Raw genomic sequence first — 42,844 nt, 5'->3', positions numbered from 1 at the left:
GTTAAGCCATTTATTTGAAACTGGTGCTCGCTACTGGACTCGAACCAGTGACACCTTGCATGTCATGCAAGTACTCTAACCAACTGAGCTAAGCGAGCAAATTGTACTGCTATAAACCGCTGTTAAGCCATTTATTTGAAAATTGGTGCTCGCTACTGGACTCGAACCAGTGACACCTTGCATGTCATGCAAGTACTCTAACCAACTGAGCTAAGCGAGCAAATTCAGCTTAATTACTGTTGAATCGTAATCAGCGAATGACAAGCATAGTAGCGAGTCACTTTCGTCTAGGCAAGTGTTTAAATAGACTTTTTTAGTAAATTCAGTGCGTTTGCTTGCACAATAGCCAGTTTGGTCAAATTTGGTGATGGTTAAATAGGCAAATGTGATGTTACGCATGTTATTTGTGAGGGACGCCACCAGTATTTTACTGGTGGCTATGTAAAAAGGGTTATTGAAGCAGTTCGTGATTTTCTGGTAATAGACGAATAATCCATAGCACTAATTTATGTTTCATATTTACGCCATCTTCTTTATCGACAGCTAATGGCGTTATTTGTTTACATTGCACTAATAAACGATAAATACATTCAACGCGATCGGTTGAACCAACACCGCGATCTAAATCATGAAATCCTTGTTTTTTTGCAAAGGTGAAACCGAGCTCTAAAGCTTTTTTTAATAGTTTTGCTTCATTTTTATGTTTTTTCATTATTATTTCCCTGACCTCTACAATGTGATGTAGTTTACCTATTCTCTAAAGGAACTAATAGTAGCAAAAATGATAATTGAGGTTGGTAGCAACTTATTGTCGCCCAATCTTAAATTGGCAGCGTTTAAATAATCGTTGCCAATAGTGCACATGATCATGTGTTGCTTGGTGAAATTGACGGAGTAGTTCACCTTGAAAATAATAGCGAGCATACAAGTTCATCGTTGTGGATGGCGGAATTTGTTGTTGAACTAGCGTGGTGTACAGGTTATTTAGATGCGGTTGTAATTGTTGGTATTGGGAATCTAATTTACTGAGATATGGCTGAATATCATTGGCATAATATTTATAGAAAACATTACGTAAATATTGGGCTTGTTGTTGATTGATATTTTTACCACACATGACAGTTTGCTCATGAGTGGTAAGTTGATTTGTAATGGTATTCATTATTGTTGTAATACGCGCAATAGAATAAAACAGTTGGCCAATGTATTGCGTATTATGAATTTGCTGCTGATGATAGAGTAATAATTCAATATTATTCGTTGTTAATGGATATTGGAAAATATGGCGTGATATTATCGTTGTCGTTAATGTCTCTAAATAATCAAACGCCGCTAAATTTTCTATATAGCCACCAAATTGTTGGGGTGACAGTAATTGATGCCCTAAGGTAAATTGTTGCTGCCATTCTTGACCTGTAAATACCATATTCCATATAACTTGCGGTAATTGCTGTTGTTTTTGATGATAAATATCTTTGAGCTGGTGTTGTAATGGATCTGTGCTATCGAGAACATTTAAGCAATATTCAAGTTGTTTTAAAAACAATAATTCATAGCGTAGTCGACGCGTTTTATCCTGCACCTTTCCTAATACTGAATTACGCTCAGCAATTAATTGAAATAAACCACATTGACGTAATTCATAAGCATTTAATAGTCCAATTGTTATATCTGCAATAGGTTGTTTGAGGGGATGGTTTTGAGGATAACTGGGTATATCTAGGGGAGGAATAGTATCAGGCTCAACGTCTAATATATTAGTAAGGCGTTGTTGGTAGGTGTCGAGTAATGCTTCGGTTGGGTTTTCTTTACAACCTGTCACAGCAAATAGGCATAACATAACAAGCAATAATAGTCTTTTCATCACACTCTACAATTAATGAAGATGCTTTAAGCATATGCTGCCTTAATTGTTTTAGACAAAAAAAAGCGATCCTAAGATCGCTTTTTTAATAAGATATAATTTATGGCTAGCGTAATGACATCTCAATTTGTTTTTGCGTATCAAGTTTGTGAACCCAACGCATACGCAAACCAAGCATTATCGCAGCAGACGTTAAGCCAATAATAAAGCCAATCCAGAACCCTTCAGGTCCCATCGGTTTAACGATCCAATCTGTCATACCTAAGATATAGCCAATCGGTAATCCGAGTAACCAATAAGCGATAAAGGTACAGAAGAAGATGGCTCGCATATCTTTATAGCCACGTAGTGCACCTGCGGCAACAACCTGTACAGCATCGCTACATTGATAAATGGCGGCTAATAGAAGTAGTTGGCTTGCAAATATAATAACTTCGGGGTTATCCGTATACAGTAAGGCAATTTGTTCACGGAAAATTACTGTGAGAATTGCAGTACAAAATGCTAATGATATGCCTACGAATAATCCACAATGACTGGCAATTTTAGCGCCAATAATGTCTTTTTGCCCCATTTTATGACCAACACGAATACTAACCGCAGCAGCGATACTCATTGGTAACATATAAACTAAGGATGAGAAATTCATCGCAATCTGGTGTGATGCAACTTTCATCGGCCCCAACGGTGAGATCAATAACGCAATTACTGCAAATAAAGAGACTTCAAAAAATAATGAGGCAGCAACAGGAAAACCTAATTTAAACAAACGGCTAATAGCGGCAAATTTAGGCGGGTAGATCGTACCAAAAACATTAAGACTGTTAAGACGCTTATTAATTAACACAAACGCTAGCATGGCAAAGAACATAAACCAGTACACGATAGCCGTTGCAATACCACAACCGACACCACCAAGTGCTGGCATACCAAATTTACCGTAAACAAAAATCCAGTTTAGGGGAATATTAAGTACTAATCCTAAAAAGCCAATCACCATGCCAGGAATGGTAAACGACAAGCCTTCAGAGAAACTTTTAAGTGTTTGGAAAAAGAGGAAAGCAGGCACGGCAAATAAGACGGCATGTAAATAACCGACTGTCTTTTCAGCTAATACGGGTTCTACATTCATGTAGTGGATTAAAATGCCCGCGTTGTAAAGAATCAACATTGTCGGAATTGAAATTAATACCGCTAAAATAAAAGCGGTTTGAATTTCAAATGGTATCTTTTCTTTTTTTCCTGAACCACTAAGTTGAGCAACGATAGGAACAATCGCCATCAGCAAGCCAACCCCAAATAAAATTGAGGGTAACCAAATGCTTGCTGCGACAGCAACGGCTGCCATATCTGTTGCACTTACGCCACCCGCCATAACCGTATCAACAAAACCCATTGATGTTTGGGCAACGGAGGCAATTAAAACGGGTATAGCAAGTTTGAGTAGTTGCGTTGTTTCTTTTCTGTAGTTTTGCACTCAGCAAGGCTCCAAAAATGAGGAAATAAGAAAGAGAGAGAATTAATAGTCGTTAGTCGCTATTTAATGCATTCTAAATATGGCTGGATTATATAAATAAAACTAACAAAGCCAAGCAATATTTAACATTTTATGTGGATAAAAATAAACGGCCTTAATAGCAGATCATTGAGGCCGTTAGGTTACGTTGATAGTTATTGTCTTTATTTAGACAGTAAAGAACTGGTGCCCAAAGAAACCAATTGCAATAAAGGTACTCGCGGCGCTAAAAATACACAGCATTGGCGTCTTAATATTTGGGTAACGTTCGACAAGTAAGGCTAACCCAAGGAAGGTAGGGTAAAGCCCAAAGGCGTAACGTGGCATTGCATTAAGGCTTGAGGTAAGAGGCAGTATTAAACAAATGAACATAAACAGTGCTTCGGCATAATATTTACGCACCATTAAGTAAATATTAAGTGCAAAAGCCAGCAACGCCATAATGGTGAGGTATAATTTAGGGCCTCCTGTTTCAAAACCAAAGATTATCCAATGGAATGGATTAGTCAGTTGACGTCCCCACGCTATTTGAATATGTCCAAATGCTAGAGCATCCCCAACATGAAAATACATATAAGTCATAAAGCCAAAAAAGCCAATCGGGATCACCCAAATAGCGGCTAATACTTTTAGTGCGGGTGTTTTAAAGCGTACAAAACTTTGAATACCGTAGTGTTGAATTGCAATAATTAATACAGGGAAAACTAAAAATACGCCCAAGTTACGTGTAACGGCGGCTAGCATGCCTAAAATAGCGACTAAAAACCATTGCTGACGGTAGCTAAATAAGAACACTCCAGCCACTAATGCAATAAATAGTGGTTCGGTATAACCGGCAGAGGAATAAACCGTATAAGGTGAAAAACACAATATCCACACCATGGTAGAACATGTTAGAGCACTGATTTTTAGTTGCTTTAGTACCATTAGTACCATGGGGATACTAAATAAAAACGCAAGGTTAGACGCAAATGCTAACCCAAAGCGATAATTATTAATGGGATCTTCAAAGGTAGTTAAGTGTGAGAATACCCACCCGAGCAAGGGCTGTAATGGCATAAATGCCCAATTGGCGGCATTTTTTTGACCAAGCCATTGTGGAACAAGATCATAACCATTATCAATAATGCGATAAAACCATACACAGTCAAAACGACATACGGTTTGTAATAATGGTTGTTCGGCATAATGTCCTGTCATGAACATATTAACGCCCCAAAGACCAAGAGCGTAGATAACAACACGACTAACGATGACAGCAAAGATCAGGTTTAACCAGTCTTTACGAGTGAGACGAATGTCCGTAAGCGATAGGGGATTCATTTAAAGACCCAGAATTTCGATAAAATAAAAGTAATGATTGGCACACATAACGTTGAAATTGTCACCGCAATCCAACCTTTTACATGAGCTGTTTGTAACAATGTCACCAAGATAATGTTATTGATTAAAAAACCAAATAAAGATACCGCTAAAAATTTAAAAAATGAGCCTTTTTGAGCAAAGGTAAAATGGCGATGACCAAAATAGGAGACTAAAAAAGCGATACTAAACCCGAAGATATTAGCGATATATTCAGACGGATGTGCTATTTGGAAAAAGTATAACCGTACCACTGATAAATGTACGGCAGTGGCTAATAATCCAACAAGGGCAAAACGGTTAAGCTGCCAAAAATGTTTTAGAAAAGACTCATTCATAATGATTGCTAGACTTGTTCAACGTTGTTAAAGGGCTCTGTTTTGGCTCAGGTGGTGTGGGATTGTTTTTATAGTTACCGTATACATCTTCTACTAAATAAATTGGTCGATGCTTCAGCTCAGTATAAATACGGCTGACATAACCACCGATAACCCCTAATGAAATTAATTGGATCCCGCCTAAAAAAAGTACCACTGAGATAGTAGAGGCATAACCTGGTGTGTGGACACCAAAACATAACGCGCTAATGACGATATACATTAAAAAGAGGAAAGATAAAAAGGAGATACCAAAACCAACAAAGCCCCATACACGCAAAGGCCATGCGGTAAAACTGGTAATGCCATCCATGGCGAAATTCCACAATTTCCAATAATTAAATTTGGTATCACCAACAAGACGTTCAGGTCGTTGGAAATTAACGCCAGTAGCACGTAAAGATGACCACGCTAATAAGCCTTTCATAAAACGATTACGTTCTGGTAATTGTTTAACCGTTTCAATGACGCAGCGATTAATTAATCTAAAGTCACCTGCATTTTCAGGCAGTGTTGTTTCAGCAGATAAGAAATTAAAGAAACGGTAGAACCCGCCAGCGGTTAATCGCTTGGTATAGGTATCTTGTGAGCGATCGACACGTACACCATAAATAGTGTCATAGTCACCAGTAAGCCATAGATCGACAAACTCAAGGATCACTTCAGGTGGATCTTGTAAATCAACATCCATAATGACGGCAGCATCACCTTGAACATAATCTAAACCTGCCGTCATGGCCGCTTCTTTACCAAAGTTACGCGAAAAATTGACTAATGAGATGCTTGAATCTTGTTTTATCATTTTATCAATAACATGTTGGGTATTATCTTTACTGCCGTCATTAATAAACACAATGTCAATGTGTGATCGAATACTACTGAGCTTGTCATTAATCGCATTTAAGAAGGGTTCAATAGCCACTTCTTCATTGTAAACTGGCACAATAAGCGATAAACGATAATCAAGTGGGTTTGGTTTTTGATTCATTTTTCGTTCCCAATGGTTGGTTTAATATGGTCAGTTTTATGTGACAAAGATAAGGTATTTACGTTTGCTGTTGTGAGGTTAATTGTCGTCACTTGTAGTGCTGTTGGCGTTGTTAATATAAAGGCTTGTAATTGCTGTGATGTTGGTAAAAACTGTTGTTTAGGTAATTGAGCAATAAGCGTTTTACCCTGATCTTGTGGTAATAACGTGCCTTGATGATGATTAAAAATAAACGTAAGCGGTTTTATTGGTTGCTGTGCTTTTGCTAAGGTAAACGTAATTGTTATGTTATCTGTTGGGGTTGCAGATAGCGTAAAATATAAGCCACCTTGCTGCGTTAGCTCGCGCATCTTGTTGTCAGTATCAAAGCTCCAGCCAGCACGGGATAAATTAGGGATATTGTTAGTAACATTTAAATTACTGGGTATTGCTAAAGTCAGATTAGGTTGCTTGGGTTGCCAATATAATGTCTGATTTTTTATATAATAAGCCTTATAAGCAAGGCTGACATTAGGTGTTATTGCTTTGTAAAGTACCCAGATATAATATCCAGATAGCACTATTAATAAGCCGATAAGCAGTATTCGTAAAATAGGGCGGTGTTGCTGTGAAGACGGTGAAACAGTCGATGAGGCATCAGCAGTCATAGTGTACCTTTCAATGCATATTTTTATTGGCTAGGTGTAATAAATAAGGAAAAAGCAGCTTCAGTAAGCCAACGATTATTGTCATACAAGTAATACGCTTATCGTATTGTAAAGTGTCACCTTAATGTCAAAAAATAACAATTGATAAAAATATTGTATAAATTGTTATTTTATTAAATAAGAAAGTATTCTTAAATAGGATATTGCGACATTCCAAGATCTTAATAATAGGTCAGTTAAGTTAACTCGGTATAAAAGGTTCAATATGTTTACTGGAATTATACAAGACACGGCACAAGTAGTGAAAATTCATAAACAAAAGAATTTTCAAACACACACTATTCGGTTATCTCATGAATTAACACAAGGGTTAACATTGGGCGCTTCTGTGGCGCACAATGGTTGTTGCTTAACCGTAACTCACATTGAACAACAATTAGTTTCGTTTGATTTAATGCAAGAAACCTTAAATGTGACCAATTTGGGTCTACTCATTGAAGGGGATTATGTCAATATTGAGCGGGCAGCAAAGTTTGGCGATGAAATAGGTGGTCATGCGATGTCTGGCCATATTATGGCAACGGCTCGTGTTTGTGCCGTGAATATCTCTGAAAATAATCATCAAGTATGGTTTTCTGTACCGTCGCAATTAATGAAATACATTTTTGCAAAAGGATATATTGGTATTGATGGTATCAGTTTAACCATTGGTGAGGTCAAAGGTGCGAGTTTTAATGTTAATTTGATTCCTGAAACATTACACCGAACCAATCTTAAAAATCGTACTGTAAATGATGTGATTAATATTGAAATCGATCCACAAACACAAGCTATTGTGGATACCGTTGAGCGTGTGATGGCCGCTAAACAAAAAGATTAAAATATTTGCTCATCATCAGCATCAACAAAGAGATTAATGGTTTTATGTAATTCATCAACTTCCATGGTTAAATGAATCGGATTACAACAGATAGAGCAATCATCATAAAAATTTTGACTTCCAGCACTCGCATCAAGGGTGATATTAATGGTATGACCGCAATGGGGGCAATTAACATTTTGCATTGAGTATTTGTGCATAATAGATCCTTATATACAGACATTAGAGGCATGGTTTGATATATCGTGTCGTATATTATTATTGATCCTAGTTGGTAGTTATCAATTTTGCGAATACTCGTGCTATTGCTATGGTATATCAACTCACAGCACACCAACACCGAGTGGCGATAGCGTTGGTGTACGGCGAGTCAATAAACAAGAAACGTTATTCATCCCATAACATAAGCTTGGCAATAATATGTTGTGCTTGCCCCATATATTCGCCACCAAAGAGATTGCAGTGATTAAGAATATGATAAAGATTATAAAGGTCTTTACGTTCTTGATAACCTTCTTCTAAAGGGTAGACAGATTGGTAGCCTTTATAGAAACTTGCGGGAAAACCACCAAATAGTTCTGTCATGGCAACATCACATTCACGATCTCCCCAGTAAGTGGCAGGATCAAAAATGATTGGTCCAGAGACGGTTAATGCAGTATTGCCATGCCATAAGTCACCGTGGAGTAATGACGGCTTTGGCTGATGATTGCTCAAACGTTGAGCGACATTGGCGGTGATGGTGTCAATATCACCGAAATGAAGTCCTTTTTCTGCACAAAGTTGTAGTTGCCATTCAATACGTTGCTCAGCAAAAAATTTATCCCAGCGGCGACGCCATTTATTGGGTTGGGGTGTTAGACCAATGTAATTATCAAAATCGAAGCCAAATTCAATTTGCTCACCCCATAAATGCAGTTGAGCCAGTTGTTGGCCGAGTTTGTAGCCTGCGTCGTCATCAATGGTTTTAGTGGGAAGGTAATTTAAGATAAGGAAGGATTTGTCACGGCAAGTGCCAAGATGAAAGAGTTGTGGAACTTGGACACAGTTTGCTTCATTGAGGATACGTAAACTTTCTGCTTCTGTTTCAAAAACAGCAAGTTGGTCTTTATCATTAAGTTTAATAAAAAACCGCTGTTCGTCATCACCAATACAATAGCATTGGTTAACATCTCCACCTTGAAGAGTTTCACGTTCATTTATTTTGAACTGTCGACCAAGTACTTCCGACAATTGGTGAGAAATAGCCTGCCACATAGCATCCTCCACGCATTAAATTGGACTAGATAAAACTTGTCTATCAACATCTTAGTTCATTTTATTTAGATATATCTGTGAAGTTGATGCTGTTTTAAGGTATTGATAAAACGCTAAGTTGTAGGTTGTTGAAAATAAAGTATATATTATTTTTAATATTAAAAATGAAGTATCATTATTCGCGTTATAATATTTTTATTTCTTTGTTATTGTCCATTTACTTTTCAATATTTGCGGTTACTCTAGCCGAAAATTTATTCGGTAATAAAGGACACCATCATGAGCACTACTATAGTTCCGACGGAAATGACATTTTTCTCACGTTTTGAAAGTGACATTTTGTCAGGTAAAAAAACGATTACTATTCGTGATGAAGCTGAAAGTTATTATGTACCCGGTACGACAGTTGATGTTTCAACATATGAAGAGGGGCGTTGGTTTTGTCGTTTAAATATTTTAACAGTGGAACCGATTGCATTTAATGATCTTAATGATTTCCATGCACAACAAGAGAATATGACATTAACTGATTTAAAAGCCGTTATTCACGATATCTATCCGGGTATTGAAAAATTATATGTAGTGAATTACGCCTTAGTTAAATAGAAAACATAAAAAAGCAGGGGGATTCTTTGCAATATCTTGTTACCGTTTGTATAGTGTTCCCCTATTTTTATCTTAGCGTGTAGCTCTGTATTGCGGCATCAAGGTAAAAATATTTTTTTCTTTAAAAAGCTTCTCTAAAAGCTTTATTAACTCAACATGTGCTACTTGGTGTGTGGCACCACTGTTTAAGGATATTTAAATGCCTGTTATTACTCTTCCTGACGGTAGTCAACGTCAATTTGACGATGCTGTATCAACAATGGACGTTGCACTTTCAATTGGTCCCGGTCTTGCGAAAGCAACTATTGCTGGACGTGTTGATGGTGTTCGCGTTGATGCTTGTGATCTTATTGAAAATGATGCAAGCCTAGAAATCATCACAGCAAAAGATGATGTTGATGGTCTTGAAATCGTTCGTCACTCATGCGCACACTTGCTAGGTCATGCACTTAAGCAATTGTACCCTGATGCAAAAATGGCGATCGGTCCTACGATTGACAACGGTTTTTATTACGATATCGATCTTGAGCAATCTTTAACACAAGAAGATCTTGATGTTATTGAAAAGCGCATGCTTGAATTAGCGAAAACTAAATATCAAGTCGTGAAGAAAAATGTAAGCTGGCAAGAAGCGCGTGATGCGTTTGATGCACGTGGCGAAACATATAAGATTGAAATCCTAGATGAAAACGTTGCTCGCGACGATCGTCCAGGTTTATACCATCATGAAGAATACGTTGACATGTGTCGTGGTCCTCACGTACCACACATGGGTTTCTGTCAAAACTTCAAGCTATTAAGCGTTGCTGGTGCATACTGGCGTGGTAATAGTGATAACAAGATGCTGCAACGTATCTACGGTACTGCATTCCACGATAAGAAAGCACTGAAAGCGCATATAACGCGTCTAGAAGAAGCTGCAAAACGTGACCACCGTAAGATTGGTAAGCAACTTGATCTATTCCACATGCAGCAAGAAGCACCAGGTATGGTATTCTGGCATCATAACGGTTGGACTATCTTCCGTGAGCTAGAAGTATTTGTTCGTGAAAAATTGAACGAATATGATTACCAAGAAGTAAAAGGCCCATTAATGATGGACCGTGTGCTTTGGGAACGTTCTGGTCACTGGGATAAGTACGCTGAGGCAATGTTCACAACAAGTTCAGAGAACCGTGAATACGCAATTAAGCCAATGAACTGTCCTGGTCACGTACAGATCTTTAACCAAGGCCTTAAGTCATACCGTGATTTACCACTGCGTATGGCTGAGTTTGGTTCTTGTCACCGTAATGAGCCTTCTGGTTCACTTCACGGCATTATGCGTGTACGTGGTTTCACCCAAGATGATGCGCATATTTTTTGTACAGAAGCACAAGTACAACAAGAAGTTACATCTTGCATCGAAATGGTGTATGATACTTACAAGACATTTGGTTTTGATAACATTGTTGTTAAATTATCTACTCGTCCTGAAAAACGTGTGGGTTCTGATGCAATGTGGGACAAAGCTGAAGCCGATTTAGTTACCGCGCTTGAATCAATGGAAATTCCATTTGAAATTCAAGAGGGTGAAGGTGCATTCTACGGTCCTAAGATCGAGTTTACACTTCACGATTGCCTTGATCGCGCATGGCAGTGTGGTACTGTTCAACTTGACTTCGCATTACCTGAGCGTTTAGGCGCTACATATGTAGGTGAAGACAACGAACGCCATACACCGGTTATGATTCACCGTGCAATTCTTGGTTCACTAGAGCGCTTCATCGGTATTCTTATCGAAGATTATGCTGGTTTCTTCCCTACGTGGTTGGCACCTCAGCAAGCTGTTGTGATGAATATTACTGACTCTCAAGCAGAATATGTGCAAGAAATTGTAGAAAAATTGAAAAAAAGTGGAATTAGAGTCAATGCGGACTTGAGAAATGAGAAGATTGGCTTTAAAATCCGCGAACATACTTTGAAGCGAGTGCCTTTCATGCTCGTTTGTGGTGACAAAGAAGTCGAAGCAGGCGTAGTAGCAGTTCGTACTCGCAAGGGTAAAGATTTGGGTAAATTTAAGATTGATGAACTTGTTGCATTTATGCAGGAAGAAATTAGCAGTCGTAAGCTCAATATTGTGGAGGAATAAGGTATTAAAGGCGGAAAAAGAACCCAGGCACCAGTTAAGCAAAACGCGCATCGCCTAAATGAAGAAATTCGTGGCGTACGTGAAGTTCGCCTAACTGGCCTTGATGGCGAATCAGTTGGTGTTGTTTCATTTGATGAAGCAATGAATGTTGCTCTTGATGCTGGTGTGGATCTAGTTGAAATTAGCCCTAATGCCGAGCCACCAGTTTGTCGTGTGATGGACTATGGCAAGTACCTGTTCGAGAAGAGCAAGGCTGCTAAAGAGCAAAAGAAAAACCAAAAACAAATCCAGATTAAGGAAGTTAAATTCCGACCTGGTACAGACGAAGGCGATTATCAGGTAAAACTACGCAACCTGAGTCGCTTTTTAGAAGAGGGCAACAAGGGCAAAGTCACACTACGTTTCCGTGGTCGTGAAATGGCCCACCAAGGCATTGGTATTGAACTTCTTAATCGTATTAAGGCAGAACTTGAAGAGATTGCGGTCTGTGAAAGTTTCCCTAATCGTGTAGAAGGTCGTCAAATGACCATGATGCTTGCCCCAAAAAAGAAGTAATAACGGCATTCAAGTAGCTAAAAAGTGCTGCTTTTAGTAGCACTTTTTGTTCGCCCTATTACTATGATTATTAACTATCAACAATGCGGAGTTATCATCTCATGCCAAAGATGAAAACAAATCGTGGCGCTGCTAAGCGCTTCAAAAAAACAGCTGGTGGCTTTAAATTTAAGCACGCTACTAAGCGTCACATCCTGACTAAACGTACTACTAAGAACAAACGTCAGCTTCGTCCAAATGCAATCCTTCCTCGTTGTGAAGTGGCTGCAGTTGCTCGTATGCTTCCGTTCGCTTAATCGTTTAATCGTTTAATCGTTTAATCGTTTAATCGTTTTTAGTTTTTAGTTTTATATTTTTTAATTTTAGTTAGGAGTCTCCTATGCCTCGCGTAAAACGTGGTGTACAAGCGCGTGCACGTCACAAGAAAGTTCTTAAACAAGCTAAAGGTTATTACGGAGCACGTTCACGTGTTTACCGCGTAGCTTTCCAAGCTGTTACTAAAGCTGGTCAATATGCTTACCGTGACCGTCGTCAGAAGAAACGTACTTTCCGTCAACTTTGGATTGCTCGTATCAATGCTGCGGCACGTCAAAATGGTATGTCTTACAGCCGTCTAATCAACGGTCTTAAGAAAGCGTCTATCGAAATCGATCGTAAGATCCTTTCTGATATCGCTGTATTTGACAAAGCTACTTTCACTGTTCTTGTGGAAAAGGCAAAAGCTGCACTGTAATTTATCAGTCTAGTTTATATTGAAAGGAGAGCCTCGGCTCTCCTTTTTTCGTTTCTGAACATTATGTTTTTTCTAAAGTTTTTTTAACATCCAAACATCACAGCCACTATGTTGAGTCCCTGTTAATGGTTTTTTTAGGTGGGTAAATCCCAATCTTTCATATAAAAATACCACAGAATGCATGCTAGCAAGAGTATCGAGATAACATTCTTCAAAGCCTTTGTCTTTTGCATACTCTAAACATTGCAGTGAGAGTTTTTTCCCTAGCCCTAGCTGACGTCCATTAGGTAACAGAAACAATTTTTTTAATTCACACGTTGTTTTACTGTTATTGAAGGGGGCAATACCACATCCACCCACAAGTTCTCCATCGACTAATGCGATTAAATATAAACTACTGACACCATCGTGATAAAAGCGGCTCATATTTAAAACCTCAGCATCTGATGGACCAAATCCTTCACCTACAGCACCAAACTCCGCGCCAACGTGTTTAATTATTTTACAAAGTTCTATATCAAAATTGGCAGTTATAGGCATTACTTCAATGTTCATGGTTTATTATCCCTGTAATTTAATTACTTATATGTATTTTTATTTTATTGAATTGAGTTTAATTTGTGCAATGAATTGTTTTAACATAGTTACGTAAATTAGTGGCTGAATATTACGCCTAATTTTCAATATAAATAAATCACAACAGGGGATGTTTGGTTAGCATGTAGCTGTGGTATGGCTGGGTAAGGGAATTAAAGATATAAAAAAACCAGTTATTCATACAGTAGAATAACTGGTTTTTAAAATAGAATCGATGGCTTAACGATTATGCACGGGCATAACGTTGATTACGCTTTTTATTTGCTGTTGCGAGCGTTTTAAGTAAGAACGCTAGGAAAGTAACAAATAACGTATTGAAACCCATAAAGAACACAAGATTAATAAAATTGAAGCCATCTTCAGGAGCAATTGGCATTGCTGATGCAAGGTTATAGTTACCAAGTAACAGTAGGGCAGTACAAAGAATTGCTGCGATAGTTGATATTTTAGAGAGAGCTGCAAGATCTTGAGTATTCATTATCGGGTCCTAACATTGATTTTGATCATAAGTTACACTGAAAAGAGTAATTTTAAAACAAAATTGATAAAAAATATCTTAAATGTAGGTGATTTTGATCGCATAACAGATCCCATTATTATTGTTCGATGACAATGGAGTCTGCTATGGCTTAAGAATTAAATGGGCTAAACGATTAATGCTGCGCCAAATATGCTTTCATTTGTTGTTGTGAGTGTTTAAGGCCGACTAATAAATAAGCAAGAAATCCAACAAAGATAAAATTGAATCCAACGTAGTAAATAAGATGAATATAATCAATGTGCATTTGATTACTTAAGTTGTCTTTCATTTCAACTGGCATGCTTGAGAACATCCCATAATTACCGAGGATGACTAGCCCAAAGCAGAGTAGGGATGCAAACATGCTCATTTTGATTAGGGCTGAAAAAGATTGGGTGTTCATGATAATTATTCCAAAATAAATATAGCTGAAATTTACTTTTTTTGGCTTGGTTTAGAAAGAGAGAAAAATGGAATATAGGAGTGCGAAATTTGTTTTATAGTCTACTGGAAATTACTTTTAGTGTACTGAAAAAGCACAATTTCATATTTTAATAGCCAAAGACGTTTTTTTTTCGTCCAAACTTACTGTTTTATTACGATTCAATTTGGATTTAGACGCTGCTTTCTTTAATATGTATCGTTATGCGATTTTATATCTCCCTTAAGGACGCCACCTGTGGGTGGATGAGGATACGATGCAACATCTAGACGAGATTATTGCCAACGCAACGGCAGCTATTGAGCAGGCTGATTCATCAGTCGCTCTGGACGAAGTTCGAGTTCAATTTCTAGGCAAGAAGGGTCATTTAACTCTTCAACTACAAGCCCTAGGTAAATTACCACCAGAAGAGCGTCGCACTGCTGGTCAAGAAATCAATAAAGCGAAACAAGTAGTACAAACATTACTTGTTGAGCGTAAAGACGGTCTACAACGCGCTGAGCTTGAAGCTAAGCTTGCGGCTGAGACTGTTGATGTTTCTTTACCGGGTCGCCGTATTGAAAATGGTGGTCTTCACCCAGTGACACGTACCATTGAACGTATTGAAAGTTTCTTTGGTGAGCTTGGTTTTACAACTGAAGCGGGTCCTGAAATTGAAGATGCTTTCCACAACTTCGATGCATTGAATATTGCAGAAGATCACCCTGCACGTACTGATCACGATACGTTTTTCTTTAACCCAGATTTAATGCTACGTACGCATACTTCTGGTGTTCAGATCCGTACCATGGAACACGGTCAACCGCCTTTCCGCTTTATTGCGCCGGGTCGTGTATACCGTAATGATTACGATCAAACTCACACACCAATGTTCCACCAAGTGGAAGGTATGTTAGTTGATGAAAATGTAAACTTTGCCCAGTTGAAAGGTATTCTTCACGATTTCCTTTGTAATTTCTTTGAAGAAGAAGTTGAAGTACGTTTCCGTCCTTCATTCTTCCCATTCACAGAACCTTCTGCTGAAGTTGACGTTAAAGGTAAGAACGGTAAGTGGTTAGAGGTTTTGGGCTGCGGTATGGTTCACCCTAATGTACTTCGTTCAGTTAACATCGATCCTGAAAAATATTCAGGCTTTGCATTTGGTATGGGCGTTGAACGTCTTACAATGCTTCGTTACGGCGTTAATGATTTACGTGCGTTCTTTGAGAACGACTTACGTTTCCTAAAACAGTTCAAGTAAGCACTAGGGGCTAGAAATCTATGAAATTCTCTGAATCTTGGCTACGCGAGTGGGTTAATCCTGCAGTAAACAGCGAAGAACTAGCTCACCAAATCACAATGGCTGGTTTGGAAGTTGATGGTATTGATGCAGTTGCTGGTGAATTCACTGGCGTTAAAGTGGGTCAGGTTGTTGAGTGTGCGCCACACCCAGATGCTGACAAACTACGTGTAACAAAAGTTGATATTGGTGCTGAAGAGCTACTAGACATCGTTTGTGGCGCGTCAAACTGCCGTCAAGGTATCAAGGTTGCGGTTGCGACTGTTGGTGCTGTTCTTCCTGGTGATTTCAAAATCAAGAAGGCAAAATTACGCGGTCAACCTTCTCACGGCATGCTTTGTTCATTTACTGAACTAGGTATTGATATTGAGTCTGATGGCATCATGGAATTAGCAGCAGATGCAGTACTAGGTACTGATTTCCGCGAATTCTTAGGTCTTAACGATGTAACTATCGATGTTGACCTAACGGCTAACCGTGCTGATTGTCTAAGCATTGCTGGTCTTGCTCGTGAAGTGGGTGTTCTTAACCGCGCTGAAGTAACAGAACCACAGTTTGATATTGTTGAGCCAACAGCGGCTGATACAATGTCAATTGAGGTTAACGTTCCTGCTGCATGTCCACGTTACCTTGGCCGTATCGTTCGTAATGTTAATGCGCAAGCTGAAACACCATTATGGATGCAAGAAAAATTACGCCGTTGTGGTACTCGCTCAATTGATGCAATCGTAGATATTACTAACTACGTATTGCTTGAAATGGGTCAGCCAATGCACGCTTTCGATCTTGCTAAGATTGATGGTGGTATTGTAGTTCGTATGGCAGAGCAGGGCGAAAAGCTTACTCTTCTTGACGGTAACGAAGCTGAATTAAACAGTAACACACTGGTTATTGCTGATAACACCCAAGCGCTTGCAATTGCAGGTATCTTTGGTGGTCAATTCTCTGGTGTTAACGCTGAGACTAAAGATGTATTGCTTGAGTGTGCATTCTTTGCACCTGATGCAATTCGTGGTCGTGCACGTAGCTATGGTCTACACACAGACTCTTCACACCGTTTTGAACGTGGTGTAGATGCAACACTACAAATGAAAGCAATGGAGCGTGCGACTGCACTTCTTGTTGAAATTTGTGGTGGTGAAGTTGCGCCAATCGTTGAAGCTGAATCAGAAGCTGATTTACCAAAAGCGGCAACAATTGAATTACGTCGTTCTAAACTTGATCGTCTATTAGGCCATTCAATTGCTTCTGAAGAAGTAGTCGAAATCCTAACGCGTCTTGGCTGTGATGTTGAAACAACAGATGCTGGCTGGAAAGCAACGGCACCTGCATGGCGTTTTGACATGGCAATCGAAGAAGATTTAGTGGAAGAAGTGGGCCGTATCTTCGGTTATAACAACATCCCTAATCAATCGCCTGTTGCAGCGCTAAGCATGAACTTACACAAAGAAGCGAATTTACCGCTGAAACGTGTACGTAACTTATTAGTCGATCGTGGTTTCCAAGAAGCCATCACATACAGTTTTGTTGAGCCAGAACAACAAAAACTGATTGTGCCTGATATTGAGCCATTGGTTCTGCCTTTCCCTATCTCTGCAGATATGTCGGCAATGCGTTTAAGCTTATGGACTGGTCTACTAAATACAGTAGTGTTCAACCAGAAGCGTCAACAGCCACGTGTGCGTTTATTTGAAGCTGGCTTACGTTTTGTACCTGATCAAAATGCTGAGAATGGCATGCGTCAAGATATGATGCTTGCAGGTGTGATTGCGGGTACTCGTAGTGATGAGCATTGGGACATTGAAACTAACACTGTTGATTTCTTTGATCTGAAAGGTGACTTAGAAGCGGTTCTTGAGCTAACAGCAAAAGACAGCTACAGCTTTAAAGCGGCTAAGCACCCAGCACTTCATCCTGGTCAAACAGCTGCGATTGTTGTTGATGCTGGTCTTGAAACTGAGCGTGAAGTTGGCTTTATTGGTACTGTTCACCCTGAGCTTGAGCGTAAGTTTGGTCTTAATGGCCGTACTATTGCGTTTGAAGTTGAATGGGATGCTATTAATAAGCGTGACTTACCAGAAGCTGTAGCACTGTCTAAGTTCCCTGCTAACCGTCGCGATATTGCCGTTGTGATTAATGATGATGTTGCAGCGAATGATATTATTGCAGCATGTCGTGATAATGGCGGTGAGCTATTAAGAGCGGTTAATCTGTTTGATGTTTACACTGGTAAAGGTGTTGATGACGGTCAGAAGAGTCTTGCGATTGCGCTAACATTGCAATCAACTGAACGTACATTAGAAGAAGCAGATATTGCAGCGGCAGTAGAAAGTATTGTTAATGCATTGGCTGAAAAATTTGATGCATCACTACGTGATTAAAAAAACATCATAATTAAATTTAAGTCTTTGTTTTCGAAAAGCAGCCTTTAGGGGCTGCTTTTTTTTGATCTAGATCTAAAAAATAATAACAGCTTGATAAATAGTTATATTTTCTATTTGAACGCCATCAGGTAGAGTTTTAAACTGTAAATTGTTGATTCTTTAGTGATTTAACGCTGCTTAGTGCAAGAGTAAGATCAACTTGATGCATTGATATAGTAAAATTTAGCAACTAAAATGGTGTTATTTGACATGAAGTTAACGTAAAAAAGTTGGCGAAAATCAGCGAGTTGGCTTAGACTGAGTCTAGTTAACAGTGAGAGGGATAATATAGTCCCGTAGTTTTTGAAGTTTAAAATTACATCTCTAATTAACATATACCTTATTCACAGTGGCATACTTTTTATTAGTTAGGTATGAACACTATTTATTCAACATAGTCTTGAGGGAGTTATCTATGGCGCTCACAAAAGCCGATTTGGCTGAGAACCTGTTTGAAAATGTTGGATTAAGCAAACGGGACGCCAAGGATACGGTGGAAGTCTTCTTTGAAGAAGTTAGGAAGGCTCTAGAAAATGGTGAGCAAGTTAAATTATCAGGTTTTGGTAATTTTGATTTGCGTGACAAAAATGAGAGACCTGGAAGAAATCCTAAAACGGGGGAAGATATTCCTATCTCTGCACGCCGTGTCGTTACATTCCGTCCTGGTCAGAAACTTAAGGCACGTGTCGAAAGTTTAGAAGTTAATAAATAAATCTTTCACAAGTTTGCTGATCCGAACCGAAACCCAAGTAAATGTATTTTTACTTGGGTTTTTTATTCGCTTATTTTTACGATTATATGTATAGGACGGCTATATTTAGAGATAGGTATATTAACAAGGAAGTTGCGACATGACGTTAATAGAGCAAATAAAACAAGGGCGGTTTTTAGAGGCGACTTGTGATTTCTCACAACCATTTGTAGCGGAAGAATGGACATTAGATTCTGGGCTACATTGTCAGCTGTTATATCGTGGTGTATTGCAAATTACGCCAAGAGACTTATCTTGTGATGCAAAAGATATTGTATTGTCCTCTGGTATCCACGGTGATGAAACCTCGCCAATAGAACTGATTCAACACGTTGCATCAAGTATTGTACTGGGGCATATTCAACCGACACACCGTTTATTGTTAATTATCGCCCACCCTGAGGCGGTTAATTATCAACAACGATTTATGACTGAAAATATGAATCGCTTATTTCAAGTGAGAAATTCCGAACGAAATAATGAATGTCGGATTGCTAATGCGCTGCAATTAGCCATTAACAGCTTCTATGGTGCTTCTATTGCTATAAAACCAGAGCGATGGCATCTCGACTTACATTGTGCTATTCGTCCTTCACAGCATGATACCTTTGCTATTAGCCCTTATACCGATAAGCAGACCCGCAGTAATAAATTATTTAGTTTTATTCATCATGCAAAATTAAATGCTGTTTTATTGTCTAACACTCCGTCACCAACTTTTGCTTGGTATAGTGCGGAGTATCATGGCGCGCAAGCCCTAACGATAGAGCTTGGGCGAGTGGGTAAGATAGGACATAACGATTTTACTTTATTAGCACCTTTCAGAGATGCAATGTTGCAATTAATTACGGATGTCGCTTTACCGATTATTTGGACCAGTGAAGTTGAGGTATATCAAGTTAGCCGTACTATTACTAAACAACAGCCTGAATTTTATTTTACCTTTAATGATGATGTTGCCAATTTTACTTTTTTTGCCGAAGGTGATGAATTTGCCGTGGATGGACGTCAAACGTATAGCGCCAGTGTTGGTGGCGAGGCGGTTGTTTTCCCTAATCGACATGTCATGCTTGGGCAACGAGCAGCGTTAATGGTAAAAAAAGCCAATTTGATCTTTGATGAGCAAGTGCGAGTTTGTGATATTACTAACGCATCATATTGATAACTATCTTTAATTCTTAACTTTTTTCCGTGTTTGTTTGCATTATAATAACGGCAATGTATTGTGTTTGGTTTTACTCTTTGGGTGTAATAAATAGTGATGTTGTTAAATGAATTATTATACCGACAGCAACGACGATGGCGTACTTGCTTAATTGTCTCATCGTTATTATTGGTTGCTATTTGTGTGTTTGCTGTTGCCGTTGGTGAGATTTGGATTTTACCTTGGGCTCCGAATGGCGCGCTTGAGCAACAATTATTATTACAATTACGCATACCTCGCGTATTAGCAGCTTTAATTGTTGGTGCGGCATTGGCAAGTTCAGGGGCGGTATTACAAGTATTATTGGGTAATCCATTAGCAGAACCTGGTGTGTTAGGTATCTCAGGCGGTGCGAGCCTCGCGGTGGTGTTGTTATTGTTTTTTGTTCCTATTACACCGACGCCTTTTATTACCATGATCGCGGCGATGGCTGGCGCATTATTGTTTACTCTTATTTTAGTCGGATTTTCTCGGCGCCAAAAAGTCTCTATGGCACGCTTATTATTAATTGGTGTTGCGCTTGGTATTTTATCGGGGGCTGTGGTGACATGGGCATTTTATTTCAGCGATGATTTAAGTATGCGTCAATTGATGTATTGGTTGATGGGCAGTGTCGGTGGTGTGAGTTGGGAGCAATTGTCACTCTTATTTGTGATTGTGCCCGTATTGATTGTGCTTTGTATGCAAGGTAAATCATTGGATGTGATGATGCTGGGTGATGTGGCGGCGCGTCAATTAGGGGTCGATGTTAGGCGTATTCGGTGGTTGTTGATTTTGATGATCTCGCTATTGGTTGGCTGTTCGGTGGCACTTGCTGGGGTGATTGGGTTTGTTGGTTTAGTTGTCCCGCACTTATTACGGTTACAATTTGGTACTGAAAATCGATATTTACTGCCTCTTTCTGCTATTTGTGGCGGAATATTATTAGTATTAGCTGACACCTTATCGCGGGTTTTATTAGCAGATGCTGACTTGCCTATTGGTGTTGTGACAACATCATTGGGTGCCCCCGTGTTTATTTGGATGCTGATGCGTTCGCAGTTGGATTAAATAATGGCAATAATGTTTGAAAAAAGTGACAGTTCAACGGCTGAATTAATATTAACCGCTCAAGATATTGCTTTTGTGTCACGATTATTACCGATGTCGTTAACCCTTTATTCAGGGCAAATAACACATGTTATCGGGCCTAATGGCAGTGGTAAAAGCACTGTTTTATCCATTTTGTCGGGTTTGTTTGATTATCAAGGACGCATTACATTATTGAATAATGATTTGGCGGATTATGATTTACCATCATTAGCGCATGTTCGTAGCTATTTATCACAACAAGATAAACCCAGCTTTTCTATTCCCGTGTTTCAATATTTATCACTTGCCATCTCTGCTTTGCACAATGTGGATAGGGCGCAATTTCAAATAGCATTAGATGAGATTTGTCAGCGGTTAGATATTCAAGATAAGTTATCTCGTAATATTCAACAGTTATCTGGTGGTGAATGGCAACGAGTACGACTTGCTGCTGCATGTTTACAAGTTTGGCCAACGATCAATCCTCAAGCAACGCTGTTATTGCTTGATGAACCCGCCGCTGCTTTAGATATTGGCCAAGAAGCCACAATGTATCAATTGGTTCGAAAAATGGCACAGCAGGGTATTGCAGTTGTCATGGTGAATCATGATCTCAATCGAACCTTACGTGAAGCCGATAATGTGATGTTGTTAGATCAGGGACAGTGTGTCGCATTTGGTGGGGTTGAGCAGGTTATGACGGTTGAACGTTTACAAGCGGTATTTAAAACGGGTATCGATAAAATAGATCACCATGGCATGCCATGTTTGGTGTTTGTTGATTAATAAGGCGATGTCGAATCGTTTGCTGTTTATTGTGTTATAAGTAACAGCCATTATCGTCTAAATATTAACGATAATGGCTGTTTTTGTATTATCCAATCCAGAGTAAGATCGCCAGTATTTGCGGTGATAAAATACGCAAACACATTACCAGTGGATAAACGGTAGCATAAGAAAGCGCCGCAGCCCCATTACTTGGATGCAGTCCATTTGCAAATGCTAATGCTGGTGGATCTGTCATTGATCCCGCTAACATGCCACACATAGAAAGGTAATTAAGCTCACCAAACATACGTGCAATACAGCCAGTAATAACTAAAGGAATGAAGGTAATGAGTGCGCCGTAAGCCATCCAGCTAAAGCCATCCCCATTGACTAGAGTATCAATGAAACCACTGCCTGATTTTAATCCCACCACCGCCAAGAATAAGACAATACCTATTTCACGTAGTGCTAAGTTAGCGCTAGGTGGCATAAACCAATAAAGTTTACCAATGCTACCAATACGAGCCAGTATTAAGGCAACAATTAAAGGACCACCGGCAAGACCTAGTTTTAGCGCCGCAGGAAATCCGGGTAGATATAAGGGAATTGAGCCTAATAAAATGCCTAATCCAATGCCAATAAAAATAGGTAACATTTGCACGTGTTGGAGTTTTTGTTCAGCATTTCCCACCATACCGCTGACAGCGGCAATAGCGTCTTTACTACCAACAAGATTAAGAATATCACCAAATTGGAGTGATGTTTGGCTATTAGGCACCAATTCAACACCGGCTCGGTTAAGTCGAGAAATCACCACATCGTATTTTTCTTTTAATTCCAATTCTCGAATTTTTTTGCCTAATACAATTTCATTCGTGACCACTAAACGTTCAACTTGTAAATCAGTACCTTTTGTTGAAAGGGAGATATCAACAATATCGCCAATAACGAGTCGTGCTTTTTCAAGTGCTACTTTTGTACCCACTAAGTGCAAAACATCATTAAGTTCAATTGTGGTTGATTCTTTAGGTATTGAAAGTTGATTACCTCGCTTTAAGCGTGAACAAATAATTGCGCCTTCGGTGATCGCTGGAATTTGAATAAAGGTGAGGCCATTTAAGTTAGGGTTACGAACGGCAACATTGAGTGTTTGTAAGCCTTCTTTTTTATCGCCACTGTTGGAGTTGTAAACCATTGCTTCTTTATCAATATTAACTTTAAATATTAATCGTAATAGCCACATTGTAATAAGAATGCCACAAATACCAAAAGGATAAGCGACGGCATAACCCATACCCGTTATATCTAATAAATCAGCGGACACACCAAGCTCAGATAGAATTTGTTGTCCAGCACCTAATGCTGGCGTGTTTGTAACGGCACCAGAATAGATTCCCAAAAGGATAGGGAGCGGTACATCAAAAACGATATAAAGCAAGATAGCAACAACACAGCCTAATAATACGACCAGTGCAGCAAAGCCATTGAGTTTTAAACCAGAGCTTCGTAATGATGCAAAAAAGCCGGGCCCAACTTGAATACCAATGGTGTAGACAAATAAAATCAAACCGAATTCTTGAATAAAATGTAAGGTATGTGCATTTAACGTAACGCCCATTGTTTCGGTATAATGTCCGACAATAATTCCGCCAAATAATACGCCACCAATACCTAGGCCAACGCCTTTAATGCGCCAGTTTCCCATCCATAAACCGAGTACGGCTACCAGTGATAATATACTGATAGATAAAGCAATATCACTCATAACAAGCACCTCCTTGCTAATGTTAAAAATCCATTTGTGTGTATTATAAAGATATAAATACGCGCGTATATTTGTACGACAAATTAGACATAAATGTTATGCCTTTTTTATGGAAATGGGGTTGAGTTGGAATAATTTACTGCAAATAGAATGATGAGGGTGATGTTTGACTGATATTGATGGAAAGATGATTAAGATTGGGGTAACGCGGTTATAAAAGCTTAATATTGTAAACCCGTTATTGTTGGTGATTGGGTTAGAGATAAAAAAATACCTGTCATTTAACAGGTATTTATAATTGAATATTTAAATGATTATTGTTTATTTTTTAGATAATCAATGGTGTCAGCTAAATCTTGTAGATTTTTATGCGCACTGGTATTTACAAGGTATTTACCATTAATCAGGAATGCTGGCACTGATTCTAGCGCTGCGTTACGGACAATATCTTCTGATTGTTGGAACATCTTAAAGACTTCTTTTTGTTGAGCTTCTGTTAGCTCATAAGGGCTTTTTAGTTTGTTATCATGGAAGATCTTATCAATAGCAGCTTTACGTTGATCTGCTGTCATATCTTTTGGTGAGTCTTGTACAAACGAAAATAATTGCTCAACTAATGCGTGGCTTGGTTTGTTATCTGTTTGTACCATTGCCGCATAGAAAATAAAGGCAGCTTTTTGAGCACTTTCATTAAAAATAACGTGAACTTGTTTAATATTGCTATTCGTTAATTTCTGGATTTCAGGAAGAATGCTTTCCATTTTACGACAATGGCCGCAAGAAAGAGAAAAAATTTCAGTGATGCCTTTCATTTCAGGCATCGGTGTTGGGATCACTGAGTATTGATCACCTTCTTGTGGTGTTTTTGAATCAGAACAGCCTGATAATGCAAAAACGGTAAAGAGTAGAACAAAAAAAGCTTGATAAATACGTTTCATGTTTCGGTACTTTTATAAATAAGAATTATTCCATTATGTCTATAATTTATGATAAATGCATCGACAAAATGATAAAAACTCATAAAAAATGTGCCACTTAATTCATTTATGGACGAATGTTAAACGTTTATCGCTACCGAGAGGTTATCTAATATTAAGCATAAATATCTCCGTGTGTTACATCTTATAATCAGCTATTATTAGCGGCTTTTTTGCCGCATGTGAGTGTTAATCGATGTACATTGGATTTGATTATGGAACCGCGAATTGTTCGGTTGCAGTGATGGAAGATAGTAAGCCTAAACTTTTACCGTTAGAGAACAATAATCAATATATTCCGTCGACCTTATGTGCACCGACACGAGAAGCTGTGTCTGAATATCTATATCGCTTTATGGGGGTTTCACCATCAAACAGTGTTGGTGAGCAAGTTTTACGCCGTGCGATTGCTTTTAATCGTGAAGAAGATATAGAGGTTGTTGCGGGTGATGTACAGTTTGGACAGGCAGCACTTGATCTTTATCTTGATGATCCCGAAGAAGTTTATTACGTAAAATCACCAAAATCATTTTTGGGTGCCAATGGCTTACGTGACGGCCAAATTAGTTTTTTTGAAGATCTTGTTTGTGCAATGATGGTCAACATTAAACGTACTGCGGAACAAAATTTACAACAAGATATTACCAGTACCGTTATCGGGCGGCCGGTAAACTTTCAAGGGATTGGTGGCGAGAATGCAAACCAACAAGCTGAAGGGATTTTATCACAAGCGGCTAAACGAGCAGGCTTTAAAAATGTGTGCTTTCAGTTTGAGCCCGTTGCAGCAGGGCTTGAGTATGAATCAACCTTAACCGCGGATAAAACGGTGCTGGTGGTTGATATCGGCGGTGGTACGACTGACTGTTCATTAATTCAAATGGGACCTAATTTCCGTCATTTAACGGACCGTAGCGCTAGTTTATTAGCGCATAGTGGTCAACGTATTGGGGGTAATGACCTTGATATCCACTTAGCGTTTAAACAACTTATGCCTCAATTTGGTTTAGGCAGTAAAACGGCGCGAGGCATTGATATGCCGTTTAATCAGTTTTGGAATCCGATTGCGATTAATAACGTTGCAGCACAGACTGAGTTTTACGGTGATGCTAATTTACGTGCGTTAGAAAAGCTGCGTCATGACGCTGCTGATCCACAATTATTGTCACGATTAATACATGTTTATCATGAGACACTTGGTTATCAGATTATTCGTCATGCAGAAGAAGCAAAAATTGCGTTATCTAGTCAAGCACACTACGCGGTAAATATGGCATTAATGCAAGATTTGTTTGAAGTGGATATTTCAGCACAACAATTGGCTGAAGCGATAGAAACACCTAAAGAGAAAATGCGAGAACTTGTTGTTGAAGCCATGGCACAAAGTCAAATTATGCCAGATGCTATTTTTATGACGGGTGGTACGGCACGTTCACCTATTTTACGTCAATGTATCGAACAGCAGTTACCTAATATTCCGATTGTAAGTGGCAGTTATTTTGGCTCAGTAACCGCAGGCTTAGCCCGTTGGGGTGAACGCTGTTATCGTTAATAGGTAATATTGAATGATATAAATGCCTGCATTACGATGTGGGCATTTTTGAATATAGAGATAAGAATAAATAGTATTTATGTAGATATTGGTGCATTGGCGAAGCACTAGCCATTAATATTAACTGCTTTACTCGAAAATACGATACAGACGATTAATTACGCTTAATATATTTAAGTGCATTTTATTGCTGATAGTTTTCTTTTAAATAGGAAGGCTCAATGACTGAATCTGAACGTATAATAAGTTTATGTACAAATATTAATCCAACCCTGCGCTATTAATTGCATAAAATAACCCTGTGATAATGTTATTAGCATCATGCTTAGCTTACTACTTCTACTGAATAATTATCCTAAGGGGAGTTATACAAGTAAAAATAAGTAATGTAATTATTTTAAGTCTATTGCGTATATTCTCGTTTTTAAATAATAGTATATAGCAATATAAAATAGCGTGAGAGGAACTACGTACTTTATTACTCTAGGTAATGATAATTATTATCATCTTATGGTGTTTGCAATTAAATAAAGGTAATGATTAAAAAATAATATTTTAACGTCATTTTAATGCTGTAATTTCATATTTATTAGAAGGTTAGAATGTTGTTTTTATTGGTGGTATGTAATATTCCATTTTCGGTGTCTTTATTTATTGTTTTATTTCAGTCTTAATGTAAGAAAATGCATAACTATAATTTGTAGCTGCTTTTTACTTTATATTCATTACTAATAAAACGGTATAGCGTCATTATTCTGGTTATTTCACATTGGGGCGAAATAACATTAAGAAATATACGTGTTTAGATTAGTTTTACCTTAAATCTTTCAAGGAGCAGCATATGTCTGACGGGAACGTATTTAAACAACCAAAACCGTTCTATTTGATATTTTCAATTGAATTCTGGGAACGTTTTGGTTTCTACGGTATGCAAGCAATTTTAACTGTTTATATGGTTAAAATTCTTGGTATGTCAGAAACCGCTTCTTTTACTTTATTTGGTGCTTTTTCAGCATTGGTATATGGCTCTGTTGCTATCGGCGGCTGGGTAGGGGATAAAGTTCTCGGAACAAAAAGAACCATTCGATTAGGCGCTATGGTGCTTGTTGTTGGTTATGCCTTATTAGGTTTATCTGCGACCAGTGGTTACGGTGGTTCAGATCTTATTTATATCGCAATGGGCTTTATTACTATGGGTAATGGCTTATTTAAAGCTAACCCATCAAGCTTATTAGCAAAAGTTTATGGCAAAGATGATCCTCGTCTAGATGGTGCATTTACAATGTACTACATGGCTATCAACCTAGGTTCGTTTTTCTCAATGCTATTATCACCATGGATCGCAGAGAGATTTGGTTATGACTTTGCTTTTGGTGTGAGTGCTGCTGGCCTGGTTATTACTCTTATTAACTTCTTTATTAGTGGTCATATTGTTAAAACTATCGGTTCTAAGCCGGATATGAAGCCAGTTAATAAAACTTACTATATTGGTGTTGTTATTGGTGCTATTGCGCTGAGTTTTGTTAGTTCAGTTTTATTACAACATCTGTTTTACGCACACGCTATCTTAATCGTGGTTGGTACGACTATTGTAGGGCTGTATTTTAAAGAGCTCTTCTCAACATCAGGTCTTGAACGTGCAAAAATGTTTGTTGCGTTTGTGCTGATGTTACAAGGTGTTGTATTTTTTGTCCTTTACTTCCAAATGCCAACGTCACTTAACTTCTTTGCGATCCATAATATCTCGCATGATTTATTTGGTATAAAAGTTGCGCCTGAACAGTTCCAAGCACTTAACCCATTATGGATCATGATTGCGAGTCCAGCACTTGCGATGATTTATAATAAATATGGTGATCGTTTCTCTATGCCATTTAAATTTGCATTGGGCATGGTGCTATGTAGCTTGTCATTCTTAGTGTTAGTTCTTGGTGCGCATTTTGCCAATAGCGACGGTATTGTTGATTCAAACTGGCTTATTGTTTCTTATGGATTCCAATCTATCGGCGAGTTGTTTGTATCTGGCCTTGGTTTAGCCATGGTTGCTCAACTTGTACCACAACGTATGATGGGCTTTGCGATGGGTATGTGGTTCTTAACATCTGCAACCGCCGCGGTTGTTGCGGGTTGGGTTGCGACGCTAACTGCGGCGCCTGCAAACGTTGTTGAACCACATCAGACACTAATGCTATATAGCCATGTGTTTGGTATTATTGGTTATTCTACTGCGGGTATTGCAATTTTCACTATGATTATTGCACCTAAGCTAACACGAGTTATGCGTGGTGAAGATACACCAGCGACAGTAACAGCTGCATAATCATGAGTTAATCTCATCAGTAGATGTATAAAATTAAACGGGTGCCGACTGATCAAGTCATTGGCATCCGTTTTTTTTGGTGTGTAATAATGAAGAGCAGGAAGAGCAGGAAGAGCAGGAAGAGCAGGAAGAGCAGGGTGTATCGTTGAATCAATCGCAGCGTTATTTGTACTCTTTATTTTGGTCTAAGCCAGTGAAGTGCCATAAATTTAAATCAAACTGAAAAGAGATCATTCACCTGTATTTATTTGGGCAAATTAACTATGTCACTTTAGTGTTGCTACTGAAGAGCCAGAGAATACGATACAGAAGGATAAGTAAGAAAGGTTGATAAGAGGGTAAGATAAAATATGAATCGCTCATGGCAAGCGAGAATCCGTTTAATAAGTACTAATATTAACAAGAAACAAAAAAGCCTCAGTATCACGTTTGAAGTGATGAACTGAGGCTTTTTATTGCAGGCGAATAAATTAGCTTACTGAGATTGGATCGCTATTTTCACGCTGTGATTTTAGGTTTGCAAAGTATTGTTGAGTTTCATCAATAACAACATGGCGTAATACCACTAAACCAATCAGGTTTGGAATCGCCATTAAACCATTAACAATATCAGCAATAACCCAAATCATATCTAACTGCATGAATGCGCCACTGGCGATAAGCACTAAGAACACTACTTTGTAAGGCATAATCGCTTTTACGCCAAATAAATAAGTAATACAGCGTTCACCGTAGTAGTTCCAACCCAAAATAGTAGTAAAGGCAAAGAACATTAAGCCAATGGATACCATTAATGGGCCATAATAAGCAGAATTCAAACCAGCAGCAAAGGCATGTGTTGTCATTGTTGCGCCAGCAAAATCACCTGTCCATGCACCAGTAACCACAAGGGTTAAACCCGTCATTGTACAAATGATGATAGTATCAAAGAACGTTCCCGTCATTGAAACTAAGCCTTGGCGTACACATGAATTTGTTTGCGCAGCCGCAGCAGCAATTGGCGCACTGCCTAATCCTGATTCGTTAGAGAATACGCCTCGCGCAATACCCGATTGAATAGCTAACATCATTCCGGCACCTACAAAACCACCCGTAGCCGCATGCCCAGTAAAAGCTGAGTGAATAACGGTTTCAATTGCAGCGGGTAGGGCATGAAAATTAGTACCTAAAACAATTAAGCAGGCCATAATATAAAAGCCAGCCATCAGTGGTACAACCGTACTTGCTACTTTTGATATCGATTGAATACCACCTAATGTTACTGTCGCAACTAAAAGCGTTAATATAACAACGGTAATTTCTTTAGGTGCATTCAGTGAAATATGTGCAGCTTCCACAATCGCATTCGCTTGTGGAAATGTACCTATACCAAAACAAGCAACACCGACGGCAAAAATAGCAAACAGTTTAGCAAGCCATTTACTACCAACGCCTTTTTCAAGGTAGTACATTGGACCACCCAGAATTTGACCATTGGCATCAATTTCACGGTATTTCACGGCTAATAAGCATTCTGCATATTTTGTTGCCATGCCAAACAAAGCAGCAAGCCACATCCAAAATAGCGCGCCGGGGCCACCTAATTTGATTGCGGTTGCAACACCAACAATATTACCTGTACCTATTGTGGCAGATAAAGCAGTACACAATGCCGCGAAGCTTGATACATCACCTTCACCGGAGCTATCTGGATCTTTTTTACCACCAAACACATATTGCAATGCGAGCGGTAAATAGCGGATCTGGATAAAACCAAGTCGAATCGTAAGATATAAACCAGTACCTACTAATAAAATTAATAAGGGTGGTCCCCAAACTAAGCTGTCTAATGTGCGTAGAAAATTAAAAATTGTGTCATGTAGTGGATTCATTATTCCTCCTTCAACGTACAAAGGAAGAGATATAGAACAACAGGTAAGTGTTAGTTACAGAATGGCTTCTTGTTGCTGCTCTTATCTCCTCTGTCCTTTTGCCTGAGAGTTTCACCGTAATATGCTACGGTTTGCTCCTTCGGCGCTCGATTTAACGAGTCTCTCCAGAGGCTCCTCCAATAACAGTCCATACCTATTGCATTACTGCAACGTGGTGCCTGAAAGATTTACGAATCAAAATATGATGGGATCATATCGTTTTTCGCTTACTTCTTCGGCGGGCCGACGTGTTATGCCGTTATGGCATTCGTCTATGGCCGCTCTCCTGCTACCTTCATCGGAACTCATTTCGTTTGCAATGTTAGGGGATAAAAATGTGATTGTCAGCAAAAAAATAAAAAAAAAAGCACTGGCTAAATAAAATAAGCGTCAGTTGATAATAAAAGGAATATTCCGTATAAAAATAAGTCACATTTAGTTAGCCACTTTTACTATAGTATTATTCCTAATGGTGATTAATCATACACCGTCGTTAAGGATTTAAGGTGTTATCCAGCACTGAGATTAATTCATTATTAGTATCGGAGGTGATCTCCCATCCAAATACGCCACCAAGGCCGTGTTTTTTTACATAATCGGCTTTTGCTTTGAGTGAACGTTTGTCTTCAAAACTAATATATTCTTTATTTTTTTGATTATAGAGTACAGCGGCTTCTGCGTGTTCGTCATAGAAATAGTGGTAACCTAATTTGGGGTTGTTCATGAAATATTTACTGATATCACTATAAGTAAAATATCCAGGATCTTTAATATCAGAGCCTTTACCTAATCCGCCTTGACTCTTTAGTTTTTCAAGTTTACTCAGTGATATTGGTTCGACACCTTGCCATCCTCGGCCATAAAAAGGACTGCCAATGATTATTTTATGTTTATCAACTTTCTTATTGATAAGCGTTTTAACTAGATTATCAACAGAATTGTTATTTGGGGTGTTGGGTGTGCTGTATAAATTACTATGGTGCCCAACGACATTATCCCAGTTACCTAAAAAATCAAAGCTCATGACATAAAGTTGATCTAAATTGTTTGTAACATTAGGCCAGTCAATACCAGGTAAGGTTTTTTCACTGGCATTGATGGCAGCTGTAAGTTGGTATTTACGGTTATTTTTCATTCCTAAATGGTTTAATTTAACGCGTAGCTCTGCAATTAAAAGACTGTAAGCTTGTCGTTCTTGGGCCATTTGATTTTTACCTTTTCCGGATAGGCCATGACCACCTGGATATTCCCAATCAATTTGAACACCATCAAAAAAATCATATTTTGTAATTAAATCTATTGCCGAGTTTACAAACGTTTGTCGATAAGCAGGATTAACAGCAACTGTATGAAAAGGTTCTGAAAGTGTCCATCCACCAAAACTGGGTAGAATACTTAAATGAGGGTATTTGTCAGATAATAATTTCAATTGACCAAAATTGCCTTTGTAACTGACGTTAGTTGCCGTTTCACCTGTAAGCTTTATTTGTAATGCTGCATAGTCATCGAGAATAATGGCGGTGCCAATAGGTTTATCTTTACATTGAGCTTTGATGATTTTTTTGATGTTATTTGGAGATGAATCTACAGGTCCGCATATAGCTAGAAACGCATAGATCAGATGCGTTAATTTCTCCGCAGGAATCATTCCAGCAGAATAGGGATGGTTAGGTGTATAGACTTTCCAATCAGGGTAATAAGCTGCAACAACATAAGGCGGATCTTGCTCGGCTGCATGAGTAACATTGGTTAGTGATAGTAAGCCATAGGCAAAAAAAGAGCAGAAAGAGAGTGCTTGCGTTGTCGTGAAAAAAGAAGCCATTTATTTTTCAATCGAATTATAAAAACTGTCCATATTATTGACTATATTGATAAAAATTAGATAACCGTTTGTTATTGTTATTTGAGGTGCATCACAATGAAAGCATTAATAGTTCATCTTTATATAAAAAAGGTGTCAATGATAAGACTTTAGTATTAATCAATATTATAGATGTATTTTATTGTGTTGTTGAGAAAAAACGATGAAATCTAATATTTAGAACAACTGATGGCACAATATTAAATTACTTTATTAATAGCATTTAATTATCTTGTTTTTTGAAAGTATAGATAAGTTTTATATCTAAATATGTAATATCGAATAAATGAAAATGTTCAATTTGATGTTAGGAGGTAATATGATTTGGGTTAATTGCTGCTATAAAGAAAAGTATACTAGCGTTAAAAATAATCTTGTTAAATATCATAATGTTTTAGATGTATCACCGTATGAATTATTATTAACAATGACAGGGTATGAATTGATTTTTATTGAAATTGAAAATTCACAATCAAATGGATTTAAATTATTGAGGATTATTAAACAACATTATCCTATTGTTAAAATTGTGATTGTTTATCATGATTTAGATTCTGAATTGGCCGTTGTTGCACTGCGTGCAGGAGCAGAAGATATTTTAGTTGCCAGTGCAAATAGACAAAAAATTGATAGTTGTTTAAGTCGGTTGCATACCCATAAAGAAGATATGACGATAGATGATGATATATCTCAACGTGAACGTTCAATATTACCTGCACTATCTATTATTGATAATGATATTAGTGCGCCATTACGAGAAGAAGAATTAGCGAAAGCATGCGATTTTTCAGCCACTTATTTTTCTCGGTTATTTCATACTACGATGGGGGTCACATTAAAACAGTATATTATTCAAAAGCGACTAGATTTAGCCTGTGGGTTATTAAGTTCTGATCATGAAAAAATCGCATCAGTTGCTACTTCTGCGGGCTTTAACGATGTATCTTATTTTTCTCGAGTATTTAAAAAACATATCGGTTGCTCACCAGGAAAATTTCGGTCAAATAATGATAAAGAATCATAGCAAGCGATGATCATTTACAGGTTATAGCGGAGTTGTTTATAATCAAAGTATACTTCTTTTGATGATTTGATTAATGACAACATTTCATGAATTACTTGGCACTGATGATAGTTGCTCGATAGCAGAAATAAAGAAAAAATATCGACAATTATCGGTTAGGTTACACCCCGATAAAGGTGGGTCTCAAGCATTAATGCAAATGTTGAATATGGCTTATCAACAAGTAATTAAAGGTTGTGGCAATAAATTATGCTCTGATATTATATTTAAACAAGAAGATAAGAACAGTCAAAATTTTAAAAATAAAATAATAGAACTCGTTAAAGAAAAAGAAAAACTACAAGCTTTACTTGAACAGCATAAGCAAAATGTTGAACATGCATTCTCTGCTGGCGAAAAAAGCACACAGCAAACATTGATCTTATTACAAGTGACGAATAATCAACTTAATAAGCAACTGGTTTTATTACGTCATCAAATAGAAGAAGATGGAAATAATAATTCTTTATCTAAAAAGGCGAATAAAAAATATCGTTTTATTATAATTTTTATTATTTTAGCGATTATTATAACGGTGGCTGGTGGCGTTTGGTATTATCAAACGCAGCATCAACAACGGCAATCTTTTGTTTCAACCTCTGTTCCTATTACTACTCAAGTGAAAAATGTTATCGCAACGCAACCCACTACAGTCGAATATGTGGATGCAATGAATAATGCCGATAAAATAATGATAATGAATACTACGGGATTATGGCAACAACGTTATTATGAAGGGACGCGTCAACCTTATATTGCGGTACGTAGTATTAATGGGTCTTATATTGTTAAAGATTGTCAGGGAACGTTTAGTTATTATTCCAACCGTTTGCATAATACAACCCATATATCAGCTAATTTGATTTTTAGTGCAAATGATCGTTATTTTTCAGTATATAGAATTCCTTATGGTAATGGTTCTAGTAATCAACAATGGTTAGAGAGTAAGAGCTTAAGTATCAATAGTAATATATTTAGTAATAAAGGGTATAAATCGAGTGCATTAGCGCTAGCGGCTGTATGTAGTAATACAGTACCTTTTTAATTGTAAATATCAGGAGTATCAAATGGATTTATCAGCATACCAAGGGATTATTTTTGATATGGACGGTACGTTGGTTAATTCAATGCCGGCTCATATTAAAGCATGGCAACAAACATGTCATGATTTTGGATTGCCATTTGAATGCGATTGGTTTTATTCAATGGGAGGATCACCAACGATTAATACCGCGATAGCATTATTAAAAAAATATAACATTGATGCAGATCCACAGTTACTTGTGGTGAGTAAATTACGCCATTTTGATGAGATCAAGCATAAGGGCGATATTATTCCTGCTACATTTTCTGTATTGCAGCAACAAAAAGCAGCGAATAAACGTATTGCGGTGGGTACTGGATGTTATCGGCATCATGCTTTAGAAATACTAACATCATTGGCTATTTTGCCCTTACTTGACGCCGTTGTAACTGCAAATGATGTTAAGCACCATAAACCATTACCAGATACCTTCATTGAAGCGGCTCGTTTACTTGGAGTACCCCCTGCACAATGTGTGGTATTTGAAGATACGGAATTAGGTTGCCAAGCGGCATATGCTGCCGGAATGGGATGTTATCGAGTCAGAGATGGCGTGATCAGTGAATTTATAGCGTTTAAATCATAAGGTTTAGCCATTTAAAGAAATACGTTATGCTAGTGGAGTTTTTCTACTTACTAGTGATGTCATTATGACTAAACCATCGCCGCAAAAGCACGCCCAACATCAGCTATCTGAAACTCGTTTTTGGATTCAACGTTTAAGTAAAACAGCTATTCGCGCATTACATATATTAGGTGTTGCCATATCGAGTGGCGGTTTTATTTTTCATCTTGATAAAGCACTATGGCTCAATTGGTGGTTATTAGCCATGTTCAGTGGTGTCTTAATGATGGCACTAGAAATTTATCGCTCAAAGTTGTGGTTAATTCAGCTTAAAGGCGTTCTAACCTTTGTTAAATTAGCTTTATTGGCTTCAATTACGCTGGTATCGCAGCAGCAACCTAATATTTATATTTCAGTATTATTACTTTCTGTCTTTATTGCTCATGGTCCAGCAGGATTGCGACATTTTTCTATTTGGCATCGACGAGTTATTGATGAGCCGAGAGGCGGAAGAAAAAAGAATTTGAATGGGTAGTGTAATTATTGTTAGTTACCTTACCGTAATTGTTTTTATTACAATAGATTCAACAAAAATACATCATAGTTAGTACACTAAAAGAAAGTCACTAATAAGGGTGTTGAGATGATTAAGTATGGAGCGTTGTATGTATTATTTTCGGTTGTGTTTGTTGGTGTCGTAATGATCGCTGATCGAATTCATAATGATCATTTATTAACGCAGACTAAAGATTCAGTGTATTTAGATAATGATAAAGAACGCGCAACATTTGCCGCTGAAATTGTACGTCAATATATACTAAAACCGGATCAATCTTTGCCGACCACTGAAGGTGGGTTGTTTCCATATTTTTATGGGTATGCTGATTTAAATAATGATGGCAGTGATGAAGTTTTTATTCTTATGCAAACTGAAGAGTATTGTACTAAAAAAGGCTGTCAAGGATATTTGTTTAGCCATACCCAACAAAAATTAGCGCAATGGATAAATATTTACCAACCGATTTTAGTTGCAGATGAATCCCATAATGGATGGCGTGATATTTTAATGTCCGATGATAATAAAATGTATCGGATTGAGTATCATGATGGTCATTATCTCACGGATGTAAGTAAAGCGCCTGAGTTTAATAATCGTCAACAAGCATTAGTGGCTGTTGGGCTTGCACTTGATAGTAAATATTACCGCAAAGGTGGTAGTAATCTAGCGCTTAATTACTCGCAACCCATTTTCGATTGCCAGCAATGTTTCTTATTTAGCTTTAATCGATATGATGAATCGGATAATGATTTTTATTTATTGGTTAATAGTAAAGAAAAAAAGGTGAGTATGTATCCTTGATTTTTATTACGGCATAATAATTCACAGCTATTGCAATACAAATATTGTATCCATTTGTTACAAAGGGTAACCATATAATACGTTTATTTTCAGCGGGTTATAATATTAAGGACTTTTTTTTAGATTTGTTTATTTACCTCATATGACTATTGCTTATAGCGATAACTCAATATATATATACAGCTAATATTTATAATAAAAATAACTTATTGGACGTGTATTGTGGCAAATAAAAAGTTGATTGCGTTGGCTATATCATCAGCTCTTTTGATGGGATGTAATGGCGGTAGTGATTCAAGTGATCCTATTCCACCACCACCAGTTGTTGATCCTGAAACACCTGAAATTATTCCACCTGTTGATCCAGATAAACCAGAGATTTTACCTCCCGTTGTTGATCCTGAAATACCCCCTGCCTTCGGTATTTTCTCGCTTAATGGTGATATGAATTTTGGTACGAGTGTGCTTTGTAATGGCTTACCCGCGACAGATTTTATCATCGAGGATGATAAAGTTATCGTATGTTCATTTGATAGCATCGAATTAGCGACTTTTAGTGATGTTCAATTACAAACAACTAAGTCCAACGCTAAAGAAAAAATCAAATTACTGACGCTCGCTCAATCAGATCGCTTTGCTGCTTTTGCTGATGATGCCCAACGTCAAAATGCAATTGTTAACACACAAGCATTATTGAATAAAATGGCTGTTGTAAGCGGTAAAGTGATTGATTTTAAATTGTCAGAGATTGATCAAGTACGGTTTAATATTTTCTATAACACTGATGACATATTGCTGCCACCCGCTGAATTTAATGCGTTGATTAGCGATAAACTTGACGAAAGTACAGAAACTGACAGCAAACCATCAACCCATGAACCTGAATCACAACCGGTTGTGTCACCAGGAACGAGTAATGATTTAAACAGTGGTTTTGTAAGTGCTAATGCCGAGCAAAATTTAAGTTACCAGCCAACCAAATTGATCTTAACGGAAGGCTTTTTACGTGATCTTGATGGTCAACCTATTATCGGTGTTGATTATTACAGCCCATCAGGGCGTGGGAAAACTGATACTAAAGGTAAATTTAGCTTTAGCTGGGGTGAAAGTGTTGCTTTTGGTATTGATACCTTTGAGCTAGGTGAACTTAAAGCCAATAAAACTCAATTTACGGTGACAGATCTAGCTGAAGGGCATGCCGGGCGTAATATTGTTCGTTTATTACAGCGCTATTCTGCATCGAAGAATTATATTGAGATCACCGAGCGTGTTCATAACGTATTTGCTCAATACCCTAATGTGATTAATGAAGCGTTAAATATCGAGTTGTCTGAGTCCGTCAAACTGCCTGATGGTACAGGTCAAGAAGTTGCTGTTGCTGGTGAGTTTGATAAGCAATTTGAATCAGGTTTAGCACAGCGGATTGATAACGCAATTTGTGGTGATACTTGTAAGGCAAATGTGGCTTTCTCACCCTTGTCGTTTTCGCGTACTGCAACAGTAACCGATAAAAATATCCAAGCGGATATTAATAAGCTTTGGGGTGCAGGGGCTGAGGCGATTACAGCTGGCTGGAAACCCGTTAATAAATTCCACGTATTTACTGATTCAACATGGTTTTATGGCAGTTCTGGTGGTGCTCGAGGTCAAAGCTCAATTAATATATCTAATCGCGCTTTTCCTATTTTAATGGCGCGTAATGATAATAACTATTGGATCAAGTTTGGTGATAAAAAAGCATGGGATGAAAAGAGCCTAGCGTATATCACCGAAGCACCATCAACAGTTAAGCCTAAAAAGGTTGGAGCAGAGACTGCAACGTTTAACTTACCGTTTATCAGTATCGGTGAGTTAGGAACCGGTAAAGTTATGATGGTGGGTCATAATCGCTATAACAGCATTTTGGTCTGCCCTGATAGCTATAGTTGGAACGGCAGTGTTGATAAGAATGGTGTGTGTAGTCAGCGCGGTGCTGATTCAATGGATAGCCCTGATATGGGTAACTTCTTTACTAATACGTTCCGTTACTTATTAGGCGAGAGTTATAGTCATTCTGCGGATCCTATTACTGTTGGAACCAATATATCACATGTTTATTTCCGTCAAGCAGGGCAAAAGGTTGGTCGCTCCGCAGAATTTAAAGCAGATAAACGCTTTAAGTTAAATATTGAACAAGTGACTGATTTTAGTTCGATTGATCCGGAAACAATGCCATTAGTGATTCTTAATGGATATGAATTTAATACTATTACAAGTGGTTATACTATTCCGACTGTTGCTGATATTAGTAAGCCTAAACTAACAGAGCAAGATGTCTCTGGTTTACTCAGCTATGTTGAGCGTGGTGGTAATATACTTATTATGGAAAGTATTACTTCTCAACCTAAAGATGAGTTTGCTCGTTTATTAGATGGCGCTGGTTTAGCATTAAATGGCCATTCAGTGGTTACTAGTGGCCCTAGTTATGGTTATCCTGATCGTGTGCGTGCACAACGTGAACATGGTTTTTGGGTTATTGAACGTTATGAGTCAGCAAAAGACGAAGCGAGTGGTGAGATAAAACCACCATATACAATTAAAGATGGCATCGTTACTTGGGATTTCATTACCAATAATAAACCTGATGATAAACCCAAATTAGAAGTTGCGAAGAAAGTCATTACTAACGATGAAGGCAAAAACGAAACTGTTGTTGCATTTATTGATACATTTAATAAAACGCCAGAACAAATTAATATTGCAAAACAGCAGCTATTGGATGAGTTTGGTTATCAAGAATGCCAGCTTAGCGATTACCACTATGAGGTTAACTGCTTAGAATATCGACCTGGAACAGGTATTGCGACTGATGGTGGCATGTATACACCGCGTTACCAAGAATTAGATCTCAATGAAGCGACAGCTAAAGCGATGGTAAAAGCGGCCGATCTTGGGACAAACATTGAACGTTTATATCAGCATGAATTGTATTTCCGCACTAAAGGAAAACAAGGTGAGCGTCTAAACAGTGTTGATCTCAATCGTATTTACCAAAATATGACGGTATGGCTGTGGAATGATCTTGATTACCGTTATGAGTCCGGTCTTAATAATGATGAATTAGGTTTTGAACGTTTTACTGAATTCCTAAATTGTTATGGTGATACAGCCGATAGCCAAACGGCGTGTAGTGCAGAGTTAGGTCAAAGCCTTGTTGATAACAACATGGTTTATGGTGCGAATAGCGACGTAAATGCAGAATATCAAGGTTGGATGAACCCAAGCTATCCACTTAATTATATGGAAAAACCGTTAACGCGTTTAATGTTGGGTCGTTCATATTTTGATTTAGATATTAAAGCCGATATTCGTCAATATCCGGGTGAAGCTAAAGGTTCATCGTCAGCCAATGTGGATGTTGATTTATCGAGTAATACCGTTGCATGGTATGCGGGCAATCGTCAATCAACAGGGCAATGGGCTGTGGCACATCAGCCATTTACTATTTCAGTACAAGGGAATAGTAACCCAGTGACAATTACTGTGGCTTTAGCTGACGATCTAACTGGACGTGAAAAGCATGAGTTGGGTTTACAGCGTCCACCGCGTGTTTCTAAGTCATTCACATTACCTGCTGGTGGTTCGAAAGCGTTTACCGCGCCATACGGTGGTTTGATTTATGTATCAGGCAATGAAACAGGGAAGGTTAGTGTTAGCTTAAACGGAACGGTTGATGCACCATGGTATAAAGATAATGCTTGGGTAAACCCTCAAGAGTCAGCAGCTCCGATTGGTGAAATTGAATCGAATAGCTTTATTTATACTGCTGCGTCAAAAAATCTTCAAGCGAGTAATTATGGTGGTAGTCCACAGCAATTCGCACAAGAGTTAGATGTTTTTGCTGAAGATTTAAATGATTTTTATGCGCGTGATGAAGTGAAGGGTGAAGGTACGGGGCATCATCGTAAAGTAACGGACGCGGCATTACCAAATAATAAGCATCATGTAGTTAATGATGTCGCTATCTCTATTGGTGCGGCACACTCTGGTTATCCGGTTATGAATATCAGCTTTGATACTAAAGGTAGTGATATAAAAATGTCACCGCTAAACAGTTGGTTGTTATGGCACGAGGTTGGTCATAACGCAGCTGAAGCACCATTTAGTGTTGAAGGTTCAACTGAAGTTACTAACAATATTCTTGCACTTTATATGCAGGATAAACATCTTGGTAAAATGGCGCGTGTTGAACAAGATATTCGTATGGCACCTGATTTTGCTAAATTAAACTATGCTTGGGCGGCTGGTGGTAACGGTGAACGATTAGTGATGTTTGCTCAATTAAAAGAGTGGGCTGAAACTGAATTCGATATTACGAAAGCTATTACTGGAAAGTTACCTAGTTATTACGTTACTGATGTTGATGGCATGAAGGGTTGGAATTTATTTAAACTAATGCACCGTCTAACGCGTGGTGGTTTAGAAGACAATATGCAATTACCAACACCGAATGCTTGTCAATCAACACCAGGTTTAAGTAAAGGTGATCAACTCATGGTATGTGCATCTTATGCAGCACAAACTGATTTAAGTGGTTTCTTTGATGCTTGGTCGCCAGGCTCTAAAGCGTATATGATCCCTGGTGCGACAGAACCTTCTTACGAAGGGGGCATTACACCTGCGGGTCGTGCAGCAGTCAAAGCATTAAATCTTGATGCACCAAAGCATGATCCATTACAAATTAATTCAGTGACAGTACGTCAAATGAATTAAATAACGTCAAGATATACATCGAAAAAAATAAAACCGCGTATCTGAATGATGCGCGGTTTTTTTTATTAATAACTAAATATCACGTTTGCTATACTACAAAAGCTCGTTGATATATCATCCACGCAATAAGTTGTTGAATATCTTTTTCGATTAAGGCACATAACATATCGTCAGGGATCGGTGCTATTTTTGTTTCTGTATAAAATGGTGGCATTTCACCATGTTTGCAACGATCAGGAAATGTCTGTTTGATCCATTGTAATTGATTAATCCAACGTGTTGTTGATTGTGGTTTATCTGATTGAATACCCAATTTAGTTGCTAATAATAAGGCATCATTTAAACGTTGAATTAGTACTAATAAGCTTAGCCAGTCTTTCGATGTACGAGGACTTAAGTTAGGCTCTTTCAGTAAATTCATCACTTCGCCATTTAATGAATAATAACGTTGTTGACTTTGATATAAGTTGATTTTTTGTTCCCATTGCGGTTTGTTTAGCACCGCAACATATAAGATTTGGGACTTTATCATGCTAGCAGTATGACGATCTAACCATGTCATGGTCCAACTTGGCGCAATAAAATAGTTCACTGAAAATGCAATAGTTACCCCAAATAATGTATCGATAATACGATAAAAAGACACATAAGTATTATCTGGAGATAACAAGCTAATCGCGAACACAATCATTGATGTTAACCAAAACACATGGATGTCGTAACGTTCTTTGTGGTATGACGTAAAAGAGAAGAAGACGGAAATACTGGTTAGTAACAGAAGGTATTGTGGTGGCACAAAATATAAGCAGATAAAGCAATAAATCCCCCCTAAAGAGGTACCAGAAAAACGGTTCCAAATTCGATGGTTAGTGACTGCCATTGATGATGTTAGTAATACAATAAATGCCGTTAATGAAATCCAATAACCTTGCGGCAAATGATAAAATTCAGTTAAAAACTGGGTGACAGCTAATGTGACTGCAATTTTTCCAGCATGACGCCACTCTTTAGAATTAAATTTAAGAGCAAGACGAAAATCACTAATAAATGCTTCACTGTCATTAGTGAATAAATAGATATTTTTACTGTTATCGGGTGATGAGAAAGTATCAAAGTTATAACAGCGTTTGAAATTTTCTATTATATCAATAATATATACTGTATTGTTATATTCATTTGTTGCAAAGGTTGCCGTGATTTGTTGTTTGTTTTTTAATTGTTGAGCGGATTTTTCTATCCATTCAAACAGTTTAATGCGAGTGGTTGCATGAATATCAAAGCTGAGTACTTGTTCTAAACAAATAATATATTCAGACATTTCTAATAAACGTTGTAGTTCTATTTTTATTTGTAGGGCGCGTTTAGATGATGAAACAGAATTGCTGTAATACGCTAAATTGTGGGCACTTTGATAAAAGAATTGGCGTCTTGCCGCTAGCTGTGATTCATTATTAGATAAACGTAATTCATTAAGCCAATCAGCCAATGCATTGTGCACTGTCACTGTGTGCTGATGCAAAATACGTCCTTTAAAAAAAGGCCATAGCATTAATGATGATAGCATTACACAGAAACCAGCAAAGACATTCGCCATAAGTACAATAGTTAAACTATCACCTACTGAGGCAAAGTGAATCGCCATAATGTAGATAAAACCAAAGTTATAG

General features: G+C 38.0%; 37 protein-coding genes, 2 tRNA genes and 1 riboswitch (1 of these 40 running past the window's edge). Of the genes, 20 read left to right on the top strand and 19 right to left on the bottom strand.

The genetic code is table 11. The features are described from left to right. Nucleotides 1-21 precede the first annotated feature (21 nt). From C9J51_RS09405 to C9J51_RS09365, 9 genes are all read right to left on the bottom strand, one after another. Nucleotides 22-98: transfer RNA gene (locus C9J51_RS09405), tRNA-Val, on the bottom strand. Between the two features lie 45 nt (nucleotides 99-143). Further along, a tRNA-Val gene (locus C9J51_RS09400) sits at nucleotides 144-220 on the bottom strand. A gap of 231 nt (nucleotides 221-451) precedes the next feature. Next, on the bottom strand, nucleotides 452-712 hold the full coding sequence (locus tag C9J51_RS09395) for a DUF5062 family protein (RefSeq protein WP_107274984.1): 261 nt from the start codon (nucleotides 710-712) through the stop codon (nucleotides 452-454). A 93-nt stretch (nucleotides 713-805) separates the two neighbouring features. Then, on the bottom strand, nucleotides 806-1,864 hold the full coding sequence (locus tag C9J51_RS09390; protein WP_244907426.1) for a DUF3080 domain-containing protein: 1,059 nt from the start codon (nucleotides 1,862-1,864) through the stop codon (nucleotides 806-808). 106 nt (nucleotides 1,865-1,970) lie between these two features. Continuing rightward, the gene (locus tag C9J51_RS09385) at nucleotides 1,971-3,341 is read right to left on the bottom strand and encodes an MATE family efflux transporter (protein WP_045036159.1); all 1,371 of its coding nucleotides are present in this window, start codon (nucleotides 3,339-3,341) and stop codon (nucleotides 1,971-1,973) included. Between the two features lie 207 nt (nucleotides 3,342-3,548). Next, nucleotides 3,549-4,703, bottom strand: a complete 1,155-nt coding sequence (locus tag C9J51_RS09380; RefSeq protein ID WP_045036158.1) for a membrane protein — start codon at nucleotides 4,701-4,703, stop codon at nucleotides 3,549-3,551. Further along, on the bottom strand, nucleotides 4,700-5,080 hold the full coding sequence (locus C9J51_RS09375) for a GtrA family protein (protein WP_045040251.1): 381 nt from the start codon (nucleotides 5,078-5,080) through the stop codon (nucleotides 4,700-4,702). The genes C9J51_RS09380 and C9J51_RS09375 overlap by 4 nt, the downstream gene beginning before the upstream one ends. Then, nucleotides 5,073-6,107 (bottom strand): glycosyltransferase family 2 protein, encoded by a 1,035-nt coding sequence (locus C9J51_RS09370; RefSeq protein ID WP_045040252.1) that lies wholly within the window; start codon nucleotides 6,105-6,107, stop codon nucleotides 5,073-5,075. The genes C9J51_RS09375 and C9J51_RS09370 overlap by 8 nt, the downstream gene beginning before the upstream one ends. Further along, nucleotides 6,104-6,754, bottom strand: coding sequence for a hypothetical protein (locus C9J51_RS09365; protein WP_052668104.1), 651 nt, complete (start codon nucleotides 6,752-6,754; stop codon nucleotides 6,104-6,106). Before C9J51_RS09365 ends, C9J51_RS09370 begins: the two co-directional genes overlap by 4 nt. Nucleotides 6,755-7,019: 265 nt before the next feature. Here C9J51_RS09365 and C9J51_RS09360 point away from each other — a divergent pair, with 265 nt between their 5' ends. Beyond that, entirely contained in the window at nucleotides 7,020-7,634 is a 615-nt protein-coding gene (locus tag C9J51_RS09360; RefSeq protein WP_045040253.1) for a riboflavin synthase, read from the top strand. Here the strand turns inward: C9J51_RS09360 and C9J51_RS09355 are convergent. Together C9J51_RS09355 and C9J51_RS09350 are read right to left on the bottom strand one after the other, a co-directional pair. Then, nucleotides 7,631-7,834, bottom strand: coding sequence for a CPXCG motif-containing cysteine-rich protein (locus tag C9J51_RS09355; protein WP_045036154.1), 204 nt, complete (start codon nucleotides 7,832-7,834; stop codon nucleotides 7,631-7,633). The genes C9J51_RS09360 and C9J51_RS09355 overlap by 4 nt on opposite strands. A gap of 187 nt (nucleotides 7,835-8,021) precedes the next feature. Further along, nucleotides 8,022-8,891, bottom strand: coding sequence for a fructosamine kinase family protein (locus C9J51_RS09350; RefSeq protein ID WP_045036153.1), 870 nt, complete (start codon nucleotides 8,889-8,891; stop codon nucleotides 8,022-8,024). Nucleotides 8,892-9,170: 279 nt separating this feature from the next. Here C9J51_RS09350 and yqfB point away from each other — a divergent pair, with 279 nt between their 5' ends. From yqfB to rplT, 5 genes are all read left to right on the top strand, one after another. Further along, entirely contained in the window at nucleotides 9,171-9,497 is a 327-nt protein-coding gene (yqfB, locus tag C9J51_RS09345; RefSeq protein WP_045036152.1) for a N(4)-acetylcytidine aminohydrolase, read from the top strand. 199 nt (nucleotides 9,498-9,696) lie between these two features. After that, nucleotides 9,697-11,628 carry a threonine--tRNA ligase gene (gene thrS, locus C9J51_RS09340; protein WP_045036151.1) on the top strand — a complete coding sequence of 644 codons (1,932 nt, stop codon included), beginning with the start codon at nucleotides 9,697-9,699 and terminating at the stop codon, nucleotides 11,626-11,628. A gap of 3 nt (nucleotides 11,629-11,631) precedes the next feature. Next, nucleotides 11,632-12,183, top strand: coding sequence for a translation initiation factor IF-3 (infC, locus tag C9J51_RS09335; protein ID WP_082064135.1), 552 nt, complete (start codon nucleotides 11,632-11,634; stop codon nucleotides 12,181-12,183). A 101-nt stretch (nucleotides 12,184-12,284) separates the two neighbouring features. Then, nucleotides 12,285-12,479, top strand: a complete 195-nt coding sequence (rpmI, locus tag C9J51_RS09330) for a 50S ribosomal protein L35 (RefSeq protein WP_045036149.1) — start codon at nucleotides 12,285-12,287, stop codon at nucleotides 12,477-12,479. Nucleotides 12,480-12,562: 83 nt separating this feature from the next. Further along, the gene (gene rplT / locus C9J51_RS09325) at nucleotides 12,563-12,916 is read left to right on the top strand and encodes a 50S ribosomal protein L20 (RefSeq protein ID WP_036795101.1); all 354 of its coding nucleotides are present in this window, start codon (nucleotides 12,563-12,565) and stop codon (nucleotides 12,914-12,916) included. Nucleotides 12,917-12,988: 72 nt separating this feature from the next. On the opposite strand, the gene C9J51_RS09320 is transcribed toward rplT, so the two are convergent. From C9J51_RS09320 to C9J51_RS19410, 3 genes are all read right to left on the bottom strand, one after another. Next, entirely contained in the window at nucleotides 12,989-13,471 is a 483-nt protein-coding gene (locus tag C9J51_RS09320) for a GNAT family N-acetyltransferase (protein WP_107274983.1), read from the bottom strand. 268 nt (nucleotides 13,472-13,739) lie between these two features. After that, nucleotides 13,740-13,991 carry a phenylalanyl-tRNA synthetase subunit alpha gene (locus C9J51_RS09315; protein WP_045036147.1) on the bottom strand — a complete coding sequence of 84 codons (252 nt, stop codon included), beginning with the start codon at nucleotides 13,989-13,991 and terminating at the stop codon, nucleotides 13,740-13,742. A 175-nt stretch (nucleotides 13,992-14,166) separates the two neighbouring features. Next, a complete protein-coding gene (locus tag C9J51_RS19410; protein ID WP_128081790.1) occupies nucleotides 14,167-14,436 on the bottom strand; it encodes a hypothetical protein in 270 nt (89 codons plus the stop codon). A 295-nt stretch (nucleotides 14,437-14,731) separates the two neighbouring features. On the opposite strand from C9J51_RS19410, the gene pheS reads away from it, so the two are divergent. The 6 genes from pheS (at nucleotide 14,732) to btuD (ending at nucleotide 21,989) form a co-directional block, all read left to right on the top strand. Next, complete coding sequence (pheS, locus tag C9J51_RS09310; RefSeq protein WP_045036146.1) at nucleotides 14,732-15,715, top strand: phenylalanine--tRNA ligase subunit alpha; 984 nt, start codon at nucleotides 14,732-14,734, stop codon at nucleotides 15,713-15,715. Between the two features lie 20 nt (nucleotides 15,716-15,735). Continuing rightward, nucleotides 15,736-18,135: a phenylalanine--tRNA ligase subunit beta gene (pheT, locus tag C9J51_RS09305; RefSeq protein ID WP_045036145.1), complete on the top strand. Its 2,400-nt coding sequence runs from the start codon at nucleotides 15,736-15,738 to the stop codon at nucleotides 18,133-18,135. A 457-nt stretch (nucleotides 18,136-18,592) separates the two neighbouring features. Further along, on the top strand, nucleotides 18,593-18,889 hold the full coding sequence (gene ihfA, locus C9J51_RS09300; protein WP_036795089.1) for an integration host factor subunit alpha: 297 nt from the start codon (nucleotides 18,593-18,595) through the stop codon (nucleotides 18,887-18,889). Nucleotides 18,890-19,028: 139 nt separating this feature from the next. Next, complete coding sequence (locus tag C9J51_RS09295) at nucleotides 19,029-20,090, top strand: succinylglutamate desuccinylase (protein WP_045040254.1); 1,062 nt, start codon at nucleotides 19,029-19,031, stop codon at nucleotides 20,088-20,090. Nucleotides 20,091-20,189: 99 nt separating this feature from the next. Then, a complete protein-coding gene (btuC, locus tag C9J51_RS09290) occupies nucleotides 20,190-21,182 on the top strand; it encodes a vitamin B12 ABC transporter permease BtuC (RefSeq protein WP_045040271.1) in 993 nt (330 codons plus the stop codon). 12 nt (nucleotides 21,183-21,194) lie between these two features. Then, entirely contained in the window at nucleotides 21,195-21,989 is a 795-nt protein-coding gene (btuD, locus tag C9J51_RS09285) for a vitamin B12 ABC transporter ATP-binding protein BtuD (RefSeq protein WP_082064139.1), read from the top strand. 88 nt (nucleotides 21,990-22,077) lie between these two features. On the opposite strand, the gene C9J51_RS09280 is transcribed toward btuD, so the two are convergent. After that, nucleotides 22,078-23,736, bottom strand: a complete 1,659-nt coding sequence (locus C9J51_RS09280) for a putative transporter (protein ID WP_045036142.1) — start codon at nucleotides 23,734-23,736, stop codon at nucleotides 22,078-22,080. A gap of 314 nt (nucleotides 23,737-24,050) precedes the next feature. After that, the gene (locus C9J51_RS09275; protein ID WP_045040255.1) at nucleotides 24,051-24,674 is read right to left on the bottom strand and encodes a thiol:disulfide interchange protein DsbA/DsbL; all 624 of its coding nucleotides are present in this window, start codon (nucleotides 24,672-24,674) and stop codon (nucleotides 24,051-24,053) included. Nucleotides 24,675-24,909: 235 nt separating this feature from the next. On the opposite strand from C9J51_RS09275, the gene yegD reads away from it, so the two are divergent. Together yegD and dtpA are read left to right on the top strand one after the other, a co-directional pair. Continuing rightward, complete coding sequence (gene yegD / locus C9J51_RS09270) at nucleotides 24,910-26,262, top strand: molecular chaperone (RefSeq protein ID WP_045040256.1); 1,353 nt, start codon at nucleotides 24,910-24,912, stop codon at nucleotides 26,260-26,262. An 841-nt stretch (nucleotides 26,263-27,103) separates the two neighbouring features. Then, nucleotides 27,104-28,582 (top strand): dipeptide/tripeptide permease DtpA, encoded by a 1,479-nt coding sequence (gene dtpA / locus C9J51_RS09265; protein ID WP_045036139.1) that lies wholly within the window; start codon nucleotides 27,104-27,106, stop codon nucleotides 28,580-28,582. A gap of 470 nt (nucleotides 28,583-29,052) precedes the next feature. Here the strand turns inward: dtpA and C9J51_RS09260 are convergent, their stop codons facing one another. Both C9J51_RS09260 and C9J51_RS09255 read right to left on the bottom strand, forming a co-directional pair. Beyond that, nucleotides 29,053-30,453 carry an alanine/glycine:cation symporter family protein gene (locus C9J51_RS09260; RefSeq protein ID WP_045036138.1) on the bottom strand — a complete coding sequence of 467 codons (1,401 nt, stop codon included), beginning with the start codon at nucleotides 30,451-30,453 and terminating at the stop codon, nucleotides 29,053-29,055. A gap of 80 nt (nucleotides 30,454-30,533) precedes the next feature. Continuing rightward, nucleotides 30,534-30,631, bottom strand: a riboswitch (glycine riboswitch). Between the two features lie 354 nt (nucleotides 30,632-30,985). Continuing rightward, nucleotides 30,986-32,314 carry a glycoside hydrolase family 18 protein gene (locus C9J51_RS09255; RefSeq protein WP_045040257.1) on the bottom strand — a complete coding sequence of 443 codons (1,329 nt, stop codon included), beginning with the start codon at nucleotides 32,312-32,314 and terminating at the stop codon, nucleotides 30,986-30,988. A gap of 358 nt (nucleotides 32,315-32,672) precedes the next feature. Here C9J51_RS09255 and C9J51_RS09250 point away from each other — a divergent pair, with 358 nt between their 5' ends. The 6 genes from C9J51_RS09250 (at nucleotide 32,673) to C9J51_RS09225 (ending at nucleotide 41,177) form a co-directional block, all read left to right on the top strand. Next, entirely contained in the window at nucleotides 32,673-33,377 is a 705-nt protein-coding gene (locus C9J51_RS09250) for a helix-turn-helix domain-containing protein (RefSeq protein WP_045036136.1), read from the top strand. Between the two features lie 73 nt (nucleotides 33,378-33,450). Then, a complete protein-coding gene (locus C9J51_RS09245) occupies nucleotides 33,451-34,461 on the top strand; it encodes a J domain-containing protein (protein ID WP_052668106.1) in 1,011 nt (336 codons plus the stop codon). 22 nt (nucleotides 34,462-34,483) lie between these two features. Continuing rightward, nucleotides 34,484-35,086 carry an HAD family hydrolase gene (locus C9J51_RS09240; protein ID WP_045036134.1) on the top strand — a complete coding sequence of 201 codons (603 nt, stop codon included), beginning with the start codon at nucleotides 34,484-34,486 and terminating at the stop codon, nucleotides 35,084-35,086. 64 nt (nucleotides 35,087-35,150) lie between these two features. Next, a complete protein-coding gene (locus C9J51_RS09235; protein ID WP_107237105.1) occupies nucleotides 35,151-35,600 on the top strand; it encodes a hypothetical protein in 450 nt (149 codons plus the stop codon). A 108-nt stretch (nucleotides 35,601-35,708) separates the two neighbouring features. Beyond that, nucleotides 35,709-36,425: a hypothetical protein gene (locus tag C9J51_RS09230; RefSeq protein WP_052668108.1), complete on the top strand. Its 717-nt coding sequence runs from the start codon at nucleotides 35,709-35,711 to the stop codon at nucleotides 36,423-36,425. 270 nt (nucleotides 36,426-36,695) lie between these two features. Beyond that, the gene (locus C9J51_RS09225; RefSeq protein ID WP_045040274.1) at nucleotides 36,696-41,177 is read left to right on the top strand and encodes an SslE/AcfD family lipoprotein zinc metalloprotease; all 4,482 of its coding nucleotides are present in this window, start codon (nucleotides 36,696-36,698) and stop codon (nucleotides 41,175-41,177) included. A gap of 88 nt (nucleotides 41,178-41,265) precedes the next feature. On the opposite strand, the gene C9J51_RS09220 is transcribed toward C9J51_RS09225, so the two are convergent. Continuing rightward, nucleotides 41,266-42,844, bottom strand: partial view of an FUSC family protein gene (locus tag C9J51_RS09220; RefSeq protein WP_107274982.1) — the 3' portion only. It continues 362 nt past the right edge of the window; the window shows 1,579 of its 1,941 coding nt (coding positions 363-1,941); the start codon falls outside the window, past its right edge; the stop codon is at nucleotides 41,266-41,268.

The sequence above is a fragment of the Photobacterium iliopiscarium genome (genome assembly GCF_003026395.1).
Taxonomy (GTDB): Bacteria; Pseudomonadota; Gammaproteobacteria; order Enterobacterales; family Vibrionaceae; genus Photobacterium; species Photobacterium iliopiscarium.
The sequence above is the reverse complement of the archived record's forward strand: the minus strand, read 5'-3'. Positions and strand labels throughout refer to the sequence as shown.

Excerpts from the sequence above, each read along its gene's own strand:
- C9J51_RS09395 (WP_107274984.1), bottom strand. The coding sequence starts at position 712 with ATGAAAAAACATAAAAATGAAGCAAAACTATTAAAAAAAGCTTTAGAG.
- C9J51_RS09390 (WP_244907426.1), bottom strand. The coding sequence starts at position 1,864 with ATGAAAAGACTATTATTGCTTGTTATGTTATGCCTATTTGCTGTGACA.
- C9J51_RS09380 (WP_045036158.1), bottom strand. The coding sequence starts at position 4,703 with ATGAATCCCCTATCGCTTACGGACATTCGTCTCACTCGTAAAGACTGG.
- C9J51_RS09375 (WP_045040251.1), bottom strand. The coding sequence starts at position 5,080 with ATGAATGAGTCTTTTCTAAAACATTTTTGGCAGCTTAACCGTTTTGCC.
- C9J51_RS09370 (WP_045040252.1), bottom strand. The coding sequence starts at position 6,107 with ATGAATCAAAAACCAAACCCACTTGATTATCGTTTATCGCTTATTGTG.
- C9J51_RS09365 (WP_052668104.1), bottom strand. The coding sequence starts at position 6,754 with ATGACTGCTGATGCCTCATCGACTGTTTCACCGTCTTCACAGCAACAC.
- C9J51_RS09360 (WP_045040253.1), top strand. The coding sequence starts at position 7,020 with ATGTTTACTGGAATTATACAAGACACGGCACAAGTAGTGAAAATTCAT.
- C9J51_RS09355 (WP_045036154.1), bottom strand. The coding sequence starts at position 7,834 with ATGCACAAATACTCAATGCAAAATGTTAATTGCCCCCATTGCGGTCAT.
- C9J51_RS09350 (WP_045036153.1), bottom strand. The coding sequence starts at position 8,891 with ATGTGGCAGGCTATTTCTCACCAATTGTCGGAAGTACTTGGTCGACAG.
- yqfB (WP_045036152.1), top strand. The coding sequence starts at position 9,171 with ATGAGCACTACTATAGTTCCGACGGAAATGACATTTTTCTCACGTTTT.
- thrS (WP_045036151.1), top strand. The coding sequence starts at position 9,697 with ATGCCTGTTATTACTCTTCCTGACGGTAGTCAACGTCAATTTGACGAT.
- rpmI (WP_045036149.1), top strand. The coding sequence starts at position 12,285 with ATGCCAAAGATGAAAACAAATCGTGGCGCTGCTAAGCGCTTCAAAAAA.
- rplT (WP_036795101.1), top strand. The coding sequence starts at position 12,563 with ATGCCTCGCGTAAAACGTGGTGTACAAGCGCGTGCACGTCACAAGAAA.
- C9J51_RS09320 (WP_107274983.1), bottom strand. The coding sequence starts at position 13,471 with ATGAACATTGAAGTAATGCCTATAACTGCCAATTTTGATATAGAACTT.
- C9J51_RS09315 (WP_045036147.1), bottom strand. The coding sequence starts at position 13,991 with ATGAATACTCAAGATCTTGCAGCTCTCTCTAAAATATCAACTATCGCA.
- C9J51_RS19410 (WP_128081790.1), bottom strand. The coding sequence starts at position 14,436 with ATGAACACCCAATCTTTTTCAGCCCTAATCAAAATGAGCATGTTTGCA.
- pheS (WP_045036146.1), top strand. The coding sequence starts at position 14,732 with ATGCAACATCTAGACGAGATTATTGCCAACGCAACGGCAGCTATTGAG.
- pheT (WP_045036145.1), top strand. The coding sequence starts at position 15,736 with ATGAAATTCTCTGAATCTTGGCTACGCGAGTGGGTTAATCCTGCAGTA.
- ihfA (WP_036795089.1), top strand. The coding sequence starts at position 18,593 with ATGGCGCTCACAAAAGCCGATTTGGCTGAGAACCTGTTTGAAAATGTT.
- C9J51_RS09295 (WP_045040254.1), top strand. The coding sequence starts at position 19,029 with ATGACGTTAATAGAGCAAATAAAACAAGGGCGGTTTTTAGAGGCGACT.
- btuC (WP_045040271.1), top strand. The coding sequence starts at position 20,190 with ATGTTGTTAAATGAATTATTATACCGACAGCAACGACGATGGCGTACT.
- btuD (WP_082064139.1), top strand. The coding sequence starts at position 21,195 with ATGTTTGAAAAAAGTGACAGTTCAACGGCTGAATTAATATTAACCGCT.
- C9J51_RS09280 (WP_045036142.1), bottom strand. The coding sequence starts at position 23,736 with ATGAGTGATATTGCTTTATCTATCAGTATATTATCACTGGTAGCCGTA.
- C9J51_RS09275 (WP_045040255.1), bottom strand. The coding sequence starts at position 24,674 with ATGAAACGTATTTATCAAGCTTTTTTTGTTCTACTCTTTACCGTTTTT.
- yegD (WP_045040256.1), top strand. The coding sequence starts at position 24,910 with ATGTACATTGGATTTGATTATGGAACCGCGAATTGTTCGGTTGCAGTG.
- dtpA (WP_045036139.1), top strand. The coding sequence starts at position 27,104 with ATGTCTGACGGGAACGTATTTAAACAACCAAAACCGTTCTATTTGATA.
- C9J51_RS09260 (WP_045036138.1), bottom strand. The coding sequence starts at position 30,453 with ATGAATCCACTACATGACACAATTTTTAATTTTCTACGCACATTAGAC.
- C9J51_RS09255 (WP_045040257.1), bottom strand. The coding sequence starts at position 32,314 with ATGGCTTCTTTTTTCACGACAACGCAAGCACTCTCTTTCTGCTCTTTT.
- C9J51_RS09250 (WP_045036136.1), top strand. The coding sequence starts at position 32,673 with ATGATTTGGGTTAATTGCTGCTATAAAGAAAAGTATACTAGCGTTAAA.
- C9J51_RS09245 (WP_052668106.1), top strand. The coding sequence starts at position 33,451 with ATGACAACATTTCATGAATTACTTGGCACTGATGATAGTTGCTCGATA.
- C9J51_RS09240 (WP_045036134.1), top strand. The coding sequence starts at position 34,484 with ATGGATTTATCAGCATACCAAGGGATTATTTTTGATATGGACGGTACG.
- C9J51_RS09235 (WP_107237105.1), top strand. The coding sequence starts at position 35,151 with ATGACTAAACCATCGCCGCAAAAGCACGCCCAACATCAGCTATCTGAA.
- C9J51_RS09230 (WP_052668108.1), top strand. The coding sequence starts at position 35,709 with ATGATTAAGTATGGAGCGTTGTATGTATTATTTTCGGTTGTGTTTGTT.
- C9J51_RS09225 (WP_045040274.1), top strand. The coding sequence starts at position 36,696 with ATGGGATGTAATGGCGGTAGTGATTCAAGTGATCCTATTCCACCACCA.